Annotated in this window: 69 protein-coding genes (2 of these 69 only partly in view); 13 read left to right on the top strand and 56 right to left on the bottom strand. The window is 39.6% G+C overall.

Translation table 11 applies throughout. The features are described from left to right. On the top strand, positions 1–243 hold the 3' portion of the coding sequence (locus AC1D0Y_RS16930) for a NucA/NucB deoxyribonuclease domain-containing protein (RefSeq protein WP_013057949.1). The gene continues 180 nt to the left of window position 1, outside the view; 243 of the gene's 423 nt are visible here — the last part of the coding sequence; its start codon lies beyond the left edge, outside the window; it ends in the stop codon at positions 241–243. Between the two features lie 149 nt (positions 244–392). Beyond that, positions 393–737, top strand: a complete 345-nt coding sequence (locus tag AC1D0Y_RS16925) for a DUF1516 family protein (protein WP_025751033.1) — start codon at positions 393–395, stop codon at positions 735–737. A gap of 40 nt (positions 738–777) precedes the next feature. Here AC1D0Y_RS16925 and AC1D0Y_RS16920 read toward each other — a convergent pair whose 3' ends face one another. From AC1D0Y_RS16920 to AC1D0Y_RS16910, 3 genes are all read right to left on the bottom strand, one after another. Continuing rightward, positions 778–1,371 carry a hypothetical protein gene (locus AC1D0Y_RS16920; RefSeq protein WP_028409296.1) on the bottom strand — a complete coding sequence of 198 codons (594 nt, stop codon included), beginning with the start codon at positions 1,369–1,371 and terminating at the stop codon, positions 778–780. 154 nt (positions 1,372–1,525) lie between these two features. Continuing rightward, positions 1,526–2,182, bottom strand: a complete 657-nt coding sequence (locus AC1D0Y_RS16915) for a TetR/AcrR family transcriptional regulator (protein WP_028409297.1) — start codon at positions 2,180–2,182, stop codon at positions 1,526–1,528. Between the two features lie 22 nt (positions 2,183–2,204). Then, positions 2,205–3,485: a glycosyltransferase gene (locus tag AC1D0Y_RS16910; protein WP_235593555.1), complete on the bottom strand. Its 1,281-nt coding sequence runs from the start codon at positions 3,483–3,485 to the stop codon at positions 2,205–2,207. 296 nt (positions 3,486–3,781) lie between these two features. Between AC1D0Y_RS16910 and AC1D0Y_RS16905 the strand changes: the two genes are divergently transcribed. After that, positions 3,782–4,327: a GNAT family N-acetyltransferase gene (locus AC1D0Y_RS16905; protein ID WP_060745312.1), complete on the top strand. Its 546-nt coding sequence runs from the start codon at positions 3,782–3,784 to the stop codon at positions 4,325–4,327. A 148-nt stretch (positions 4,328–4,475) separates the two neighbouring features. On the opposite strand, the gene AC1D0Y_RS16900 is transcribed toward AC1D0Y_RS16905, so the two are convergent. The 7 genes from AC1D0Y_RS16900 to AC1D0Y_RS16870 form a co-directional block, all read right to left on the bottom strand. Beyond that, positions 4,476–4,961 (bottom strand): hypothetical protein, encoded by a 486-nt coding sequence (locus tag AC1D0Y_RS16900; RefSeq protein WP_028409300.1) that lies wholly within the window; start codon positions 4,959–4,961, stop codon positions 4,476–4,478. Positions 4,962–5,039: 78 nt separating this feature from the next. Then, positions 5,040–5,708 (bottom strand): fructose-6-phosphate aldolase, encoded by a 669-nt coding sequence (fsa, locus tag AC1D0Y_RS16895; protein WP_060745311.1) that lies wholly within the window; start codon positions 5,706–5,708, stop codon positions 5,040–5,042. A gap of 49 nt (positions 5,709–5,757) precedes the next feature. Next, positions 5,758–6,651 carry a phosphogluconate dehydrogenase (NAD(+)-dependent, decarboxylating) gene (gene gnd / locus AC1D0Y_RS16890; RefSeq protein WP_060745310.1) on the bottom strand — a complete coding sequence of 298 codons (894 nt, stop codon included), beginning with the start codon at positions 6,649–6,651 and terminating at the stop codon, positions 5,758–5,760. Positions 6,652–6,681: 30 nt separating this feature from the next. After that, positions 6,682–8,676 carry a transketolase gene (gene tkt / locus AC1D0Y_RS16885; protein ID WP_060745309.1) on the bottom strand — a complete coding sequence of 665 codons (1,995 nt, stop codon included), beginning with the start codon at positions 8,674–8,676 and terminating at the stop codon, positions 6,682–6,684. Between the two features lie 28 nt (positions 8,677–8,704). After that, a complete protein-coding gene (zwf, locus tag AC1D0Y_RS16880; protein ID WP_060745308.1) occupies positions 8,705–10,207 on the bottom strand; it encodes a glucose-6-phosphate dehydrogenase in 1,503 nt (500 codons plus the stop codon). A 429-nt stretch (positions 10,208–10,636) separates the two neighbouring features. Then, the gene (locus tag AC1D0Y_RS16875; protein WP_060745307.1) at positions 10,637–10,996 is read right to left on the bottom strand and encodes a hypothetical protein; all 360 of its coding nucleotides are present in this window, start codon (positions 10,994–10,996) and stop codon (positions 10,637–10,639) included. A 169-nt stretch (positions 10,997–11,165) separates the two neighbouring features. Further along, on the bottom strand, positions 11,166–11,765 hold the full coding sequence (locus AC1D0Y_RS16870; RefSeq protein ID WP_060745306.1) for a GNAT family N-acetyltransferase: 600 nt from the start codon (positions 11,763–11,765) through the stop codon (positions 11,166–11,168). Between the two features lie 128 nt (positions 11,766–11,893). Between AC1D0Y_RS16870 and AC1D0Y_RS16865 the strand changes: the two genes are divergently transcribed. Next, positions 11,894–12,199: a hypothetical protein gene (locus tag AC1D0Y_RS16865; protein WP_235593554.1), complete on the top strand. Its 306-nt coding sequence runs from the start codon at positions 11,894–11,896 to the stop codon at positions 12,197–12,199. A gap of 65 nt (positions 12,200–12,264) precedes the next feature. Here the strand turns inward: AC1D0Y_RS16865 and AC1D0Y_RS16860 are convergent, their stop codons facing one another. The 9 genes from AC1D0Y_RS16860 to AC1D0Y_RS16820 all read right to left on the bottom strand — a co-directional run bounded on the left by AC1D0Y_RS16860 (position 12,265) and on the right by AC1D0Y_RS16820 (position 19,231). Continuing rightward, positions 12,265–12,654, bottom strand: a complete 390-nt coding sequence (locus tag AC1D0Y_RS16860) for a VOC family protein (protein WP_060745305.1) — start codon at positions 12,652–12,654, stop codon at positions 12,265–12,267. Next, positions 12,651–13,220 (bottom strand): shikimate kinase, encoded by a 570-nt coding sequence (locus tag AC1D0Y_RS16855; RefSeq protein ID WP_060745304.1) that lies wholly within the window; start codon positions 13,218–13,220, stop codon positions 12,651–12,653. The genes AC1D0Y_RS16860 and AC1D0Y_RS16855 overlap by 4 nt, the downstream gene beginning before the upstream one ends. Positions 13,221–13,231: 11 nt before the next feature. Next, positions 13,232–13,684 (bottom strand): hypothetical protein, encoded by a 453-nt coding sequence (locus tag AC1D0Y_RS16850; RefSeq protein ID WP_060745303.1) that lies wholly within the window; start codon positions 13,682–13,684, stop codon positions 13,232–13,234. A gap of 239 nt (positions 13,685–13,923) precedes the next feature. Next, complete coding sequence (locus tag AC1D0Y_RS16845; RefSeq protein WP_043981365.1) at positions 13,924–14,619, bottom strand: ABC transporter ATP-binding protein; 696 nt, start codon at positions 14,617–14,619, stop codon at positions 13,924–13,926. Next, on the bottom strand, positions 14,619–15,704 hold the full coding sequence (locus AC1D0Y_RS16840; protein ID WP_060745302.1) for an ABC transporter permease: 1,086 nt from the start codon (positions 15,702–15,704) through the stop codon (positions 14,619–14,621). The genes AC1D0Y_RS16845 and AC1D0Y_RS16840 overlap by 1 nt, the downstream gene beginning before the upstream one ends. A 72-nt stretch (positions 15,705–15,776) precedes the next feature. Continuing rightward, positions 15,777–17,159 (bottom strand): sensor histidine kinase, encoded by a 1,383-nt coding sequence (locus AC1D0Y_RS16835; RefSeq protein ID WP_060745301.1) that lies wholly within the window; start codon positions 17,157–17,159, stop codon positions 15,777–15,779. Next, entirely contained in the window at positions 17,156–17,830 is a 675-nt protein-coding gene (locus AC1D0Y_RS16830) for a response regulator transcription factor (RefSeq protein WP_028409314.1), read from the bottom strand. The genes AC1D0Y_RS16835 and AC1D0Y_RS16830 overlap by 4 nt, the downstream gene beginning before the upstream one ends. Before the next feature lie 163 nt (positions 17,831–17,993). Then, a complete protein-coding gene (locus tag AC1D0Y_RS16825; RefSeq protein ID WP_060745300.1) occupies positions 17,994–18,872 on the bottom strand; it encodes a PhzF family phenazine biosynthesis protein in 879 nt (292 codons plus the stop codon). 14 nt (positions 18,873–18,886) lie between these two features. Continuing rightward, positions 18,887–19,231 (bottom strand): YunG family protein, encoded by a 345-nt coding sequence (locus tag AC1D0Y_RS16820; protein WP_028409316.1) that lies wholly within the window; start codon positions 19,229–19,231, stop codon positions 18,887–18,889. 190 nt (positions 19,232–19,421) lie between these two features. Here AC1D0Y_RS16820 and AC1D0Y_RS16815 point away from each other — a divergent pair, with 190 nt between their 5' ends. Continuing rightward, positions 19,422–20,195, top strand: coding sequence for a DUF2628 domain-containing protein (locus tag AC1D0Y_RS16815; protein ID WP_060745299.1), 774 nt, complete (start codon positions 19,422–19,424; stop codon positions 20,193–20,195). 57 nt (positions 20,196–20,252) lie between these two features. Here AC1D0Y_RS16815 and AC1D0Y_RS16810 read toward each other — a convergent pair whose 3' ends face one another. The 4 genes from AC1D0Y_RS16810 to AC1D0Y_RS16795 form a co-directional block, all read right to left on the bottom strand. Continuing rightward, positions 20,253–21,389: a GAF domain-containing sensor histidine kinase gene (locus AC1D0Y_RS16810; RefSeq protein WP_028409318.1), complete on the bottom strand. Its 1,137-nt coding sequence runs from the start codon at positions 21,387–21,389 to the stop codon at positions 20,253–20,255. An 80-nt stretch (positions 21,390–21,469) separates the two neighbouring features. Continuing rightward, positions 21,470–22,042 carry a GNAT family N-acetyltransferase gene (locus tag AC1D0Y_RS16805; RefSeq protein WP_060745298.1) on the bottom strand — a complete coding sequence of 191 codons (573 nt, stop codon included), beginning with the start codon at positions 22,040–22,042 and terminating at the stop codon, positions 21,470–21,472. 81 nt (positions 22,043–22,123) lie between these two features. Next, complete coding sequence (locus AC1D0Y_RS16800; protein ID WP_060745297.1) at positions 22,124–23,332, bottom strand: NAD(P)/FAD-dependent oxidoreductase; 1,209 nt, start codon at positions 23,330–23,332, stop codon at positions 22,124–22,126. Between the two features lie 327 nt (positions 23,333–23,659). After that, positions 23,660–23,968: a hypothetical protein gene (locus tag AC1D0Y_RS16795; protein ID WP_477707806.1), complete on the bottom strand. Its 309-nt coding sequence runs from the start codon at positions 23,966–23,968 to the stop codon at positions 23,660–23,662. Between the two features lie 514 nt (positions 23,969–24,482). Here AC1D0Y_RS16795 and AC1D0Y_RS16790 point away from each other — a divergent pair. Next, the gene (locus tag AC1D0Y_RS16790; RefSeq protein ID WP_013057978.1) at positions 24,483–24,629 is read left to right on the top strand and encodes a YjcZ family sporulation protein; all 147 of its coding nucleotides are present in this window, start codon (positions 24,483–24,485) and stop codon (positions 24,627–24,629) included. A gap of 314 nt (positions 24,630–24,943) precedes the next feature. Here the strand turns inward: AC1D0Y_RS16790 and AC1D0Y_RS16785 are convergent, their stop codons facing one another. The 3 genes from AC1D0Y_RS16785 to AC1D0Y_RS16775 all read right to left on the bottom strand — a co-directional run bounded on the left by AC1D0Y_RS16785 (position 24,944) and on the right by AC1D0Y_RS16775 (position 27,100). Continuing rightward, entirely contained in the window at positions 24,944–25,390 is a 447-nt protein-coding gene (locus AC1D0Y_RS16785) for a GNAT family N-acetyltransferase (protein WP_028409321.1), read from the bottom strand. A 20-nt stretch (positions 25,391–25,410) separates the two neighbouring features. After that, positions 25,411–25,794, bottom strand: coding sequence for a MerR family transcriptional regulator (locus AC1D0Y_RS16780; RefSeq protein WP_025751010.1), 384 nt, complete (start codon positions 25,792–25,794; stop codon positions 25,411–25,413). A 370-nt stretch (positions 25,795–26,164) separates the two neighbouring features. Next, positions 26,165–27,100, bottom strand: a complete 936-nt coding sequence (locus AC1D0Y_RS16775; protein WP_060745296.1) for an aldo/keto reductase — start codon at positions 27,098–27,100, stop codon at positions 26,165–26,167. Positions 27,101–27,373: 273 nt separating this feature from the next. Between AC1D0Y_RS16775 and AC1D0Y_RS16770 the strand changes: the two genes are divergently transcribed. Continuing rightward, a complete protein-coding gene (locus AC1D0Y_RS16770; RefSeq protein ID WP_028409323.1) occupies positions 27,374–27,589 on the top strand; it encodes a hypothetical protein in 216 nt (71 codons plus the stop codon). A 34-nt stretch (positions 27,590–27,623) separates the two neighbouring features. Here the strand turns inward: AC1D0Y_RS16770 and AC1D0Y_RS16765 are convergent, their stop codons facing one another. Next, complete coding sequence (locus AC1D0Y_RS16765) at positions 27,624–28,544, bottom strand: DMT family transporter (protein ID WP_098334346.1); 921 nt, start codon at positions 28,542–28,544, stop codon at positions 27,624–27,626. Between the two features lie 108 nt (positions 28,545–28,652). Between AC1D0Y_RS16765 and AC1D0Y_RS16760 the strand changes: the two genes are divergently transcribed. Then, complete coding sequence (locus AC1D0Y_RS16760; protein ID WP_060745294.1) at positions 28,653–29,552, top strand: AraC family transcriptional regulator; 900 nt, start codon at positions 28,653–28,655, stop codon at positions 29,550–29,552. Positions 29,553–29,582: 30 nt separating this feature from the next. Here the strand turns inward: AC1D0Y_RS16760 and gvpU are convergent, their stop codons facing one another. The 16 genes from gvpU to AC1D0Y_RS16680 form a co-directional block, all read right to left on the bottom strand. Next, positions 29,583–29,999, bottom strand: coding sequence for a gas vesicle accessory protein GvpU (gene gvpU, locus AC1D0Y_RS16755; RefSeq protein WP_014459206.1), 417 nt, complete (start codon positions 29,997–29,999; stop codon positions 29,583–29,585). Positions 30,000–30,022: 23 nt separating this feature from the next. Beyond that, complete coding sequence (gene gvpT, locus AC1D0Y_RS16750; RefSeq protein ID WP_060745293.1) at positions 30,023–30,901, bottom strand: YtxH domain-containing protein; 879 nt, start codon at positions 30,899–30,901, stop codon at positions 30,023–30,025. 36 nt (positions 30,902–30,937) lie between these two features. After that, the gene (locus AC1D0Y_RS16745) at positions 30,938–31,240 is read right to left on the bottom strand and encodes a gas vesicle protein (protein ID WP_013057989.1); all 303 of its coding nucleotides are present in this window, start codon (positions 31,238–31,240) and stop codon (positions 30,938–30,940) included. Positions 31,241–31,261: 21 nt separating this feature from the next. Then, complete coding sequence (locus AC1D0Y_RS16740; RefSeq protein WP_013057990.1) at positions 31,262–31,546, bottom strand: gas vesicle protein K; 285 nt, start codon at positions 31,544–31,546, stop codon at positions 31,262–31,264. Then, entirely contained in the window at positions 31,500–31,787 is a 288-nt protein-coding gene (locus AC1D0Y_RS16735; protein ID WP_097812235.1) for a gas vesicle protein, read from the bottom strand. Before AC1D0Y_RS16735 ends, AC1D0Y_RS16740 begins: the two co-directional genes overlap by 47 nt. Before the next feature lie 17 nt (positions 31,788–31,804). Continuing rightward, positions 31,805–32,614, bottom strand: a complete 810-nt coding sequence (locus AC1D0Y_RS16730; protein WP_477707805.1) for a GvpL/GvpF family gas vesicle protein — start codon at positions 32,612–32,614, stop codon at positions 31,805–31,807. After that, entirely contained in the window at positions 32,615–32,881 is a 267-nt protein-coding gene (locus tag AC1D0Y_RS16725; protein ID WP_013057993.1) for a gas vesicle protein GvpG, read from the bottom strand. A gap of 1 nt (position 32,882) precedes the next feature. Then, a complete protein-coding gene (locus tag AC1D0Y_RS16720) occupies positions 32,883–33,650 on the bottom strand; it encodes a GvpL/GvpF family gas vesicle protein (RefSeq protein ID WP_013057994.1) in 768 nt (255 codons plus the stop codon). 14 nt (positions 33,651–33,664) lie between these two features. Then, positions 33,665–34,591: a gas vesicle protein GvpN gene (gvpN, locus tag AC1D0Y_RS16715; protein WP_060745290.1), complete on the bottom strand. Its 927-nt coding sequence runs from the start codon at positions 34,589–34,591 to the stop codon at positions 33,665–33,667. Between the two features lie 28 nt (positions 34,592–34,619). Then, positions 34,620–34,886, bottom strand: a complete 267-nt coding sequence (gene gvpO / locus AC1D0Y_RS16710) for a gas vesicle protein GvpO (RefSeq protein ID WP_013057996.1) — start codon at positions 34,884–34,886, stop codon at positions 34,620–34,622. Between the two features lie 75 nt (positions 34,887–34,961). Beyond that, on the bottom strand, positions 34,962–35,228 hold the full coding sequence (gene gvpA / locus AC1D0Y_RS16705) for a gas vesicle structural protein GvpA (protein ID WP_013057997.1): 267 nt from the start codon (positions 35,226–35,228) through the stop codon (positions 34,962–34,964). A 19-nt stretch (positions 35,229–35,247) separates the two neighbouring features. After that, positions 35,248–35,721: a gas vesicle protein GvpQ gene (gene gvpQ, locus AC1D0Y_RS16700; RefSeq protein ID WP_028409330.1), complete on the bottom strand. Its 474-nt coding sequence runs from the start codon at positions 35,719–35,721 to the stop codon at positions 35,248–35,250. Positions 35,722–35,746: 25 nt separating this feature from the next. Then, on the bottom strand, positions 35,747–36,232 hold the full coding sequence (gene gvpT, locus AC1D0Y_RS16695; protein ID WP_028409331.1) for a GvpT/GvpP family gas vesicle accessory protein: 486 nt from the start codon (positions 36,230–36,232) through the stop codon (positions 35,747–35,749). A 60-nt stretch (positions 36,233–36,292) separates the two neighbouring features. Then, positions 36,293–36,553, bottom strand: a complete 261-nt coding sequence (gene gvpA / locus AC1D0Y_RS16690; protein WP_013058000.1) for a gas vesicle structural protein GvpA — start codon at positions 36,551–36,553, stop codon at positions 36,293–36,295. 447 nt (positions 36,554–37,000) lie between these two features. After that, on the bottom strand, positions 37,001–37,486 hold the full coding sequence (locus AC1D0Y_RS16685) for a YflT domain-containing protein (protein ID WP_060745289.1): 486 nt from the start codon (positions 37,484–37,486) through the stop codon (positions 37,001–37,003). A 112-nt stretch (positions 37,487–37,598) separates the two neighbouring features. Next, positions 37,599–38,816 (bottom strand): MFS transporter, encoded by a 1,218-nt coding sequence (locus tag AC1D0Y_RS16680; RefSeq protein WP_060745288.1) that lies wholly within the window; start codon positions 38,814–38,816, stop codon positions 37,599–37,601. A 109-nt stretch (positions 38,817–38,925) separates the two neighbouring features. Between AC1D0Y_RS16680 and AC1D0Y_RS16675 the strand changes: the two genes are divergently transcribed. Next, positions 38,926–39,795, top strand: coding sequence for a LysR family transcriptional regulator (locus AC1D0Y_RS16675; protein WP_060745287.1), 870 nt, complete (start codon positions 38,926–38,928; stop codon positions 39,793–39,795). A gap of 27 nt (positions 39,796–39,822) precedes the next feature. On the opposite strand, the gene AC1D0Y_RS16670 is transcribed toward AC1D0Y_RS16675, so the two are convergent. The 5 genes from AC1D0Y_RS16670 to AC1D0Y_RS16650 all read right to left on the bottom strand — a co-directional run bounded on the left by AC1D0Y_RS16670 (position 39,823) and on the right by AC1D0Y_RS16650 (position 42,792). Further along, on the bottom strand, positions 39,823–40,302 hold the full coding sequence (locus tag AC1D0Y_RS16670; RefSeq protein WP_028409335.1) for a DUF2798 domain-containing protein: 480 nt from the start codon (positions 40,300–40,302) through the stop codon (positions 39,823–39,825). 198 nt (positions 40,303–40,500) lie between these two features. Then, positions 40,501–41,745, bottom strand: a complete 1,245-nt coding sequence (gene gltP / locus AC1D0Y_RS16665; RefSeq protein WP_060745286.1) for a glutamate-aspartate/proton symporter GltP — start codon at positions 41,743–41,745, stop codon at positions 40,501–40,503. Positions 41,746–41,946: 201 nt separating this feature from the next. Continuing rightward, entirely contained in the window at positions 41,947–42,285 is a 339-nt protein-coding gene (locus AC1D0Y_RS16660) for a zinc ribbon domain-containing protein YjdM (RefSeq protein WP_060745285.1), read from the bottom strand. Positions 42,286–42,375: 90 nt separating this feature from the next. Further along, on the bottom strand, positions 42,376–42,576 hold the full coding sequence (locus AC1D0Y_RS16655) for a hypothetical protein (protein WP_060745284.1): 201 nt from the start codon (positions 42,574–42,576) through the stop codon (positions 42,376–42,378). A gap of 33 nt (positions 42,577–42,609) precedes the next feature. Continuing rightward, positions 42,610–42,792 carry a hypothetical protein gene (locus tag AC1D0Y_RS16650; protein WP_060745283.1) on the bottom strand — a complete coding sequence of 61 codons (183 nt, stop codon included), beginning with the start codon at positions 42,790–42,792 and terminating at the stop codon, positions 42,610–42,612. A gap of 226 nt (positions 42,793–43,018) precedes the next feature. Between AC1D0Y_RS16650 and AC1D0Y_RS16645 the strand changes: the two genes are divergently transcribed. Beyond that, a complete protein-coding gene (locus tag AC1D0Y_RS16645; protein ID WP_060745282.1) occupies positions 43,019–43,357 on the top strand; it encodes a hypothetical protein in 339 nt (112 codons plus the stop codon). Between the two features lie 29 nt (positions 43,358–43,386). On the opposite strand, the gene AC1D0Y_RS16640 is transcribed toward AC1D0Y_RS16645, so the two are convergent. From AC1D0Y_RS16640 to AC1D0Y_RS16630, 3 genes are all read right to left on the bottom strand, one after another. Then, complete coding sequence (locus tag AC1D0Y_RS16640) at positions 43,387–43,998, bottom strand: CBO0543 family protein (protein ID WP_028409339.1); 612 nt, start codon at positions 43,996–43,998, stop codon at positions 43,387–43,389. 38 nt (positions 43,999–44,036) lie between these two features. Further along, the gene (locus AC1D0Y_RS16635; RefSeq protein WP_028409340.1) at positions 44,037–44,537 is read right to left on the bottom strand and encodes a CBO0543 family protein; all 501 of its coding nucleotides are present in this window, start codon (positions 44,535–44,537) and stop codon (positions 44,037–44,039) included. Between the two features lie 297 nt (positions 44,538–44,834). After that, complete coding sequence (locus tag AC1D0Y_RS16630; protein WP_477707804.1) at positions 44,835–46,445, bottom strand: gamma-glutamyltransferase family protein; 1,611 nt, start codon at positions 46,443–46,445, stop codon at positions 44,835–44,837. A 162-nt stretch (positions 46,446–46,607) separates the two neighbouring features. On the opposite strand from AC1D0Y_RS16630, the gene AC1D0Y_RS16625 reads away from it, so the two are divergent. Then, complete coding sequence (locus AC1D0Y_RS16625; RefSeq protein ID WP_221841043.1) at positions 46,608–47,996, top strand: alpha/beta fold hydrolase; 1,389 nt, start codon at positions 46,608–46,610, stop codon at positions 47,994–47,996. Positions 47,997–48,030: 34 nt separating this feature from the next. On the opposite strand, the gene AC1D0Y_RS16620 is transcribed toward AC1D0Y_RS16625, so the two are convergent. Genes AC1D0Y_RS16620 through AC1D0Y_RS16610 form a run of 3 tightly spaced genes read right to left on the bottom strand, consistent with a single transcriptional unit; the run spans position 48,031 to position 50,139 of the window. Beyond that, positions 48,031–48,360 carry a 4Fe-4S dicluster domain-containing protein gene (locus AC1D0Y_RS16620; RefSeq protein WP_029323018.1) on the bottom strand — a complete coding sequence of 110 codons (330 nt, stop codon included), beginning with the start codon at positions 48,358–48,360 and terminating at the stop codon, positions 48,031–48,033. Next, positions 48,360–49,958 (bottom strand): FAD-dependent oxidoreductase, encoded by a 1,599-nt coding sequence (locus tag AC1D0Y_RS16615; RefSeq protein ID WP_477707803.1) that lies wholly within the window; start codon positions 49,956–49,958, stop codon positions 48,360–48,362. Before AC1D0Y_RS16615 ends, AC1D0Y_RS16620 begins: the two co-directional genes overlap by 1 nt. A gap of 43 nt (positions 49,959–50,001) precedes the next feature. Continuing rightward, positions 50,002–50,139 carry a hypothetical protein gene (locus AC1D0Y_RS16610; protein ID WP_161968300.1) on the bottom strand — a complete coding sequence of 46 codons (138 nt, stop codon included), beginning with the start codon at positions 50,137–50,139 and terminating at the stop codon, positions 50,002–50,004. Positions 50,140–50,450: 311 nt separating this feature from the next. Here AC1D0Y_RS16610 and AC1D0Y_RS16605 point away from each other — a divergent pair, with 311 nt between their 5' ends. Continuing rightward, entirely contained in the window at positions 50,451–51,881 is a 1,431-nt protein-coding gene (locus AC1D0Y_RS16605; RefSeq protein ID WP_477707802.1) for an MFS transporter, read from the top strand. Positions 51,882–51,976: 95 nt separating this feature from the next. Here the strand turns inward: AC1D0Y_RS16605 and AC1D0Y_RS16600 are convergent, their stop codons facing one another. Further along, positions 51,977–52,519, bottom strand: a complete 543-nt coding sequence (locus tag AC1D0Y_RS16600) for an N-acetyltransferase family protein (RefSeq protein WP_477707801.1) — start codon at positions 52,517–52,519, stop codon at positions 51,977–51,979. Between the two features lie 92 nt (positions 52,520–52,611). Here AC1D0Y_RS16600 and AC1D0Y_RS16595 point away from each other — a divergent pair, with 92 nt between their 5' ends. Further along, entirely contained in the window at positions 52,612–53,076 is a 465-nt protein-coding gene (locus AC1D0Y_RS16595) for a hypothetical protein (protein ID WP_057244309.1), read from the top strand. 181 nt (positions 53,077–53,257) lie between these two features. Here the strand turns inward: AC1D0Y_RS16595 and AC1D0Y_RS16590 are convergent, their stop codons facing one another. Continuing rightward, positions 53,258–54,132 carry the 3' portion of a M20 family metallopeptidase gene (locus AC1D0Y_RS16590; RefSeq protein ID WP_057244308.1) on the bottom strand. Its footprint extends 310 nt past the window's final position, so only the last 875 of its 1,185 coding nucleotides appear in the window; its start codon lies off the right edge, out of view; the stop codon is at positions 53,258–53,260.

The following is a 54,132-nucleotide window of genomic DNA, read 5'->3' as shown; positions in this document are numbered from 1 at the left end:
TCGGCTGTTTGTACAATCGACCGAGACGGGGCTGAGGAAAACCGCCGTGAGTCTTTAAAAGGTATTCCGACTAAAAGCGGCTATGACCGAGATGAGTTTCCGATGGCCTTTTGTGAAGAAGGCGGAAGCGGTGCTGATATTGAATATGTAAAGCCTTCAGACAACCGAGGCGCCGGGTCTTGGATCTCCCATCAAGTAGACGAGTTTCCTGACGGTACGAAGGTTTTAATTGAAGTGAAGTAAAAAGAATGGTCGTGATGACCTTTCTTTTTTTATATTAAAAGTCTATAAAAAATGAAAAATTGCTCTTGCCTAAAGATACTCTTCACTTTTAAAATAAAAACGTGTGTGTTACATATATGCATCATCGTTTTATAGGAGGAATGAGTTTCTTGGACAATCTATGGCAGCAGCTACTCCCTGCCTCATGGCAATTAACTTTATTTATTTTCTTTTTTGTTTATATCTTGCGCTACAAACAAGAGAATAAATTCAGCATGCAGCTTCACTTGCTGCTTAAGTTTCTTTATGCCGTTATTTTGATTTTAAATGCGGTGTTGTTTTTAGTGGAAAGTCAGCGCGATTTTCTTTTTTATGCAACGCTTTTCATGAGTATCCTGACAATTATTTTGATGGAGTTCACGCTTTCTGCAAAAAAACAGAACGAGCTTGATTTTATTTCAGCCGTTTCTTGCTGTGTTCTTCCGATTTTTATTTCTTTACTTGAACTTAGTTAATGAAACAAAGGCCTCTGGTGATTCAGAGGCCTTTTTGATGTTATTGATCTTTGTTGTTACGGTCCATCATATCTTTTGGATCTTCTACAATATCTTCTGGATCACGGTTGTTGTCTTTTTCATCATCTCGATACATCTTGTCATTTTTATCTACGCCAGGTACGTTATTGTTGTTGTTCATATTGTCTAAGCCCGTGTTTACAAACGCCACGTATACTTTGTCGATTTTACTATCTGCTTCTCTTACGCGGTCTGCAATTTTTTGCTCAAAATCAGTTGAAACTTCATGATAAGTATCCCCGTTATACGTTACGGTGTTCACCTTGCCGTTATCATTGTTGTCCGCTGCGTCATTTCCAGCTAGGTCTACCGTTACATACGCGTTATTATTATCGCGAAGCACATATGCATCGTCAACTTCCTTCATATCTTCTACATTTTGTGCTGCTTCAACTGACTTGGTCGGTTGATCAGTGTTATCCATTGGGATATTGTTATCAACTCCGTCGTTTGTAGAAGTGTTGCGTAAGTCATTTTGAGTATTGTCCATTGCGTTATTGTCTTTATTTCCTCCACATGCAGCTAAGCCTGAAAGAAAAAGAACTGAAGAAGCAATGATAAGCCCTTTTTTCATTTTTTCCATCTCCTTAAATATAGTTTGCAGTCGTATTATGCTTAATTTTTGCAAAACTATTCAAAGGAGACGAAGAAGTGAAAAAACCTTTTTAAAAAATATACTTAACGCTGCTAACAATATTATAAGATACATTTTAATATTACAGCTGTACTTATTCTCCTAATAGCTTTCGAACGGCTATTGAAAGCGTATTGACATGCCGTTCTACGTTTGCCGCCTCAGCAACTTGTTTCTTTTCATCGACGTTGTAAACCGGCGCTGGATTTTGTGTAATTCCGTTGATCGCTGTAGCCATAAAAGCCAGCAGATCATCTGTTGGTACAGCCGGAGAGAAATTCTTTACTTCTATTTGCTGCGTAATAAAGTCGTGAAGCTTTTTTTGAATATATTTAAGGTTAGAGACTTCAACTAGCTGATCTTCAATTTTCATAAAACGCTGAGGGTCTTTTGAATACAACGCTACTAGTTCAAAGTAAATTTCTCCTCCTGCTGTCATCGATTCTTGGATATGCTCTCCAATATACATAATAAAATCATGCAACATTTCAAAGGAATCTTTTTTTGTCTGAAGTAGGGCTTCAATTTTATCTTTTACTTTATAGCTGACGCTTTCTTGATTAAGAAGTCCAACAAATACTTCATCAAGGTTTGAAAAATATTTGTACACGCCTCCCTGACTCATTCCAGCTTCCAAAACGATATCTCGCATGGCTACATCATGCACCGGTTTGCTTCTGCATACTCTTTTGGCTGCTTCTAAAATCTCTTGCTTCTTTTTTTCAGCGTATCCTTCCCTTACTTTTGGCATTTTTTCACGCTCGCTTACTTTTTTATTTATTTTCGAATGTCTCGAGTGCATCAATAATAACCTGAGCTGCTTTTTCAGCTCCTTTTTCAGCTCGGATTTGTTTTCCGATTTCTTGTGCTTTGGATCGAATTTCATTAACTTGCGTACAGGAAATGGCTGCGGATAATTTTTCAGCCGTCAATTCTTTTCTCGGAATGGCTTTTGCTCCAGCTCCTAGCTCGTGAATTTTTCTTCCCCAAGCGAATTGGTCATTTCCATAAGGAACAATAATACTTGGAACACCAGCTCGGAGGCCTTCGGCTGTTGTTCCTGCTCCTCCATGATGAACAACGGCAGACATTTTAGGAAACAGCCACTCATGAGGAATATCTTTTACAAATAAAATGTCTTCTGCTATCTCTTCCGTGTGATTCATTCCGCTTCCTCCTGTATTGATGATACCTCGTTTCCCGGCAATTTTTAAGGCTTTAATCACTAAAGCAGTCGTTTCGCCTGCGTTTTTCTTATCACCAACACTTCCAAATCCAATATAAACTGGCGGTTCTCCAGCCTTTAAAAACCTTTCCAGCTTCTCTTCCGGCTGATAGCTATGGTCACTGTCCATAAACCAATTTCCGTAGGAATGAACGTGTTCAGGCCAATCTTTAGATACGGAAAATACAGTGGGACTTGACGAAATAATGGTTGGGTTAGCTGCTGTACGCTGCTTTGGATATGGACATGAAAAATCGTTAGGTCCTGTTCCATGCTGCTGAACCCAATATTTTTTTAAAGGACCATTTACTACTTTCCAAAATCCCCATTCAAAAATACGATGCGTCAGCTTATTATATATTTTTCCAAATCGTGGTCGATCATAAAAAATTAAAGCTGGATAGTCTTTTGTTGGTGTCATTGGAAAAGGGCTGGCTAGAATGCTTGGTATATTCATCTCTTTAGCAGCAAAGTAACCAATTGCCGCGCCTGGATGATATACAATTGCATCGGCTCCTTTGCATGCTTTGTGCAAATCTTCTTGTATATTCATCATCATACCCATCATCTTTTCATTTTTTAAGCTTGAAAAAAATTTGAGAGGATTGTCTGCATTAATCGCGTCGTCTGCTGCTCCGCTCTCTATAATTTTAGAAACATCTCCTCGAAGCATGGCATATTCGAATCCATACGATTTTATGAAGTTTTGATAAGCTTCTGAAGCCGCAATTCGTACACGGTATCCTTTCTTTTTTAGCTCTAATCCTAAAGCCATAAAAGGCTGGGTGTCTCCCCGCGTTCCCGTTGTTAACATCGTAATAAGCATCATTTCAGCCTCCTTATATTAAAACGACAATGTCGTCGTTTTAATATAATGTAACCTCTTGGAATTGATTCGTCAATGTAAAAACAACAATTATGTCGTTTTTATTACTATCCTTTATTTTCTTAAGGTGCTTTTTGTAAGGATTGCTGCTTTTAATTATAGCAAGGGAAAATTTCCTTTTTATAGTATTGTATAAAGAAAGGCTTATTCAGCTAACGGGCAGTCATATTGAATAAGATAGGGTTTATTTATCCTTAAATAAAATATTTTCAAAACATCATAAAAGGAAGTGTGTACTATTGGGCAGTGAAAGTAAACTCATTATTTCTCCATTAAATAATGACTTAATAGAGGATATCAATATGACAAATGATTATTTTAAGCTATATGGCAGAGTTGTCCCCAGTTTACAATCAGGAAGGTGGTCTTATAAAGAAGTTCTTTTTGATGAAGCTAGAGAAACACGTTTTCCAGATGACAAACTTGATTGGAGCCAATATATAAACCGAGAGGATAAAGCTTTGTTTTTAGCTTATATGAATAATACTTGCATAGGACAGATTAGAATCATTAAGGATTGGAATCGCTTCTGTTATATTGAAAACATTGCTACTAAAAAAGACTATAGAGGCAGCGGAGTTGGAAAGTTTCTCTTAAATAAAGCAGAAGAGTGGGCAAAACAAAGAAAACTTATAGGAATGTCCTTGGAAGCACAAGATGATAATCTTGGTGCATGCAGATTTTATGTAAAACAAGGATTCATACTAGGTGGAGTTGACACACTAAAGCAGTCATATAATCCTACTATTGGAACCACTTTATACTGGTATAAGTTATTCAAGTAACGGGGGCTTTAGCGAAATAAGTAATAGAGTCGTTTTAACATAGGAATTTTAAAGAGTTAAATAGTTGAAACTGAAAAAAAGATGCTTCGCGTTTTAAACGAAGCATCTTTTTCAAGTGCAGCTATGAATGCCTACCTACTTTTTTAGGTTAAACTGATCGTGAGGCAGCTAATTTCTCAATCGGGGCTTGTTCAATGTCTGCTGCTGAAATATTCAGCAGCTTTTCTAAAACAGCCGTTATGCCCTCATTTGTCTTATTACTTTTCTTGCATTCATTAATATGCTGATTTAATTGTTTTTTATAAGCCTCTGTATGAATGAGCCACTGACTTAAAAGCTCTTTTGTCGCCTTTCTTTCTTCTTCGCTTTTAGCTCCAAATAAGCTTTCCATATCAGGTTCTTGAATAATTAGCTTACTAAAATCTTCGCTTACTGCAAGCCAAAAATAGTTCTTTTCGTACTCGTAATATCTGTGTTCTTTTAATAAAAAGTAGCCAATTTCAAATTCAATGCGATAGAGCGGCTGGTTAACTTTCGGCGCATGAAGGCTTTTAAAGTTAATATGTTCTACATCATCTACATAAACCTCTGAACCGTATTGGGTTTTAATCATCTTAGCATCTACTGTATTCATGGTGTTTACCTCTTTAAGGATATTATGAGAGAACGGGTGCATTCTTTTTCTAGAATGCGCACGTTCTTTATCTTTTACTTAATTTTGAACAGCATTTTTCCAATCAGCCGCAAATTTTTCGATTCCTTGTTCGGTTAAAGGATGTTTAACAAGCTGCTCGATTACTGAATATGGAATCGTTGCAATATGAGCTCCGGCAAGGGCTACGCGTGTAACGTGATCCGGATGTCTTACAGAAGCCGCAATGATTTGAGAGTCAATATTTTGAATGCGGAACAACTCGGCAATTTTAGCCACAAGCTGTACGCCGTCTTCTGAAATATCATCAAGGCGACCAAGGAATGGAGATACATATGTTGCACCTGCACGAGCTGCTAAAAGCGCTTGGTTCACAGTGAAAATAAGCGTTACGTTTGTTTTTACACCTTTTTTAGCAAGGTAGCGAGTCGCTTCTAATCCAGCGATTGTCATTGGAAGCTTAATCGTAATATTTCGATCCCCGCCATTAATTTTAATTAGTTCTTCTGCTTGCACAATCATGTCTTCTGCTGTTTGGGCATCCGGCGTCACTTCTGCTGAAACGGATTCTACTTCTGGAACAGTTTTTAAAATTTCTTCAATACGATCTTCAAACTTTACGCCTTCTTTTGCAACAAGAGAAGGGTTTGTTGTGACGCCAGATAAAACGCCCACTTTGTATGCTTTTTTAATATCGTCAAGGTTTGCAGTATCAATAAAAAATTTCATTTTTTCATTCCTCCATTAGTTTTTTTTACTATACCCACTATTTTACTTGTTATTTCTTTTCCACAGCATGACCGCCAAACTCATTTCGAAGTGCGGAAACTACCTTTCCTGTAAAGGTATCATCTTCAAGCGAGCGATAGCGCATCAGTAAAGACATTGCAATAACCGGCGTAGCTGTTTGAAGGTCTAGAGCGGTTTCTACCGTCCATTTCCCTTCACCAGAAGAGTTCATAACTCCTTTGATGTCATCTAGCTTAGCATCTTTAGAGAATGCATTTTCTGTTAATTCCATTAGCCATGAACGAATAACAGATCCATTGTTCCATACTCTCGCTACTTTTTCGTAATCATAGTTAAATTGGCTTTTTTCAAGAACTTCAAATCCTTCTCCGATTGCAGCCATCATGCCGTATTCAATGCCGTTATGAACCATTTTTAAAAAGTGGCCGCTGCCTGCTTCACCAGCGTATAGATATCCGTTTTCTACTGCTGTATCGCGGAAGATAGGTTCAACAATTTCCCACGCTTCACGATCTCCGCCAATCATATAACAAGCTCCGTTACGAGCGCCTTCCATTCCGCCAGATGTTCCAACGTCCATAAAGCGGATTTTGTTTTCTTTTAACTCGTTATAGCGTCGAATAGACTCTTTGTAATGAGAGTTTCCAGCTTCAATTACGATATCTCCTTCAGCTAAAAGGGGCTTCACTTCACTAATAACAGAATCAACAACCGTATGAGGAACCATCAGCCATACAACTCTTGGTGTTTCTAGTGACTGAACAAGCTCCTGCAAGCTTGATACTCCTGAAGCACCGTACTCTTTCATTTGTTCCACTGCGTTTGAATTTACGTCAAATGCTACAACGTTATGACGCTGATCCAATAAGTTTTGTCCTAAGTTAATCCCCATTTTCCCTAAACCAACTAATCCTACTTTCATGTGAACAGCTCCTTCTATTTATCTTCTTATTTAAGCCTTTAGTAATTCTTTTGCTTGTGCCACTACGTTTTCTTCTGTAAATCCAAACAGCTTCATCACATCAGCTCCCGTTCCTGAAGCACCGAATGTGTCAATAGCTAACACTTTTCCTTTTGGTCCTACAAAGCGTTCCCAGCCAAGTGAAATTCCCATTTCTAGAGAGATTCGTTTTGAAACAGATTCAGGCAAGATGCGCTCTTGATAATCTTTTGACTGCTTGTTAAACAGCTCCCAGCTAGGCATTGCTACAACACGTACAGATATACCTTCACGCTCTAGCTGAGTTTTAGCACTGACCGCTAGTGCTACTTCAGAACCTGTAGCGATAAAAATCAGCTCCGGCTTATCGTTTGTTTCGGTTAATACGTAAGCTCCTTTAGCTAGGTCGTTGATATTTTGTTTTGTTTCTTCAAACACAGGCAAGTTTTGACGGCTAAGCACTAAGGCTACAGGACCTTCCGCTTGCTGAAGCGCATAAGCCCAAGCGCTAGCTGTTTCGTTTGCATCAGACGGACGGATTACGGTAAGCCCTGGAATTGCACGAAGAGAAGCTAAATGTTCAACGGGCTCATGAGTCGGTCCATCTTCTCCTACTGCTATGGAATCATGAGTAAACACATACGTGACCGGCAGCTTTTGCAGTGCAGCCAAACGAATCGCTGGACGCAAGTAATCATTAAAAACAAAGAATGTGCTGACAAACGGCTTCACACCGCCGTGAAGGGCCATTCCATTTCCGGCCGCTCCCATTGCATGTTCACGTACGCCGAAATAAATATTTCGATTTACGAAATATCCTGGTGCGTAAGGGCCTTCTTCTTTAATGTCCGTCATCGTGGAATGCGATAAATCAGCGCTGCCTCCAAAAATAGATGGCACAGATTTAGTGAAATAATTAATAGCTTCTCCGCTTGCAACACGAGTCGAAATCGCTTTTTCTGATGAGAATGTTAAAATATCATTCACTTCAATTAACGCTTCGCCTGTGATAGCACGCTCTAATTCATCAGCGAGCATAGGGTATTCTTTTTGGTAAGAAGCAAACAGCTCGTTCCACTCTGCTTCTGCTTTCATTCCTTTTTCTTCTAGCTTTTCAAAATGGGCTTTTACTTCTTCTGGAACATAGAAGTTTTCTTCAGCTTTCCAGCCGTAGGCTTGCTTTGTTGCTTTTGCTTCTTCTTCTCCAAGCGGATTACCGTGTGCTTTATTTGTTCCCGCTACTTTTGGACTTCCGTAGCCAATAATTGTTCTCACTTCAATAAGCGTTGGCTGCTCGGTGTTCTGCTTCGCTTTTTCGATGGCTTTTGTGACTTCATCTACGTTATTTCCATCTTCTACACGCAAATAATGCCAGTTTGCAGATTCCGCTCTTTTTTGGATATTTTCACTAAACGAAAGATTTAATTCCCCGTCTAACGAAATATCGTTGGAGTCATATAAAGCGATAAGTTTACCAAGCTTCATATGGCCAGCCATGGACATTGCTTCATAAGAAATGCCTTCCATCAAGTCACCATCGCCTACTAACGTATACGTATAGTGATCAATGACTGGGAATTTTGACTGGTTAAATTTTGCCGCTAAATGAGCTTCTGCCATTGCTATTCCGACTGCATTTGCAATCCCTTGACCTAAAGGACCTGTTGTGGCTTCCACGCCGTCCGTATGGCCAAATTCAGGATGTCCCGGTGTTTTACTGTTTAGCTTGCGAAAGCTTTTTAGATCTTCTACTGATACATTGTATCCGCTTAAATGAAGCATGCTATACAGCAAGCTTGAGCCATGACCGGCTGATAAGATAAAACGATCTCGGTTAAACCAGCTTGAATTTGCCGGATTGTGCTGTAAGTGATTCGCCCATAGCGCATAGGTCATCGGAGCCGCTCCCATCGGAAGCCCGGGGTGGCCTGAATTGGCTGCGTTCACCGCATCAATTGACAGGGTGCGAATCGTATTAACTGCAAGTGTGTCTATGTTGGTACTCATGTGTCATCCTTCTTTCGCTTTGTTTGTATTAAACTGGCTGCACTTCGCGTGATTGACTTGCTGTTTCTTCATCCAGCCACCATTTAAAACCGTCTTTTTCTAAAAGTGCATGTGATGCATCAGGGCCGTGTGAACCAGCAGCATATTTATAAAGCGGCACTGTATTTTCCTCAAATGCTTCAAGAAGCGGCTGAACCCATTCCCAAGCTAGCTCTACTTCTTTCCAATGAGCAAAAAATGTAGAATCTCCGGCGCATGCATCTGCAATAAGACGCTCATATGCTTCCGGTGCTCCTTCTTGCTGACCTGAAAAATTAATTTGTACAGGCTCAATATGACCATGATTAAATGGATTTTTGCTGTTCAACTGCAGCGTAATATTTTCATGCGGGTTAATTTCAATGATCAACAGATTTGGAGATGTTGTTTCTCCTTTGTCTAAGTACAACTCTTTTAACGAGTCTTTGAATTCAATAACAATTCGCGTCGCTTTTTCAGCCATTCTTTTCCCTGTACGAATGTAGAAAGGAACGCCTTTCCAAAGCGAATTATCGATATATAGTCTGGCTGCTAAAAACGTGTCCGTCTGCGAAGATGGTGATACGCCGGGCTCATTTACGTAGCTCTCCACTGAAGAGCCGTTTATTTTTCCGGCCTCATATTGACCGCGAATAACGTCTAGATCCATATCTTCTTTTACAAGCGGACGAAGTGCTTTTAACACATTTATTTTTTCGTTTCGAATATCATCAGCGCTAATGCGGGCCGGTAAGTGCATAGCCGTCATCATCAGCATTTGCAGCATATGATTTTGAACCATATCTCGAATGGCTCCCGAATGGTCATAATAGCTTGCTCTTTCCTCTACCCCGACCGTTTCACTTGCTGTAATTTGTATATTCGCAATATGTTCGTTATTCCATAATGATTGAAGAATAGGATTAGCGAATTCCAGCGCTTCTAAATTTTGCACCATCGACTTGCCAAGATAGTGGTCAATGCGGTAAATCTCTTTTTCTTTAAACGCTTTGCTCAAGTTTTCGTTTAATTGTCGAGCTGACTGTAGATCATGGCCAAACGGTTTTTCAATAATTAACCGTTTCCAACCTTTTGTAGCACCTAAGCCACTATCTTTAATATGCTCGGCGATCGTACCGAAAAATTCTGGGGCAACGGAGAGATAAAACATTCGGTTGCTTGGAATGTTTAGTTCTGCTTCTCGTGCTTCTACTAGATTTAACAGACTTTTATAGTCTTCAGCATTCGTTGCATCCAATTGACTGTAGCGAAAAGCTGAAAGAAAATGCTGCATAAGAGATGAATCTTTTTCGACGCGACGTGAAAAAGTATGAATAGATTCTTCTACTTTTTTCTGAAAATCTGCATCGGACATCTCCTTTCTGCCTAGTCCTACAACAGAAATTGATTTAGGGATTTTCCCGTCTACAAATAAATTATAGAGTGCAGGATAAATTTTGCGTTTCGCTAAATCACCTGTTGAACCGAATAAAACAAAAGTCATCGCTTCCATATCTCTTCCTCCTGTTAGGAAAAATATAATCTTTAAAAGTAACTTTTCTTTCACTCGTTACTTTATGTAACATATCTTATTCCTGAAATATTTTTTCGTCAAGATATTAAACTCGTAAAAAATCATTTCAGTTTTCTTTTTTTCTTTAAACCTTATAGCAGCTTATCTCGGTTCGTTTATGGAAAAATAATGAAAATGCTTTTCGGTTGAATTTAAAAAATAAAGCTGATTTAATGGATTTGATAGAATTGTATGAAAGTAAAAACATACATACTATTTACATATGTGTCAGGTGAAAGTTTCAAAAGGTGGAAGTAATATGAAAGTTCAACGAATGAAGATCTATCTGTTTTTCGCATAAAAAAATCGCAAAACACTTTAAGGGAGAAAGAAAGTTTGTCCTCTTTCTTTTAAGCTGCACGCACGCCTTTAATGCGTGGCTACAGCAAGAAGTGCAAGCATCATATAGAGGTTAAAGACAGCCAGTAAAACAAGAACGGTATAGACTAGTGTTTTACCTTTTTTGCCTAAAAAGTAGATATTTATCAAACTAAAATACACGCCTGCTGCGCATAAAACGAATGCAAGAAATTCCTTGCACTCACTCGGCTTCATTTGAAAATCTGGATTATAATAAATTCCGAGGTTGTTACTAATAGCGAACGGAACAGTCCACCATCTGATTAAAACCCCTACAAACATAAATATTCCGATTACATTTAGCGTAAATTGCAGCGTTCTCTCCTTTTTCACGCTTCTTTTTGTAGATTCTTTAAAGTTTGCCCGCATGCATTTCCCCCCTGATGTTTTTAACACAGTAACTGATTTGAGCAGACCTATATAAACGTTCCTTCTTTTAATTTTATACACGCTAGATCTCACAAATGACATGATTGAACATAAGAAAAGCTTCTTCCATTCAAAAAGGAAGAAGCTTTAAATAATGAGACTATATTGATCAATGCTTTAGTTCACCTCTGTATTCTTTTCTATTACAGCTCTTACTACGATAACTTTCCCATTCCCTTCGCAGAATGCCCATTTTAATGCTGTCAAAATAGTTACCGTTTACGATACGTGCTTCTCGGATTCTCGCTTCTTCTTTCATCCCTATTTTTGCCGCTGTTTTGATCATTCTGATGTTGCCTGACCACGTGGACATACCGAGTCTATGCAAAGATGTCGATTCAAATAAAAAATCAATCCACATCCGGTAAGCTTCCGTTCCGTATCCCCCGCTCCAATAGGCTGAGTCGTAAATGACAATTCCGGTTTCCAGCCAGTTTGTATGCTTGTCCACCCAATAGCAGCTCACGGTCCCCACCGTTTTTTCATTAATAATAATCGCAAGTATTCGAGGAACTGACGGAAAAAGCTCATATTCTTTTTTCCATGAGTTTATATACTTTTCTTTCGTGAGTCTTCGTTCTGGTATGTACGGAGCGTTCCACTTTTTTGCTTCTTGTTTTTTTTCTTCGTACTTCCAGTAATAAAGTTCATTAACGTCTTCCTGTGTCGCTTCTCTTAACGATACTTTTTCTCCTATTAGTTTTATCATGAGAAGCATCACTCCTTGATTTATAAAATAGCTTATTACGTTCTGTAGAAATAAAACGAATATTAATACACGTGTGTACAAGCACACCTTTGCATAACGAATAAAATATAGTAGTTATGATGAAAGGAGTGAATCCTATAAAAAAATATTATTGCTACTACAATTCAGCAGATGACAAATATTATGTAGAACGCGATTATTCTTCTAAAAAGCGTTCTCGCAAGAAAAAACCATGCTGTGTAACCATTAATTATTATACAAATATTGCATATGAAGGCGGACAAATTGCTATAAACGATGGACAAAACGCATCTCAAGGTGGACAAATTGCCAAAAACGGCGGGCAAAATGCTAATCAAGAAGGACAAATCGCAGGAAAGTACGGGCGAAATAAGCTAATTGAATTTAATTTCACTAATGACAATGAAGTCTAACTCATCCTGTTTTACATGTAAAACACCGAGACAATATATATGCTCCCGGTGTTTTTCTTTTTCTTTTATTTATGATTCGCGTTTTCCATAACTGCAAAGTAGTTACCTTCACTGTCTGAAAAATTAAAGACTCGTCCTGAAGGCATCGATACGATTTCTCCCACTGTTACGCTTTTAGCTGTTAAATCTCTGTATAGTTCATCCACATTCTCTGTAAAAAACAGCAGCGAAGGAGTTCCGACGTTTAATTCTGGCTGCATTTTTGCTATTAGCTGTTTGTTATGAAGGATAATGGTTGTTTCGGCACCCGCTACCGGTGCTAGCTCAATCCACTTCATGCCTTGTTCATTATTTTGTTCAGACATAACTTGAAATCCCATTTTTTCTGTCCAAAACTTTACCGCTTGATCTTGATCGTTTACATACACCATAATTTGACCAACTTTTTTAATCATTTCTTCCACTCCTTTGATATAGATAAAATAATTTCTTCGGCTACTGTATCTGCCGATTTTTCTTTTGTGTAGATCGTTTGCTTTGCCAGCATCTCATTTGATGGATGCGTTACAAAATGTTTGTTAAGTTCAAAAACATCTTTATCATCCGTTATTTTCTGCAATCTTTGATGTAATAGTTGTATAGACTCTTCTTTATCAGCACTGGGAAGCAATAAAAATAGAGACTGGTAAGGTTTTAACGTCTTTTCTATTTGCTGAAACAACCCCATGTCTTCATACACTGAGTGACCCGCGCCAAAATCAATGACCGTATGTTTGTACTCTTCTAGTATTCTTTTAACAGCATAGGCTTCAAACGGCTTCCAATAGGCGTACATGCCTTGAAATCCTTGTTTTTCTCGAACGTTTTGCTGTGTTTCTTTGCTGAATCCTATTTCCCGGTAGTAGGAAAATCGCACTTCATCCATTGAGCACTGAGGAACATTTAGTTTTTTTGCCACTTTTTCACCGACCGTCGTTTTTCCAGCGCACATAGGTCCAATGAGAATAATAGGGGTTTGCATATGCTACCTCCTTATTTCACTTCCAGCACAAACGCGTACAACGCATCTCCATTGGATACATTTTTTTGATTTTTATCCATCCACCATACTGAATATGAGTAGTAGTAAGTACCTCTTTCAGAAGGTATTTTCATCTTATTTTTCTTTAGTGGTACGTCCACTTCATTTTTGTTTTGTATTTGTACCATATGCCTCTCGTTAGGCTGCCGCTTATGTTTGATAGTAAGCGCTAGCGATTCATTTGCTTTAACTTCAATAGGCTTTTCGGTTTTTAACAATTCTAAAGGGCCTGCTTTATCCACACACGTCTCTTTCCAGCAGTATGTGCCAACTTTTGTTTCATAAAGGTGGTTGTTTGCTTCGAGATACGCTTTTGGGGGGGATTCTTCAAGAACTCCACTGCTTGAACATCCCGTAAAGCTTGCTACGATAAGTCCAAACGCGGCTGTTTTCCATTTTCTCATCGTTTCATCACCTTTTTACTATTTCTTCATTGCCTTTTCATTTCCTGTTTCTTATTTTCTTCCTTCCTAAATAGCGTTGTTTTATTTTGGCTATACGCTTTTTAAAGAAGTGGAATATGAATAACTAACCCATCTATTAATAAAGAAGCAAACGTATGGAAGCTCCAAATCGAGACGACAAATATATGCACAATGAAGAACGCAAAAAAAGCGCTGCTCTTGTCAAGAGCAGCACTTTTTTAAACTTGCACGCTGTTTGATTCTACTAATTTTCCATCTTCCATCCACACAACGCGGTCACATAAATCCAGCATTCTTTGGTCATGCGTAACCATTACAGCTGATTTGCCCCTTAGCTTTACTTCATCTGCGAGCATTTGCACGACTGCTCTTCCTCGCTCTGAATCCAAGCTTGCCGTCGGTTCATCTGCAAAGATAATTTCAGGGTTATTCATCCACGCTCTTGCAATCGCTGCCCGCTGGCGTTCTCCGCCCGATAGACTTTCAGGATAGTGATGCTTTCGATGAGCAAGCCCTAGTTTTTCAAGCAAATCATCCGCTCTTTTTTTCGCTTCTTTATTTCGACTTCCTTCTAGTTCCGTGACAAGAAGAAGCTGATCGCGAACCGTTAAATACGGAATTAAATTAGCTGCTTGAAAGATAAAGCCGATTTTCTTCAAACGGATGCTGTTCATTTGTGATGGAGACATTTTATTAATCTCGTCTCCGTCAATAATCACGCGTCCGCTAGACGGCGACAGCAGCGCGCCTGCAATGGATAAAAAGGTACTTTTCCCGGAACCAGAAGGACCGACAATCGCCACAAGCTCTCCTGCTTTTACACGCAGCGATAGGTCATTTAACACGACTACAGCGTTTTCTCCGTCTCCAAATGACTTGCTAACACTCTCTAAAACTAATTTTTCTTCACTCATTAAACAGCCCTCCCAATCGCTTCAACTGCATCTACTTTTGCTACGCGATACAGCGACAATAATGAACTCAGTACAGAAACAGCTACAAACAGCGCCGAACAGCCGGCGATTAGCGATACATCCAAGTGAAATGGCATCGAATCAGGCAAAATGGCAGCTACTCCGTACGTCAGTCCAATACTAATAGCGAGACTGCATAAAGTTAACACAACCACTTGAGATAAAATCGTTCGCGCTAAATAACTTGTTTTTGCTCCTATCGCTTTTAACACGCCAAACTGATTCATTTTTTGAAGCGTCATCACGTAGAAAAAAACGGCTAAGACAAAAGCGCCAATGATAAACAGAAACGCGACCATCATTAAAAGCGAGCCTTGTTCTTCTTGATAGCCAGGAATTCCTTTTAACGCTTCATCTTTACTAATCACGTCAATGTTAGACTCCTTTTTTTGAAGAGCATGTGCTTTTTTATCGTTCATGTTTAACACCACTGCATTAAAAGCACCTGTGCTTTCAATTGTCTTCCACTCTGTAAGATTAATATGAATAACAGGCGCGTGACTAAACGACTGATTTTTTGTAAAACCAACAATCCTAAAGCTTTTTCCTGAAGCCGTATCTTTTATCATATCACCTAGCTTTACTCCTTCTTCTTTTAGCGAAGAGTCCGCCACGGCTTCATGTTTCGCATCGTCCGTAATCATCTTCCCTTCTGTTACGTTCGGAGCTAAAAAGCCGCTTGTGCTTATGGCAAAAAACGAGGCGTCTATTTTTTTCGCTTTTCCTTCATTTATAATTGCTGTCATCATCACACCAAGCGGCTCAGCATTTTTCTTGCCGCTTAGCTGTTGAATATCTTCTGTTTTGTTTATGGATAAAACAGAGCGCGTCAGGCGCTGATCCGCTTCTTTTTGAAGCACAACGTAATTTCCTTTCATTTCTTGAACAGCTGAAGCATTGTCAGAGGAAAGCCCCTTTGCTAAGCCTGATACAAAAAGCACAAGCCATACAATTAACACCATAATCACGCCAATGAGTAAGTAGCGCAGCTTCGCATGTTTCAATTCACGTAAAGCCAAAAACATGTTTCTTTCATCTCCTTTTTTCATTCTATTTAAAGTATAAAAATAGAAAATGAATGGAAGATGAACGGCTCATTACATTTTCGGAAGATAAATGTGAAAGGTGCTGCCTTTTCCTTTTTCGCTTTCAACGTGAATGGAACCTCCGTGCATTTCGACAATTTGCTTCACAATCGCTAAGCCAAGCCCGCTGCTTCCTTCGGTCCGGCTTCTTGCTTTATCTTCCTTATAAAAACGATTAAAAATATGCGGGAGGCTTTCTTTTGACATGCCGATTCCCGTATCTTGAAATTCCACGTGGCAATGCGTGTCTTCCATACCAACGCGAAGAGACAGCGTGCCTCCTTCTTCCGTAAACTTTACGCTGTTTGTAATCAAATTTGTCCACACTTGATGAAGCAGTTTTTGATCGCCTGAAATCATCGTTGAAGGAAGATCCATTTCAATAGCCAGCTCTTTTTCACGCCAGCTCCACTCCGTCATAAACAGCACTTGCTTGATTTGAGCTGCAACATCAAACGTACTTTTTTCGATATGCTCACTTTCTTTATCAAGTGAAGCAAGCGTAAGCAGCTGTTTGCTGAGTGACGACATGCGCCGGCTTTCTTCTTCAATAATAGACAGGTACTCATTTCTCTGTTCATCTGAAAGATGAGCAGAACGGAGCGTTTTCGAAAATCCTTGAATGGACGCCAGCGGAGACTGAATTTCATGTGACACGTTGGATACAAATTCTTGGCGCATCTCTTCAAGCTGCTCTAAACTTTTAGCCATCTCGGAAAAATGTGAAGCAAGCGCGCCGATTTCATCTCGGCGCTTTACGTACAGCTCGACGTTATATTTTCCTTTTGCCACTTGTTTTGTCGCTTCCGTTAGCTTGACAATTGGTTTTACTAAATAACGCGTACTAATAAGTACAAATAAAATACTTAATACAATCATCAGCAGTAAAATGACCGAGAAAAAAATGCGCATTTCCCCGAACTGCAGCTGAATATCAGGGCGGATAAACAGCGCTTGCTGCTTATTACTTTCTCCTTTTAACGGCACGCCGATGGTATTGGCTAACACATTATCAAAAAATCCCGTCACAAACACCTGTGAAGGAAAGTTTGCAATTCCGTGATACATTTTTCCGTCCAGTACTTGTTTGACAGCACTCTTTTCTAAGCGCTGATTTCTAAATTCCCGTCCGTAAAACGTCTCATGTCCGCTCCTGTCCACCACATATATTTGATAACCTAATTTACTGATATGCTGTAAATAAGCTTGTTGATCCACGCCCCTATTGCTTTCGTAAAAGCTCGCAATGTCTTTTGCCATACGCGTAAGCTTTTGATCGTTATAAGGCTTTAAGGTATACTGATAATAAACGTTTGCTAAAATAAACGCTAGGAGACTGCTAAATACCATTACAGCAATGGTTGTCAGGACAATCCGCAAATAGAGCGTCTTCATTTTGCCGTCACCTCAAGCTTATAGCCGACGCCTCGAACCGTCGTAATGACAAAATCATCGGTATGTCCAAACCTTTCGCGCAGCCTTTTTACGTGTACATCGATTGTGCGGTTATCTCCGTTAAAATCCGCTCCCCATATCAGATGAATTAATTCTTCTCTTGTGAAAATTCTTCCTGGATAGCTCGCAAGCTGAGCTAATAATTCAAATTCTTTCATTGGAAGAATTAACAGTCGTCCGCTGCAGTGCACTTCATAGCTTTTTCGGTCGATAGAGGTGTTGTTCAGCACGATCATTTTTTCATTTACCACTTCGTATCGGCGAAGCAGGGCTTTGATTCGGAAAATCAATTCTTTTGGTTCAAACGGCTTTGTAACATAGTCATCCGTTCCCGCTAAAAAGCCTTTCTCTTTGTCTTCCAGCTGATCTTTTGCTGTTAATAAAATAATGGGAAAATCATAATAGCTGCGTATTTCTTCGCAAACTTCATATCCGTCTTTATGAGGCATCATAATATCGACAACCGCTAAATGAATGTGCTGCTTAGCAAGCAGACCCGAAGCTTCCTCACCGTCTTTTGCTTCATGCACCACATAGCCTTCAAGCTGCAAATAGTGACGAACTAATTGCCGCATATGCTCATCGTCATCCGCCAGTAAAATGTGAATCATTTCTTCTGCCACTCCTTTTATCAACCATTTAAAATGGCGGCCTTTTGGCCGCCATCATTTATTCTTTCAGTATCTATCTGTTTACTAGTGTAACCAAACGCCGTGGTCCTATTGCGTTTTTATTAGGATAAGAACTTATTGTGAACAGCAGATGAACGGCTTGTTACAAAATCCATTCACCGCGCGCAATCATCTCTACTTTTCCGCCTACTTTAATGTGAAAAGCTTCTCCATCATAACTAGCTTTTACATACAGCAGTGAAGGTCTTTCTATCTCGTATCCTTGTTCTACACGTATGTCAATCACGGTCTGATTAAAATAGCCGTATTTCACTAAATATGCTGCCAAACAGCCGTTGGCGCTGCCGGTTGCTGCATCTTCTGGAACGCCGTAGTAGTCAGCAAAGTCCCGTACGTTTAGCTGATGATCTTGGTGATAGGTTTCCGGCGAAAAGACCATAATTGCTTTTGCTTCTGTATTTTCTATCAGTTTGAAATATTTTTCTTTGTCTACATTTATTTCTTTAGCTGCTTCTAATGATGTTAACGGGGCAAGGATGACAGGCAGACCGGTGGATACTTCTTGAACGGGAAAACGCGTGTCGATATAAGCTTCATCAAGGTTTAACACATCCGCCACTTGCTTTTTATCAAGCACTTTCCCAAACGTCGGCTGACTTTGTGTCATCCATAGTACATCTTTTTGTTCATCATATGTAACGGGCGTAGGACCTGCTTTATAATGAAGAATAAGCTCCTCTGTATCTTTTTCTTCTAGTTCTTCTCGGATAACATAAGCGGTACCGAGCGTCGGATGGCCTGCAAATGGTACTTCTTCATTAGGCGTAAAAATCCGCACGTTATATTCCCCTTTTGCAGAAGAAGACGTAATAAACGTCGTTTCAGAGAAATTAATTTCTTTAGCCATTTGCTGCATCTCTTTGTCTGAAAGGCTTCCTGCGTCTTTAAAAACTGCGAGCTGATTTCCCGTATATTTTCTCTGTGCAAATACATCAACAATGGAATACTGAATACTTTTCATTTATGTGTTCCTTTCTAAAGGGAATTTTTATGTATGAAACAGGCCATTACGTTTTTCTTTAAAGCCTCATATTGCTCTTTATTCGTATCCATAAACGCTTCTTTCCGACTGGACAAAATGTCTGCATAATGGAGAGGCTCGCGAAATTGTTCTTGTGTAAAATCACAGCGCTGTCCGTTGAGCTGATTATAGAAATGCCAGCCTTCTTTACACGGAGTTTTTAAAATACCTCCTCCTTTGATATCTTGAACGACAAGAGCTGTCACGCCGCACTGTCCTTTGGAAGGATTGTCAGCCGTCCACTTCGTGCTTGAATGAATTGACCACGATTGGTGCAGGGCTTTCTTTAAACGATTCACGTTTAAGCACCTCCTTTTTCTTCAAATCTACCATATTCTTCTTTTTTATGAAAGTTCCCGTTAAAAAACCCATAGCACAAATATTCTTACTTTAAAAATAATTTAAGGAAGAATAGAAAAATAATAGAAATAATGTATAATAATAGAGTCATTTTAGATGATAGATTATAACCAATGAAAGGTGTTTTAAATGGAAGAACAAGCAGTAAATGAACTCCTGTCTTTTGAAGAAGAGCATAAAGTAGTTCGAACAAATACGTCCTATTATGATTTGAAGTGGGAAAAAGCAGCTAATCCAGCTAAAAACAACACGTGGAACTGGGCAGCCTTTTTTCTGACAAGCGCGTGGTTTGCATACCGAAAAATGTATAAGCACTTTTTTATTTTAACGCTTATTGAGGTAATTTGGTTTTCCCTTTTGTGCTTTGTAGACATACCAGAGTGGTCGGATGCAATTGTGTTCGGCGGTGCTTCACTTATTACAGGGCTATGTGCCAACCGCTGGTATTATAACCAAGTTAAAAACGTGTTAGCTCGAGCCGAAGCTCAGCCGGAGCAGCGGAAAGAAGCTTATCTGCAAATAAAAGGCGGCACTCACATCGGAATTGCTATTGGTTTAAGCATCTTAGCGCTTGTGATTACTTTTGGAGTCGGAGCGGGATTATCATTTTTACCGACAAAAACGAATATTAAAGATGTAGTTCGCTACGGCGACGAAGCAATTACGCTTGAAATGTACAACGATCATCCAAAATGGACCTATATTAAAAAAGAAGGCCGTCATCACGTTGTACAATTTACCGGCTACGATTATACAGAAAAAGAGCATGTACGCATTGTATTTAATGTTTATTTGGATAAACAAATTTACGAATGGGACAAAATTTACATCAACGGCAAAAAGTTAAATAAAAAAGATGCGGAAGACTATGAATACTGGATTGAAGACAGTTCAGCATATTAAAAAGGTCAGCAAAAAAAGAAAGGATGAGGCTTGCTCTCCTTTCTTTTTTGTTTTATCTTAAAGCGTCAAAGGCAGCTTAACCGTCACTACTGTCCCGTTCTCATCACTTTCAATCGAAAGCTTACCGTTATGCTCGTTGATGATTGTTTTACAAATAGAAAGCCCTAACCCCATGCCTGTTCCATCTTTTGTTGAGAAAAATGGATTTCCTACTTTATTAATAATGGATAGCGGAATCCCAGAACCGGTATCTTGAATATCAATAAGAGCACAATCTTCCCATTTTTTGATAATAAGATTTACTTCCCCGCGTTTCTTTTTCTCCATTGCTTCAATGGCGTTTTTCAAAAGATTCATAAACACTTGTCTCATTTGAGCAGGATCGATTGATACAAGCGGAATGGCTCCTTCTATTCTTACGTTCATTTCGACATTATACAGCGCAGCTTCACTTTTCAAGAAAGCAACGGTATCATGAATAACTTCTACAATCGATACGATTTCTTTTTTAGGCGCTGTTGGCTGCGTGACAAGCAAGAAGTTGTTAATAAGTTCATTCATACGGTCCAGTTCATCAAGAACAATTTTTTGAAAAGGCTCTGCCTGTTCATTTTCATTAAATAAAAATTGAATAAAACCGCGCACCGACTGCATCGGGTTTCGAATCTCATGCGCTAACCCTGCTGCCAGCTGCCCTACGAGCGCCAGTTTATCAAGCTGCAGAATTTTCTCTTCAATTTTCGGCAAAACAGCCGCTTGATTTTTATAAATAATATGAGACAAAATACCAGCCAGCCGGTTTAACCCTTGAATTTCACTTTCGCTAAACTGATAAGGATCCGGATCGACCGCGCATAAAGTACCAAACATTCTCCCGTCTTCTAGCACAATCGGTGTTCCTAAATAAGAACCTACCCGGGCACCATCAATGATGGCTAAATTAGACGTTCTAACATCGCGTTTTGTATTGGGAATAACAAGGGGCTCATCACACGTGACTAAGTTGCATACCGCAAGCTCTAACGGCAGCGTCAGTCCATCCTCTACAAGGCTTCCCCCTTCTTTATTAAAGGCTTTCATAACTGAAAATTGTTCGTCGAAAATCCCTACAAACAGCGTCCTGCTTCCGACTACTTCGCTAGCCATCTGCAATACATCCCAAACGGCTTTTTCATTGATGTTCCTCTCTTCCATTACCTTAGTCACCTACTATTTAAATATAGACTGTTCTATTCTCTTATTCTCATTATAAAATTTAAATGTAAAAACGTATATCAAAATTTTAAGAACTCGTTTATTTCTTCTATGTCATCATTAGGGTTAAGGATAGCTAAGACTTGATGGTCTTCCCATATACCATTAATATTTACATTTTTTCTAGCAATTCCTTCCCTATGAAACCCTGCTTTTTCAAGTACGCGCTGAGAAGGCAAATTACGTGGCATAACGCCGGCTTCAATGCGGTGAAGATGCAGCTCTTCAAACGCATAGCCAACAAGTGCTTTTACGGCTTCTGTTGCGTACCCTTTTCCATTATAATGCTGATCTAGAAAATAGCCGATAAACGCGCTTTGTAAAGATCCGCGCAGCACTTGAAAAAGACTAATGGTGCCAATCAGCTTATTATTCTCTTTTTGAAAAAGACCAAAATAGTATTCTTCATCGTTTTTCCTGTTCTCTTCATGGCGCTTAATTTGTTCTACTTGGCCTTCTAACGTATAAAAAGAATCCTCTCGAATCATAGAAAACTGTTCAAAAAAGCCGCGATTGTCATTTTGCAGCTGAAAGCTGTTCTGCGCATCGCTGACAGTTAACGGGCGTAAATAAATAGCGTGACCATCTATCATACTATGTCTCTCCTCTACTTCAAGAAATGTATGTATGTAAAAAAAGAAGGCTTTTTTAAAAACCTTCCATTTTCTCACATATTAAACTTTTCTTGTTTGAATGTAAAGTTCTAAATCACTGCTTTTCTTCGTTGTAATATGTTGTGCTATGATTTTAGCTAGCACCATATTATACACCGTTCCGTTATCCCCATATCCACTTAGAAAGTAACAGTTAGGCATTTCGTCATATATTCCGATAAGGGGAAGCCCGTCATGAGTGCCACCGTAATAAGCGCTTATGTAATAATCAGCTTCGACTTGAAGATGAGGAAAAAGCTTATTGAACTCTTTTAAAAGTTTGTCTCTTTTATGAACGAGTTTAGCATCACGTTCTTGCGGCACAATCGTGCTTTCATCAAGACCGCCTATAATGACTCGATTATCGGAAGTTGTTCTCATGTAAATATACGGTCGAGCGGTTTCCCAAATTAAATTTCGATTTTTCCATCCTGTAAAATCTTTTACAGGATTCGTAACGATAGCATAGGAACTTGTGAGTACAGCTTTTTTCTCTCTCTTAAATTCTTGATTTTCATAGCCTCCTGCCATAATGACATGTTTAGCTTTGATTTGTGATTTATTTTTAGTGAAAAATACAGCTTCATCTTTTTCTAACTTTTGACCGACAATTTCTGTTTCTTCAAATATCCGAACCCCATGCTGTTTTCCGTACTCTAACAGACCGAGTGTAAAGCTGTAAGGGTTCAGCTCTGCATCATTTTTAATAAGCATTGCCATTCGTTTTTTAAACCCATAGTCTTTTTCAATTTGTTCTTCTGATAAGATTTCAGCGTCAAATCCATGCTTTTTCATATAAAAATAGTCTTTATTTATCTTCGGGATATCTTCTTCATAACTTGCGTAATACAAGCTGTCTCTTCTTATAAATTGTGCATTAATCGGAAGCTTTTGAGCTGCTTCCTCAATATCTGTAATGGCCTGTTCGCACAACTTATAATGACGGACTGTTCTTTCTTCTCCAAACGTGTTGACTAATTCGTAAAACAATTTATCTCCTAAATATTGAATAAGAGAGGTATTTACAATTGTACTTCCATGCCCTGCTTTACGTTTATCAACAACCACAACATCAAGCCCCTGCTCACATAAATAGTAAGCACACTGTGCACCTGAACTTCCTCCTCCGATAATGAGAACATCGCACCCAATATCTTCCTCTAGAGACGGGTATACAGGTGGCTTCGCTACTGTTGTCTGCCAATAAGGGTTTCCAGATAATAAATCCATGCAAACGCCTCCTTTCCTCTCTCTATTATGCCCAATATCAGCTGATTTTTGCATGCAGCAGGAAAAGTATTGATAAACATCATGTCGTAATCTTCTGCTTTAGACATAGACCTCCAGTAAGTGCGTAAATATATAACTTCTTCCCTACATAAAAAAACTCCACACAAAAACCACCTGGAAAATCACCAGATGGTTTTTTATATTAAGCGGGGTGCACGCTCTGATTAACTGTGGATGGATATAAAGCCTTACGTTCCAAAACAGACTTCTTTATAGAAAAGAATGGGGTAAAAAATACTTTTTCTGAGATTTTTCTTTTATTTACGTTTAACAGCAGCCGCCGAAGCCATAGCCGTAACCGCCAAAGCCACCATAAGGATAACCACCGTAACCGTAGCCGCCAAAGCCATATGGTGATAACAGTGAACCTGCTACTAGCCCTCCTGCTAATCCTCCTAAAAATGGACCTCCAAAGCCAAAGCCGAATGGTCTGCCAAAGCCATAGCCAAACGGGCGTCCGAAACCAAACGGTCTGCCAAAGCCAAACGGTCTGCCAATAAACCTTTCATCTGCGTGTTGAAGTTGATGATGATCTTGAGAATACATAGTAGGTAAAAAATGCATTTCTGAATTCATAAGAGAAACCTCCGTTTTTTTGTTTTTGCTTTCACCCATGAATATGCATTTACCTAGTCGCTGTCTTGGGCAAATATCTTGGTTATGCTGAAAATAAGGGAAAAGAATTACGAAAAAAAACAAATTACTAGGTTTATATGAAAATGAGCTTGATTTCTCTTTAGTACCTAATACATACAAAAAAGCGGATCCTGACTTAGAATGGTATAGGGAAAGTACTAACGTGTTTATTTCATAGTAAGAATAAGAAGCCGAAGAAAAAATTCTTCGGCTTCTCCTTCATTATGTACGCAGGCTAAGGAGGAATTGGTATTAGCCTGCTTTGTTATAACATGGGGGCTCATATATGAGATCTTGGGATGATTCATCCTATGTAGAAAGTGAAAAAAAGTACCGTGTCCATCTTATTTTCTTATCTTTTTTTTATTTTCATTGAAATCATTGGATATTTTTGGAGCACTTTTGCATTTCAGGCATATGTTAAAAATGTACTCAGAACTTGGAGGTGAAATATATGGGCTTCTATGGTGGCTGTGGTTATGGCGGTTACGGTTACGGCGGCGGCTGCGGATTTGGCAGTGGCTTTGCTTTAATCATCGTATTATTCATTTTATTAATCATCATCGGCTGTGCTTGTTGGGGAGGATTTGGCGGTTGCTAATCATTAGAAATAGTGATAAACAGCTTCATTTCCGCTAATTTTTTTACCAAAAGCTAGCTTTCCACTTTATTATGAAAAAGCAGTGTCCACATAATGGGCACTGTTTTTAAATGTGCTTATGAATCAGGTAATAATAAGACTAGCCATTATAAAAAAATAGATTTTTTTAATCTGCCGTTTCTTGTCTATTTCTTCCCATCACCTTATTTTTCTTGTTCATACTTCCTTTTCTTCTACATATTAATAGATAAAAAGATTAATTATAAAGAGAGTCACTCTGCAACTCTCTTCCTGCCCTATGTAGATGCTAAACATTAAACAAACGTTTTTTTCAAGACAACGCGCTGATCATTGACACTATAGCCGTTTCTTTCATAAAAAGCCTGTGCAGCTCCTCCAGTCGCCGTCAAGAGATACAAGCTGTTGATATCGTGTCTTTGAAGTTCATTCTCAAACCGGCTTAAGATAGCTGAACCGTACCCTTTTCCCTGCGCGCTTGCGCTGACGCAAAGCTCGGCCACGTAAAAGGTCATACCGCTGTATGATTTTTTTGCGTGACCTGCAATCATTCCAATCAACTCTCCTTGGTCATAAAATAAATAGCCCATAAATTTAGGTGTGTTCAGTAAATCAGTCAGCCTTTCTCTAGCTGATTTCTCTGTCCACGGCTCATTCCAAGGTGTTTTTGTAAATACATTCATATACAAGTTAATGCACTGCTGCATATTCTCTGCAGTGAGAGGTACTACTTTTTCGATCATTTTTACGCTTCCTTTTTTGTTTAGTTTGAAGGCTTGTTAACAATTCGCTCGTACATTTCCGGCAGGTGCTTAATTTTATAATCAATCGTCTCAAGCTTGTGATGGATTTCTTCGATTTCTTTTTGTACCGCTTTTTTATGATCCATCAGCATTTGCAGGCTTTTATCAAGCACGGCATTTTCAAGCGTACAGTTTTCAATAAGCGTCCGAATGTCCTTGATTTGCATACCTGTGCTTTTTAAACAGCAGATTAAATCAATCCATTCAATATCTTGTTCTTTAAAAATACGATTCCCTGACGCTGTACGATCTAAAAATGGAAAAAGCCCTTCTTTATCATAATAGCGAATGGTATAAATTGTCACGTTCAATTTTTTTGCCACTTGTGAAATGGTATACGTCATACTGCTTCCTCCTACACCTTAAACTTCTCAGAAAAACATGATGAGTTTGTCTTGACCTCTAGTTATCTCGAGGATTTATTCTTTTATAGTCTTCTTCATTGAGCTCTTTATGCTGCAGCCTTTTTGTACAAGCAGCAAGCAACATATATTTAAACCTGAAAGGATGAATACGATGAATACTGCTCACATGATGCTTACCATTGTAATTGGCGGTTTTATTGCCTTTTTGTTAGGTCTTGGCGTCACAAAAATAATTGAGCTGCTGCTAAATCTTTTTCTAGCTTAACCAGTAGTTACTTATCGTAAAACGCAGGTAACTCCGTTCCATATCCGAACGGAGTTACCTGCTTTATTTTAAAAACTGCAGCGCTTAAGGCACCATGTTGCCAGCGGCTTTATAAATATCGTACCACTCTTCGCGCGTTAACTTGATTTCTGAACCTTTACTTGCATCTTTCATACGCTGAATATTTGTAGTACCAAGCACCACTTGAATATTTGCAGGATGAGTTGTGATCCACGCAACGGCAATCGCTGTATTCGTCACGCTATACTTACTTGCGATGCGATCAATCACTTCGTTTAGCTTTCCAAATTTCTCTTTGTCGCCTAGGAAAGGTCCTTCGAAAAATCCGTTTTGGAATGGCGACCACGCTTGAAGCGTTATATCATTTAAACGGCAATATTCAAGCACGCTGCTGTCGCGGTTCACAGCTTGGTCGATGCCCATATTTAAAGAAATACCAGAGTCTATAATTGGCGTATGTGCAATGCTGAACTGCACTTGGTTTACGACAAGCTTTTGGTTGATATATTTTTCAAGCAGCTGAATTTGCGCTGGGTTGTGGTTCGACACTCCGAAGTGACGTACCTTTCCGCTGCTTTGAAGCTCATTAAACGCTTCTGCTACTTCTTCAGGATCCATTAGCGGATCTGGGCGATGAAGTAATAAAAGATCTAAGTAATCTGTTTTTAAGCGCTCTAAGCTGCCGTTAACAGAGTCTATGATATGCTTCTTTGAAAAGTCATAGTAATTTTTCGCTGCGTTAATGCCGCATTTACTTTGAATCACCATTTTCTCACGAAGACTTGAATTCATTTGTATAGCGTTTGCAAAATACTCTTCGCATTGTCCCACATAATCAGGACCGTAAATATCAGCATGATCAAAAAAGTTAATTTCTTCTTCCATCGCTGTGCGGATTAGCTTCTCTGCTTCTGGTAACGAAAGCTCTGTTAAACGCATATTTCCCATAATTAAATTTGATACGTGTAAGTTAGTATTAGCAATTGTATGATACTTCATATAAAGCCCCTCCTTGAAATGATACTACTACAAGATAAACCATAGAGTTAACTCTAGGTCAAGCAGAAAGAATAAAAGTTTTTATAAGCAGCGACGGTAAAACACCCTATCTTTTTTGGTAAAAAGATGAAATACTAGGTTGTGGTGTGATAAAAGTCACTGCCGCTCTGCATTTCATTTAGTAGTATATGTTACGTTCTTTTATTCCTTTTTATCGAAGCTTATTTCATAGCAATACATCAATTTACCAGGTAAAGGAGCTTATCAATCACTATGCAGAAAACGAAAGCAAAACGATTTGAAATACAGTATTCCGTTCTAAAAGATGAAGCCAAAATCAAAGGAACTTTTGTGATAGAATCTGCTAAAAACCGGGATGACGCATCAAGACTTGCTAAATTAAATGTCTCTACAAAAGAAAGAGTGTTTATTCAATATGTAAAGATTTTAAAAGTCAAACGAGTTTCTACAGATTCGGCGGAAAAGTGACATTGGTTTGCTTCTTCTTTTAGCAAGCCCCTATTTATGCTGAAAGTGTCGTCTTAGAAGATGCTTGTTTCGTTCGTGTGAGTAATAAAACTAATCCAATAATACAAGCTGTGCCTATCCATTGATAAAAACCAAAAGGCTCTTTCAGCCAAACAACGGTTGTAATAACAGCGGCTAAAGGCTCTAAACTTCCAATCAAACTCGTTTCTTTAGGTAAAAGACTTTGCAGGCTTTCTACATAAAACCAAAAAGCAAGCATCGTGCCAAAAATAATGACAAATAAAATATATCCCCAGGTTATTGGTGATAAGCTTGACGCTTCCCAAGGAGGATGAATAAAGCTCATTACGCTTCCCCCAATTACCATTGACCAGCCAACGATGACAAGCGAACTGTACTTTTTGATCAGCGGCACCGCATACAGCGTATAAAATGCTGCTGCTACACCTGACAGCACTCCCCAAGCAACGGCAGATACAGGAACAGACAGCTGAGAAATAGAACCGTTTGTTAATAAAAAAAAGCAGCCCCCCAGTGCCAGCAAAACAGTGATGACGTCTTGTCGCGTAAATATAGACTGCTTGCGCAAAAGCAAATAAACGATAATCATCACCGGTGATAAATACTGCAGCAGCGTAGCTACTGCTGCATTTCCATGCTTAATAGAAGCCATATACGTATACTGAACGGCGAGCATACCAAATATGGCAAAAACGACGAGCTGAAGAGCTGCCTTTTGGTTCTTCCATACTCCAAGTACGTGAGAACGATTATTTTTTATACATGAAATCATTAGCAGCAAAAAACCCGCAATGAGCAGCCGTACTGAAACAAGCCAGTCTACACTGATTTCAAATTCTTGAAAAAGCTTTTGAGCAACCGTTCCTCCCATCCCCCAACATATAGCTCCAGTTGTTACAAAGAAGAACCCTTTTTTCCGGCTGAGATTGTTCATCTTTCATCCCTCACTTTTATTATAAGAATAGTGTTATAATAAATGAAAAACGGGGCGGGAAATACGCATATTGCATTAAAAAATATAAATATATTGAGGTGACCATGTATGCCAGCAGCCCATTTTAAAATTGATGAAAACTTAAAAGAGCTAACGACTCATCGCACCGTTGAGCTGCCAGTAGCATGTTATCAAACGACGATCAGTGATCACATCAACGGCTACACCCCTCTTCACTGGCATGATGAGCTTCAATTTGTATTAGTTATAAAAGGTGATGCGTCTTTTCAAATAAATGAAAAAACAGTGACTGTAAAACAAGGCTACGGACTGTTTATTAACAGCGGATGTCTTCATATGACTGAAGACACAAACAAATCTGGCTGCGTGTACATTTGTTTAAATGTTTCTCCTCATTTTCTTGTGCCGCAAGAGCTTTTCACAAATTACGTTTATCCCTACATTCATGCAACGAATCTATCACATTTATTCATCAGTCCAAAGCAAGCCTGGGGGAATAACGTGTTAGAGTCTATACATAAAATATACACATGGATTCATAAGCAGCCGCACCACTATGAAATAGAGATTGCCTCTGAACTCAGCCTACTGTGGAAAAATTTAATTCTTAACGGTTTGCAGCTGAAATACAATGAAAAAGAAATGATCAAAAATCAGCGGATGAAGCAAATGCTCAATTGGATTCATTTGCACTTTGCTGAAAAGATTACGCTCGATGATATTGCCAAAGCCGGACAATTGAGCCGTTCTGAATGCTGTCGATATTTTAAGAAAATGTTAAAAAAATCGCCTTTGACCTATGTATTAAACTATCGAATTCAGCAAAGCTTAGTTATGCTGCAGCAAGCAGAAGCAAATGTGACGTACGTCTCTTATCAAGTAGGGTTTAATAGTACAAGCTATTTTATTAATCAGTTTCGAAAAGAAATGAAGATGACTCCGCTCATGTATCGAAAAAAGAAGCTGCACATGTCTTCACATCACTAAAAAACGGCAGGGCAATCACCCCGCCGTTTTTTATGAACTCTTTTTACTCGTTGATTTCGCATCAGAAATCTTTCCTAAGAAAAACCCGTCTACTTCTGCTATTTTCCCTCTCCAAAAGATCTTTCCTTTAGAAGGAGTAGATTTACTGTCTCCACAGTAAATCTTTGTATTTTTTAAATGAATAAAATGGGCTTCTGCTTCTCCGTTTGATTCGCTCGCTTCGCTTGCTAAAGAGAATTGTTCGCTTAGCGCCTGAGCCACTTCACTGCCTTCTTCAAACGTTTCGCTTAAGTAATCAAAGTATTCTTTTGCTGAAATCATGGTACCGGAAATCACAGCGCCGTTTACATTTAATGAAATATCAAGTGAAAAGCCGTGTTTATTAGAAGCTTTCACAAAGTATTCAAGCGTACTGTCTTTAGTTGAAAAAGAAGGGCCTGTACTCATGTCTTTCTTTCCTCCTTTACGCCTTAGGCTGTTGTGTCGTCTTCACTAGAAAGAGATGTTGCTTCATCATCTTCTTCGTCCGTGTTTTTCTTTGCTTTTGTATTTTTTGATTTTTTAGCTGTTGACTTTTTTGGTTTCGCTTCCTTTTTTTCTTCTTCGCTTTCATCTTCGTCTTCTTCTTCTGTTTTTACTTTTTTATTTTTTTTGTTTGAGCGAGAATCTTCCTCTTCTTCCTCGCTGTCTTCGTCACTTTCACTTTCTTCTTCCTCTTCTTGCTCCTCTTCTTTTTTATCCTTTTTACGAGGCTTAGATGTTGCTTCTTCGTTTTCGTCGTCCTGCTCGTTTTCTTCGTTTTCATCGTTCTCTTCTTCGTCGGAATCTGTATCTTCCGCTTCTTCGTCTTGATTTTTATTGAGGCTAAGCTCAACAAGCATGTTCATTTTTTCTTCAAGCTGTGATAAGCGATCTTGAAGAGTTTGATTTTCTTCTTTTAACTCGTCGTACTCTTGAACGTTATCGTCTTCTGTTTCGCTACTAGAAGAATTTACGTTTTCTTCATCATCTTTTGATTTATCTTTATCTTTTTTAAACAAGCTTCCCGCAGATGTTTTCAGGCTGGCCACACTGCTTTTTGATTTTTCTTTTACCTTTGTTCCTAAATCAGATGCTTTGCTTTTTAATTCGTCTGTATCAATGCGGTCAAGGAGACTTTTTCGATTTTCAGGAGTCGATACATATCCAATCGTTGCACCGATGATACCTCCTGCTACCGCTCGTTTGATTGGCCCGCTGCTTGTTGTTTTGCTTGCTTTTGAACCGTTCTTTTCTTTTGAACCGTTTTCCGTATTTTTATTTTCCTTGTTTTCTGCCTGTGTGTTATCTAATTTTGTTTCAGTTGCCATTGTAAATCCCTCCATTTTTTAAGTAGCGTACAGTTTTTAACGTTTCGTTTCTATTTTTTCTTCAAGCGTTTTTAACCGCTCATGCAGCATTTTATTTTCTTCTTCGAGCGCTTTGTTATTGGCTCCTTTTGAACTGAGATAGGGATCATTTTCCCACCAGTCCATGCCGATTTCTTTTGCTTTATCAACCGAAGCCACAATCAAGCGGATCTTTATCGTTAATAGCTCGACATCTGCAATTCCTACGGTGATGTCCCCCGCTATGACGACTCCTTTATCCAAAATCTTTTCGAGCACATCTACAATCGTACTTGACTGCATATTATGTTCGACTGCCATACTGTTCCTCCTACTGACCGCTTAAAGCAGGCTGCCTAGCGGTCCAAGATCAATATTTAAATCTTCTGCGTCCAGACCGAACACCTCTTTCAACTCGTCCATTTTTTCTTCTAAGTTCATTAGTGCAATTCCTAAGTTTTCAATTTGTTCGTCCGTCAACGTTCCACCCTCCACCCGCCTCATGGCATGACGTTCAACGATTTGCCTCAATAGCTCAATGACTGTCATCACAAGCTGCGCTAAGCCTTGTTCAGCTTGATCAGGATCCAAGTGGATTCGTCCATTTGCTTGGCTGACCGGTTGCATCCATTAATTCCTCCTTTTGTTTATCAAATTGTTCAGAAGTAATTGGTTTGTGATTTCCTTCTTTAGCTTGCACCAGTGTTTCAACCGAAGAAATAAGCACCCGCAAATCCAAATACACTAAATCGACGCCGGCTATGGAAATGATTAAGTCTCCTTTAATGGCGACTCCTTTATCTAAAATCACATCTAAAATATCAATAAGAGCAATATCTTTATTCTCCATGGATTGTTTAAGAGACATAATGTTAATTCCTCACTTTACGCAAAGCTCGAGAAATGATAGGGCGGCCATGGTCCCGTCACTTCAAATTTCCAGCCTTTATTTTCAAGCTTTTGCTGAAGCTCTTCTATTTTGTTTACGAACTCATTGATCTGCAGAGACGGAAGAAGAAACACGCTGTTCCACGCCATCTGTTCAGCTGCGCCCGTTACGTCCTTGCTCCAATTCTTTTTCACAGAGTCATAAAGCGACAGTTCTTTAAGCTTGTCATGTATCTCTTCACACACTGTGTTTTTGTGAAGTTCTAATTCTTTTTCAATCAGCTGATCTATTTTTTTCTTTTCAAAAAACTGTCTTCCTGGTGATAAGTAACTAATTTCTTCTTTTTTCGCTTTCACGCTTTCATTCGTTTCGCTGATTCCTTTTTTAAGCTCCGTATCATCACAGTAAATCTTCACGTTCCACTCTTCATTTCCTTGAAGCAGCTTCAGTGAATTCTCTAACTTTTCTTTGTTAATCTCAATAGCTGCCTGCAGACTTTCTTCACTTTTATAGATGGTGCAAAATTTTAATGGAATGATCGTGAATTCTTCGTACAAAGCGGCTACCGTCTCGTGATGGTGAAATGCTTTTTCCTGCAGCCAGCTCATATCCTGCTCCATCTTTTCTTTAATCACTTCTTCTGAATAGGTGTCAGCATCCAGCTTAGAAACTACAGCCGTCACCTGATCAAACGTTAGTGGGTACAGTGAATGTTCTCCGTCAAACCCTTTATAAGATGGAAACGGCTCTATGGCTGCTGCTTCTTTTGTTGGAATTAAACCGTATAAATACAGTAATTCTCCCATCTAGGATTCCTCATTTCTTTTTTGTGTTAGCTCTTCCCATTGTTCAATTTCTCTGCGCTTCGCAATTTCGTACCTCATTAACAATTCATCTTCTTTTTCTTGAAACGCTTCTTCCGGAATTTCACCAAGCTCAAACATCATTTGAAGCTGAATGAGTTTTTGCTGAATCGTCGGAAGGTCATATAGCTGCTTATCAGCTTCTTCCTGTACTTTTTCGCCGATTTTCACTACAAGGTTAATAGGGGCGGTTACTAATTTGTGAAGCACGTTATTTCTCTTCTACTTTTAGGCGAATGTTCACAAAATTATAAGCAGGCCATGGACCGCTGTAATGAAAATCGGCTTTGTCTTTCCAGTTTTCATGCGCTTCATTCACTTTTTCATCAAACTTCGCTTCATCTTCTCGGTTAATTAAGAAAGATGCGTTTAAAAGCATCGTTTCGCCCGTTGGCTCATTTGCTTTTGCTGCTTCCGCTGCTTCTTCAAGCGGTGAAAACACATCTGTCTTGACTTCTTTTTGAAGGGAAGTAAACATCTTTTGAGCCATTCCCCCGAGTTGAATACGCTCATAATAACCGGCTGCTTCTGATTTTCCTTTTACGGAGGCTGATACTTTTTCAAGTTCAGGATTTTCATTTACTTTTTTCTCAAGCCATTCTTTTTTCCCAATTACTTTTAAACCGACTTCAATTTTTCCTTTGATCGCTGGAAACAGCTTTTCAAACTGCGGATAAAGGTTTTCCAAAAGAACTTTTACATCTTCTTTGGATTTGAATACATTCCCAAAGCTGATTGGAATAACCGTATCGTTCTTGTCCATAATCGCTGCTACTGCGTTTTGATGCATTAATAAATTTTGGCGATTAGGATGATAAATTTTCATCGGTACTTCAGCTGCTACCATAGCTGCGTCTTTGTAGCGAATCAAAAATGTTTCAGCTTTTGTTCCTTCTACTTCCACGGCGCCAAATTCTTCGTCTTTATCCGTTTGAATGGCGCTAAAAATATAAATACCTGTTTCGTTTGTTTCACTCATGTTTTCAAGCTCCTTTACTTTTCTTCAATGTCTATATTCTTACATTCTTCTAAAATGATTTTTTCGGCTTTGCTTTTTGCCTTTTCTTCATCCAAACATTTGGTAAGCGGATGATGCAAAATATCGATACATAACGTTTGAAAATCTTCGTCATTTCCATCGATAGCAATGTCTTGCTGCGTGGCGAGAGTAGCGATCATAAGCGAAGCCCGAAGGCTAAGTCCGCTGCTGTTTTCGTCTCCAGAGCGGTTTCGCACGTTTGTAACAAGCGTTACAATTGTGCGCGCTTCGTCTTCTTCTACGTCCGTTTTCTCCGTTAAAATCGCTGTCTCTCTGTCGATGTCTTTATAATCAATAAACATGGTAATTAACCTGTCAAGAAGCGCATCTTGCGTATCATATACGCCGGCATACTCAGCTGGATTGCTTGTGAAGATGACGCGAAAATCGGGATGCACGCGCACAAAAGGATCAGTCATTTTCACTCCATACAGCGGAAGCACGCCTTCTTCTAATATTGATAGAAAGATATTATTCGTTGCAGGCTTAGACCGAGTAAATTCGTCGTAAATCAGCGTATAGCCATTTTTTACAGCTTCAAGCAATCGGCCATCCTGCCAGTTTTCACTCACTTGTTCATCTTTTTTATAGACAGAACGAACATATTGGTCGATTACTTTTTTGCTCGTGTATCCCGTAAAATCGCCAATTAAATCTTTATTGTTGAGCTCGTGATTCCCGTGCATCAGCATTACAGGACGCTTTCTCTTTTTAGCAAGCGCTCGCGCTAAAGAGGTTTTGCCTCCGCCGGCAGGACCTGTAAAATGAATGGAATAGCCGGATTTTAAATAGCTCAGCGCTCTTGAAAGAACCTCTTTTGTCTCGTCATCTTGTATAAAAGCTCCACTGCCTTTTTTCCTTTTGTCTGTTAAGACGGTCATTTTTACGTTCCTCCTGCCATCTTATCGTCTATGCTTCAATGCCAATGGCGCTTCTATATCTGACGTCGAGTCGTTTGAATGAAATGACTTCTTTTTCTTTATTTAAAAAGCACTCGTACGTTCCGAGCATTTCATCTTTGGCGTATTTTTTCATGTATTCTCGTTCTTCAATGACTTCAACAATAACTCTCCAGCCTTCATCTTCAGTAGCTTCCACCGAGGTAATTTTATGAGGAGGAGCTACGTGTTCACCGAAAAAGTCGTTCACGGCTTGCATAATTTTTTTAATTTCCATTTTTAGTAGCCTCCAATAGTTAAATCTAAAAGCTGGAACCACCCCCAAAAAAGGAAGGTTCCATATCACTTCATATTAAATACTAAAACGCGGCTGTCCTTCACTTGAATTTGAACGTTCAGGAAGACCGTTTTCTTCTACGTCGTCACGAAGAAGCCCTACTGCTTCTGCATAGCGTAACCATGTATCAACACTGGCAATAACCACTCGTGCTTCAATCGTTAAAATTTCAATTCCTACAACAGAAACCCTTGCAAAAGCATCAATAACAATTCCTTTATCTAAAATACGGTCAATGACTTCTGCTAAACTTGAACTATTAGTACTTTTTTGAATAGACATATCTCATTTCTCCTTTCGCTCATGATCCCATTGTTTTTAAATCAGTAGATGATTTAATATCATTGGAACTTTTAATCTTAGTAGAGCTTTTAATATCCGTTGCTTTTTTAATCTGATTTGCGCCTTTTATTTTCCGCTTATTTTTTGACTTCTCTTTATCGTCTGAAGAAGAAACTTTTTCTTGAAAGTTTTCTCCAGCTTCTTTCACATCGCTAAGCTTATCTTTTACTGATAATAAGACGTCTTGGAGCTTTTCTTTTGCGTCTTCCCCTTTGCCGTGTACCTTTTGGGCATTTTTTTCTTTTGTTTCCTGCAGTTTTTCTGACGCTTCATTTGCTTTTTCCTGCAGTTTCCCTTCAGTTTTTTCGACAAATTTTTCTTTCGCTTTTTCTTTAACCTTTTCTTCTACCTTTTCCTTAACAGGTTCAGGCGTGTGCTCCACTATTTTTTTCCCTGCTTTTAGTGCTGCTTTCTCCACATCTTTTTTATCCATGAAATTCCCCTTCAGGACGGATATCTTACTTCTTCGCGTCCATGAGTTTGTTTAGCATCTCTTCAATGCGCTGCAGCTGGTCGTTCATATTTTTATTTTCTTCTTTTAACTCTTCGTACTGAGACGTTTCCATTTCTGCGCTTTGGCTGACTTCTTCCTGCGCATTTCCCTGTTCATTTGATGCCTCTTCTTTTTTCTTTTTAGGTGCGAGCAGCTTGCTTAAATTGTCTTTTTCAAGATAGCCTGTAGCCGTCTGTCTTAATGCTCCCATCGCTTGCTGCGTTAAAATATCCTGTGCGTTTCTTCTTAACTCTTGTCCTGTCGCACGTACAATTTCTGATTGTCCTAAGCGGCTGAGTACTTTTTTACTCGTTTGAGGACTTGAAAGAAGCCCAATTCCTGCTCCTACTACGCCTCCTAAAATAGCAAGATTTAAAGAGTTTTGCGTTTTTTCTTCCTGCTGCTGATTTTCTTGTTTTTCATTTTGCACGTTGTTATCAGTTGTTGACATGTTTCATCCTCTTTTCTCTTATTATTATTTATTTAATGAATTTTCTTACGATTAAAAGACTTAAAAGCTAAGCCCTGCTCCTCGCTCTTCTGTTCGGCCAGGCAGCCCTTCTTCCTCTACTTTGTCGGTTAATAACCCAACGGCTTCTGCGTAGCGAAGCCACGTATCGACACTTGCAATAACGACTCGGGCTTCAATCGTTAAAATTTCAATTCCTACGAGTGATACTCGGGCAAAAGCATCGATGACAATCCCTTTGTCGAGAATTCGATCAATCACTTCTGCTAAACTAGAACTATCTGTACTTTTTTGAATACTCATTTTTAGCAGCTCCTTTTGAAATTTAGCTAAATGAATGATGCTACTAATCAACCTGCTTAACTTTTTAATTAAACATACTTTTGAAATATACTTTTTAGCTCTCTTTCAAACATGAAGAATTTGCTAAAAAGTAATTCCCGAAAATAAATTAGAAAATTATTCTACTACGTATAATAATTAACAGTTAATTATTGGATGAAATTTGCGCTTAAATCCTTCTGTTAAAGCTTTCATCAAGATTTCAATCCCAAAATAAAACAATAAATACATTATTGTTACAATAATATTACATTATAATTTAAGGCATATTGTTACTCGGTGCACCATGACATATTTTGATATTTTTAACTATTATGGAATATTATTGTGAATTAAGTTCACTTAAATAAAACCAGCGCATAAAAAAACTGCCGCACTGCGACAGCTTTCTCCTACGTATCTTACGTTCTATAAAATCATTCCAGTTAAAGGAGCTTTCGGGTTTCCATCATGATCTGAGTCTTCTTTGTCTACTAAAACAAGCAAGCTTCCTTCTTTGACTGAATCATTATATTGTTCGGCCTGCTGTTTTGGAATTCCCATACTTACTAAAATACCAGACAGACCTCCTACGCTCGCACCAGCTGCCGCACCTGTTAATGTAGCTACAATCGGACCAGCCGCCACAATGGGACCTATTCCCGGTATGGCAAGAGCCCCGGCACCTGCTAATATTCCGGTTAAGCTCCCTAGCGTACCTCCGGTAAGTGCTCCAGTTACTGCCCCTTCTGTTTTTGTATTCGTTTCTTTCTGAACGTTTTTGGTCTTTTTATGTTTGCCGATGATAGATATTTCTTCTGATGTATACCCTTCTTTTTTCAAACTCTCTACAGCTTGAATTGCTTCTTGTTCCGTTTCGTATACCCCCACAACATTCTTTGCTTTTGCTTCCATACTATCTCCTCCTCATTAATGTTGTGTGTACCCGGGAGTATGGCTTTGAAACGTTTTAGAGGATAAGAGGTCTTCTCTATTCTTAAATAAATAGCCCTACATCACTTTTCATTTAGTGACGTTTTTTATTTAAAAATGAATGAACTCGCTCTTTTTTTAACCATATTCCTCCACAAGCAATGAAGCACGCAGCCGTACTAAAAGCCAACGTGTAACTCCGGAGCCAATCCACAAGGAGCCCAAACCAAATCGGTGCGAGCACGATGGCAAATTGATTGAGCGTTAACGCAATGCTTACCGTTAAACCAATAAAACGATCATCCGCTTTTTCTGCTATTAACACGATAAACAAACTAAACCAGCCAATTGCAAAAAAGCCAAAGCTAAAACAAAAAGCAGTTAGTAGCCAAAAAGGCAAAGTAAATCCAATATAAGAAATTGCTATTGTTAGTCCTGCAGTCATCCAAACCGTCACTTGCAAAGGAGTTCTTCGATTTCCGTTATACACATAATCACTTACCCAAGCTAAAACAATTCTCCCCACCATTCCCCCTAGCAGTGTGATGCTCAGCAGGGTGCCCGCTGAAGCAAAATCCATCTTTATGGCTTTCGTTAAATAGCTCATAAAGTGCGCAACGATAATCATTTGAAGAGAAATCATTGAAACACCTACAAAAAACAGCGGATAGAGCGTTTTATCTTGAGAAATGCGCTTGATTTTTTGACGAAGCGTAAATGTTTCCTTTTTTTCTGACGATGATGATTGCTCTCGGTAGAATACAAAAAAAAGAAGACCTCCTCCGATAGCTGCTGCTGCCTGTACGAGAACAGCCCCATGCCACCCGTATTGATGAAACAGCAGAGGTAATGCTGCTGAAGCGACAGCGCCTCCAATCGGTATCCCCGTTTGCCGAATTCCCATGGCAAGACCTCTATGATGAGAAGGAAACCACTTCACCACCGCTTTGCTTCCTCCTGGCTGTGCTGTTCCATACCATACGCCTGCTGCGAGAAGTACGCCTGTTAGATACAAATAATGATCAGCGCTATAGGCAAAAAGCATGCTTATCCCCAGCAAAATAGATCCTCCTCCTACAAGCCACCTTTCGCCATAACGATCCATCCAGTTTCCAAAAAGCAGCATGGAAAAAATCGGACCAATTTGAACAGCTGATACGAGCAGTCCTGTTTGAAACTGCGATAAATCATGTAGTCTTTGCCAAAACGCGGCCAATGGCCCCGCTCCGTAGGTGACAAACGTTGCACACGCCTGAGAAAGAGTGGCAATAAATAAAATCATCCACTTATAAGAAGCTTTTTCTCTGCTCATTTTCTCTCCTCCACCTCTACTTTCAGTGTAGAGAAAGAATGGTATCATGTAAAATAAGGAATAAAGATAAAAGTCATCAATAAAAATGATAGCTGAAGGAGGAGATTTTATGGATATAAAAGATTTGCTTGTTTTTACAACGGTAGCAGAAGAAAAAAACATTTCAAAAGCTGCCAAAAGTTTAAGCTACGTGCAGTCGAATGTGACGATGCGCATTCAGCAGCTGGAAGCTGAACTCGGCACACAGCTATTTGAACGCAGCGGTAAAGGCGTAACGTTAACTTCTAGCGGAGAGCTGTTGCATCGTTATGCTGAACAAATTCTTCGTTTAACCAATGAAGCCACTATAACTGTTCAAAACAGTGCGCACACGCCGATAGGGCCTTTAAAAATAGGTGCAACTGAATCTACCGCGGCTCTTCGGCTACCGCCTTTGCTTTCTACTTATTGCACTGCCTACCCGGATGTAGACTTCATTTTAGAAACACATACAACCGATGTTCTTATTCACCTGGTTTTAACCCGAAAACTTGAAGGCGCATTTGTTGCAGGCAGCTGTGAACATCCTGATCTAAACTCTTTATTTACTCAAGATGAAGAGCTTGTACTTGTGAGCCGCCACCCTCTTCCTTCTCTTTACAGCCTAAACGATATGAATTTATTAGCCTTCAGCAGCGGATGCGCATATCGACATACGTTAGAAATGCTGTTGACAAAAGAAGGCGTGTTTCCAAAACGGATATTAGAATTTGGTACGATTGAAGCGATTATTGGGTGTATAAAAGCTGGTATGGGCGTAGCTGTAATGATGAAATCCATTGTATCTCATCACGACCATTCATTAACGTTAACTCCGCTGCCGCAGCCATATAGAAAGGTTCCCACTTTTTTTATTACGCGAAAAGATGCCTTTGTATCGGCGGCTTTACGTGAATTTTCTTCTCTTCTTACCAAACAGCTTTGCATAACAAAACCCTAAGAAAATAGGCGCTCTTAGGGTTTTGACTTAAGCAGCTGCGGTATTCTTTTTCACAAATTTCATGAACAATAAGCGAACTAAAGGTCCCATAATAAGAAGCTGAAGCGGGTATGCCACGATAAAGTTTTTTATCACGATCAATGCATAGCTTGAAAGAAGCGGCTCTCCGTCTAAACCTTTTGTAAGCGACATCGTAATTAACCCGTATACAGACATGCAAAGCACCATTCCGATCACCATACATGATGACAAAATCAACACGACTTTTAACTGTTTTGACTTATCAAACGGCAGTGAAAATGCTACTTTTTTTGCTACAGGACCGACAAAAAAAGTTTCGACAGCCATGGCAACTGCAAAGGTGATAACCAAGTTCAAAATACCTTCTGCGAGCGTAATATGCCCGATGACATCATTTATTAACATGTTATACATCGTCATCACAAGCACCATCCCTCCGCACATCATCATTCCAAAATATATACTTTCTTTTTTAGTTGTTGGCACATTCCTCATCCTTTTCATCTTTTTTACTTGGCTTAGTATAGCTTTTTATCTTCCTTCTTCGTAAGTGAACATTTTGTGAACATTTGTAAGCGGCTGCTCCTCTTTTTGTGGAGGGATAAGTATGACAAACCACTCTAGTCTGCACCTTTGAAACGTAAACAAAAACCCCCACTTTATGGACTAAAGCGGGGGTTCATTTTATAGAGATTCTGTGTGCGACCCGGGCGGGATCGGCGTTTGGGTGCGGAATACTTTTTCCCATTTCGAGACGACAATACAGGCAATCGCGTGGCCTGGAACGTTGACTCCTGTTCTGGCCATATCCATAATGCGATCCACTCCTGCAATAATTGCCACTCCTTCAGCCGGCAGACCTACTGCGTTGGCTGTTGCTAAAAGAACAACGAGTGAACCTGACGGGACAGCCGCAATTCCTTTACTTGTCATCACGAGTATAAGCATCATAAATAATTGCTGAGTTAATGGCATATCAATGTTAAAAGCCTGTGCTAAAAAGACGCATGAAACGGATAAATAAAGAGTGGAGCCATCACAGTTTAACGACAGGCCGGACGGAATAACGAACGACACAACTCGTTTAGGGCATCCGTACTTTTCCATCCGTTCCATCAGCTGTGGCAGCACCGTTTCCGTACTTGTTGTTGAAAACGCAATAAGAAACAAATCCCAAATCATTTTGAATACTTCAAAGTAGTTGAATTTGAATATAAACCCAACAAGCGGAAATAAAACAAATAAAATAATAAAAAGACCTAAAAAGACGGTTCCAATAAGCTTTAGCATTGGAAGCAGAAGCACAATGCCGTATTGCCCTACAGATGCAGCCATTAGCGCTAGTACACCAAGAGGCGCTGTGACCATGACAATTTGCGTTAATTTAAACATAATTTTAGCCGTGGATTCAAAAAACTTCATTGCAGGTTCGGATGCTTTCCCAACTCCTGAAGCGGCAACACCAAATAAAATAGCAAAGAAAATCACGGCCAGCAAATCATTTTTTGCCATCACATCTACGATATTTGTTGGAATGATGTTTAAAATCATTTGTTTAAAGTCCACGACTTTCTCAGTGTACTGAGACAATTCACCGATATCTTTTTTTACAAGATGAGAAAGATCGAGGCCTACTCCAGGCTTTAGCAAATTCACTAACAGCAGACCGATTCCTAATACGATGGTAGTAATGATTTCAAACCAAATAATCGTCTTTAATCCTAGACTCCCCATTTGTTTCATACTGCCGCTTCCCGCAGCACCTATGACGATAGTTGAAAAGACAATCGGCACCACAATCATTTTAATGAGCCGGATAAACCCGTCTCCTACCGGTCTTAAAGCCATCCCAAAGTCCGGGAAAAAGTGCCCGATAAAAGCTCCGATTACTAATGCAATTAAAATTTGAAACGCTAAAAACTTTTTCACATTTCTACCTCCCTTTTGCCTTCATGAAACGGACATCCATTCCATTAATATCCAAATTCTGAGACACTTTAAGTAAGTTCGGGACATTTAGCTAGATTCCTTCTAAAATAGACAAATTGGTCTATATATTTCGCTTTATCAGTTAAAATGCATAGAAAAAAGCCAGAGTGAAGTTGTTCTTCATCCTGGCTTTTTTAATTCTTATGCTTTTTTAACAAACTGAGATTTCAAGCTCATCGCTCCAAATCCGTCAATTTTGCAGTCGATGTTATGATCGCCTTCTACTAAACGAATGCTTTTTACTTTTGTTCCGATTTTGACAACCGATGAGCTTCCTTTTACTTTTAAGTCTTTGATGACGGTAACTGAATCTCCGTCTTTTAAAAGGTTCCCATTTGCATCTTTTACAGTAAGCTGCTCTTCCGTACTTTCTGCTTTTTCATCTTGCCTCCATTCATGCGCACACTCCGGGCAGACGAACAGGTTTCCATCTTCATATGTATACTGTGATTGACAGCTTGGGCAATTAGGTACATTCATTTTCTTTTCCTCCAGCAGCAGCTCGTAACCAATAGTACGATCACGAGATTACGTTTTTTCTCTGTTTTATACTGTCACAACTTTATAAGATTAACAAGCTTTTCTATTTCCTTGCTGCTGATGTTTTCTTTTCCAAATAAGTGAGCCGATAAACAGAACAAAACCCGCTCCAAAGACAAGAAGCTGATCTACATAAAAGTCACCTGTTTTTACATACTGTATAATAAATAATCCTCCAAACATCAGCATCAGCATACATGAAAACCGAAGGAGGTATGAATTGATTTCCATTTTTCATTCCTCCTTTTTGTAAGACTTTTTTTGTTACGAAAAAAACACGAACCATATACCAAATGTAACTGCGTATAACGGTAAAATGAAGGCTAGTTTTTGCTTCCACCCTTTAAAAAAAGAAGAATTACGAGGCGCAAACCAAAGCTCTAACGTGCCATATAATAAAAGTGCTCCCGCTGCTAGTATCGCAATCACAGTCTCTCCTAAGTCCATACACCCTCCTCACTTTCATTCTACGCACTTGAAGCTAAGCGCAGCGTATATAGTAAGTCTCATCATTATAAAAGAGCTTATAATCGTGATGCATACGAACTTTGAATACTTTTCCAACCATACATTTATTACCATTATATCATAATAAAAGCATTTTTGAGACTTTTTATACATGTAAATTATTGTATAATGAAAAGTAGACACAGAGAAAAAAGGGGAGAATTTTTTGAAGAGAACTCAGCTTATTTTTGTTATTACACTGCTTATTGAAGCTGGATTAACCTATGCGTGCTCATCATTTTTGTCTATCCGCTTTATTGAGCTTATGTTTTTTAGCGGACTTTTGTTTTCAGTTTTGACTTTTTGGTTTTCAAGCAGCGGAAGCAACAGCGCTCATTCTCACTATAAAACTCATTCCATGAGATTAATGTCTGGGGCCACTATTGAACACAATCCGTTTCGTTTGCGCTGGACGGCTTATTTTTTTGCTTCTTTGAGCTTTACGGGAGTGGGCCTGATTTTTTTCGTTCTGCTGCTGACGGACGTTATTCCTCCAGTAAGCTAAAAAACCTGCTCTTCACAGAGAGCAGGTACTTACGAGAACAGCTTGAGAAGCAGGCATTTTCGCTTTACTTTATTCGCAACAGCTTGAGTCACATGATCTTTTAAAGGCCGCGTCAATATTCGTTTCAGCGGATGTTTTAGCATCCGTTTGCTCACGGGAACTTTAAAGATAACGCTGAGAACCACTGTTGCTAAAACCGAGAGCAGTAAGACCGCAAAAGGCTTTTTTTGAAACCATCTCGAGAAGATAAGCATCATTACGTAAATAAGTGCAGACCACCCCAAATGCCAGCCGTGCCTAAATGTAATCCCCTTACACCTGAGCCCAACCCATTCTACAAACGAAGCTGTACATACCCATTTTGTAATATATTTCACCTGCTTAGCGAGTGTAGACGGATAAGTAGCTAAGAACGACAAAATCATGAGAGGCGTAATGAACATAAGGTGTAAAATACGCAGTACTTTTAATGAAAGATGAGAAGATTTAAAATCCCAAAGCAATTTATCATTACATAAAAAGTAGTAGAGCATATTAAAAAAGCTCACGTATAAAACCCCAGCATACAGCTCGCGTATTTTGTTCCACGTTTTCTTATGGATATTTTGAAAAATCAGCCATAGAAGGACAGAAATATGCACCTTTGTTCACCTCTCTAACGTCGTTTTTAGAATCTCTGCTATTGTATTTTCGTTTCTTCCTGCTTCTTTTCAATTTTTCGAATCCATCCAATAAGCATACGGTTAAGATACGATTTTAACGTTACGCTAGTAAAAGTGTGATACCACATCCAGCCTGTTTTCCACTCGATGAGCTTCGTTCGTTTTTCAGCCCATAATTCAATAAAAAACATTGGAATCGTAAAAAACATAATTTTATATAAAACTTTTAACCCTTTATCGTAATATGTAGCTTGATTAATCATGACGGATATCATAGGATAAAGCAAAAAGTCGAACAACACGTTAATTCTAAACTGTTTTTTCAATAAGCGAGTTGGATATCGAAGAAGGCCGTGAGTTACAATAAATTTATCAATAATACCATTTGTTAAGGCGTTAAATACATAGGCCAGCAGCCAGTCTTTAATCGGTGGTTTTCTAAATAAAAAAGGGAGAATCCCCAGGGCGATAAGTAGCATTACACGTAAAAATTTCACTTCAAACTTTTTATTTCTCATCACCTTTTCGCTCCTTTCACCAAGTGTTGTTAGCCTACCTTCATGTCAATTGGCAGCTTGAGACGGCTGTTCTCACCACGCTCAATTATTGCTTATGTTAATTTATAAAGATACGCAGCAGCGTCTAATGTAAATTTTCCGTACATAACCCTTAAGTTCACGCTATCCATACATACGTAAATATTTGTTTTAGTTTTCAGTTCTTTGAAGAGATTTATACATGTGGTTGAGACATGAAAAAAGCCCAACTCTAATCAGTACGGGCTTCTTCATCCACCTATTGTGTTTTTTTAAACGTTACCATCCGGCTACGAATCCATCCGTTCGTGATTCACTTCCTCCGCATAGCACGCCGCTTTCAGGATCTCTCCAAATAATCTGTCCGCGCCCAAATGCCATAGAATCCACGGCTACTTCAATTTTATGTCCTTTTCGTTCAAGCGCTTGTGCTACGTGGGATGGAAAAGCTGGCTCCACAAGCACCGTTTTATCTTTTTTCCACTGCCATCTTGGCGCGTCTAAAGCAGCTTGAGGATGAAGCTGAAAGTCAATCGTATTCATGACGACTTGCATATGTCCCTGCGGCTGCATAAAACCTCCCATCACGCCAAACGGTCCTACGGGCTCATTATTTTTAGTGAGAAAGCCTGGAATAATGGTATGAAACGTTTTTTTATTAGGAGCAAGGCAGTTATCGTGATCAGGGTCCATTGAAAAATTGTGGCCGCGGTTTTGCAAGGCAATTCCCGTTTCTGGCACAACGATTCCAGAACCAAAGCCCATATAATTACTTTGAATAAGCGAAACCATGTTTCCTTCTTCATCAGCCGTTGCTAAATACACCGTTCCGCTTCCAACAGGCTCTCCCGCTTCAGGCTGCAGGGCATGTTCTTTTATAAGGCCGCGGCGATAGCTTGCATATGTATCAGACAGAAGCTCACTAACAGACACGCTCATTTTTGCTTCTTCCGTAATGTATTTTTCTCCATCTGCAAACGCAAGCTTTATCGCTTCTATTTGTTTATGATACGTATCCACGGCATCTTTTTCTAGAAGCTCAAAGCCTTTTACGATATTTAATGCCAGTAACGCAATAAGCCCCTGACCGTTCGGAGGAATTTCCCATACATCATATCCACGGTAGTGAGCGCTAATAGGATTCACCCACTCAGGCTCAAAAGCAGCCAAATCTTCTTTTGATAAAAAGCCGCCGTGTTTTTTACTGAATGCATCAATACGATCCGCAAGCTCGCCTTTATAAAACGCTTCTGCATTTGTTTCGCCAATGAGCTGAAGCGTACGGGCATGATGAATGGATGACCACATTTCTCCTGCTTTTGGTGCTTGTCCATTAGCCGCAAACGTTTGAAACCACGATTCAAATTCTTTGCTTGTATGTACTCGTTTAAACGTATCGTACGCTTGTTTCCATTGTTTCGCGAGAGTAGGCGCTAGCGGAAATCCTTCTTTAGCGTACTGAATGGCAGGCTGCAGTACTTGAGAAAGAGGCAGTTTGCCAAATCGCTTCGATAAAGCAGCCCAAGCAGCCGGAGCCCCGGGAACCGTAACGGGAATCATTCCGTATTTAGGAATATCTCTGTATCCTTTTTCCTTTAGCGCATCAATGGAAATAGACTGGGGAGAAGGTCCGCTAGCGTTTAGTCCATACAGCTGATTATTTGTCCAAACAAGCGCAAACGCGTCTCCTCCGATTCCATTAGATGCGGGCTCTAATACGGTAAGGCTCGCAGCTGTCGTGATTGCTGCATCAATGGCATTGCCAACTTTTTTTAAAATATCAAGGCCTGCCTGCGCTGCGAGCGGCTGAGATGTAGATACCATTCCTTTTTTTGCATAAACAGGAACTCGGTAAGATGGATGTGGATGATAATGCGGATCATAGGTCATAAAAGCGCTCCTTTTTTAGATGTTTAAATTTTCTAAATAATGTAACTTCTTTATTTTACCATATTCATAACGCATCGGCTTTTTTATCTTAGAATGACATGACTCCTTTTACCTAAAATTGGTATACTGATAGAGTACAAGAATCGCCAAGGAGGATGATGTATGAAAAAAGTAAAAGCTGCCCTTCCACTCGCTGTTTCTTTAGCACTCGGGCTTCAAGCACTTCCTATGTCCACTTCACCTGTTCAAGCTGAAGCAGCGGCGAATGCTGCTCATCATTCAGCAAAAGTTGAAGTCAAACGAGCAAACGCATTTTTAACGAATGTCGCCAACGGCAAAACAAAAGAAGCTAAGCGCTATTTTTCACGCAGCCTGCAGTCCAAAATGAGTGAAGACAACCTAAAAACATGGTGGTCAGCTCTAACGGCTCAGTTTGGTGCTGTAAAAAAGATTGGGACAGCTGTACAAGGTGAAGTCAATACCGTTCATCGAAATATAGAAATTCCCATTGAATTTGAACACGTATCAGCTACTTTAACCATTCGATTTAGTCAAAATCGGCAAATTGATGATTGGCGAATCGTACCGGAGGAGCGCCAGTTTTCGTTTTCCACACCGCCTTATGATACCTCTAAGAACTACAGTGAAAAACAGCTTTCAATCGGCAAAGCACCTTACGAACTTCCAGCAACGCTTACTCTTCCAACACGTTCAAAACATCAAAATGTACCCGTTGTCATATTAGTTCACGGATCAGGACCTTCTGATCAAGATGAAACGTTTATGAGCTTAAAGCCGTTTCGAGATCTGGCTTCTGGACTGGCTTCTCAAGGAATCGCCGTTTTACGCTACAACAAGCGTACATACGAACATACAGCTAAAATGTCCGGTGAAAATAAAATAAACGTCGACGATGAAACAACGGATGATGCCGCACTCGCAGTGGAAGCAATGGCGAAACAAAAAGGCATCGACAGCCGCAATATTTTTATACTAGGACACAGTCAAGGCGGCATGATGATGCCCAGAATTTTAAATCAAACGCCGGATAAAAGCGTGCGCGGCTCTATTTTACTCGCTGCACCGAGCCGCACACTTCCAGAGTTAATGCTTGAACAATTTGCCTATCTTGTATCGCTGAATCAGCTTCCGAAAGAGCAGCTTGCGTTTTTCCAGCAGCAGTTTGCCATTTTACAAGACCCAAGCTTTTCACCAGCTCAGCCGCCAAAAGAGTTCCTGCTTGGCACGCCTTATTTTTGGTATGACGTAGCTCACTGGCACCCTGCAGAAGTCGCAAAATCTCAGGACACGCCTCTGCTTCTTTTACAAGGAGCACGTGATTATCAAGTAACGACCGAAGATTTTGAAGGCTGGAAACAAAGCTTATCTCAGCGTTCCAACACTTCTTTTAAGCTTTATCCAAAGCTCAACCACTTTTTCACAGAAGGAACTGGTGAAAAAAGCACGCCCGATGAATATGCTGTTTCAGCCAACATTCCTTCTTATGTCATTGATGATATTGTGAAATGGGTTCGTGAAACGAAAAAGTAAAGAAAAAAGAGCGGCTGTTTCCGCTCTTTTTTCTTTACTTTTTATTTAAGATGATATGCGACTGATCGGAAGAAGCGGTGGATTTTCTTCCTTTTCCCCAGCCTACAGCTTCCCGGTAACTTCCGAGCAAGTGCTGATTTATTACATGCTGTTCATTTACTTCTACAGTTTGTTCAGCTAAAGGCGTCACATATAAAGCATCTACCGGACAGTACAGTTCACACATAAAGCAAGTTTGACAATCGGATTGACGAGCTATGGAAGGAGCACCTCCCATTCGAGAGCGGTCAAAGACATTTGTTGGACAAACGGATACACAAAGATTGCAGTTAATACATCGGTCTTCACTAAGAAGCTCGATCATTAAATAACCCCCTTTACGCGATCAGAAAATTTTGTACCTAAGGGTCTCGCCCAGACTTCCTGCACCCCTCCGCTTAGAATGCGGTAGTGTTGCTTGGAATCCATAAACGGAAAATCGTCACGCCGGTGCATTCCTCGCGTTTCTTTCCTTTCTAATGCACTTGTATACATCCATCGCGCCGTTGCCGTCATGGCCGCAAGCTCTCGACTTCTCACGATGTTTCTTTCTTTATCATATACTCCATTCTTCAACTCATCCCACACGGCATTTAACTTCATAAGGGAATCTTGCAGTCTTACTTCTGAACGGAACCAGTTTCGATCATATGGAAAGACTTCGCGCTGAACCGATGCTATCATTTCCTTCGTATCAGCTGCGTCAGAAGAAGCTACTGACTTTGTGATTCCTGACGCTTCTGATAAGCCTTTTGCATGTCGACTTGCGGCATTTTTTCCTTGCTTAACAGCAAATGCTGCCGCTGCTTTTCCTGACCAGCAGCCTGAAGAGATAGCCCACGCTGCATTATGGCTTCCTCCTCCCGTAAATCCTCCGCAAATTAATTCGCGCGTTGCCGCATCTCCGGCTGCATATAAACCTGGAATGTCGGTTCTACACGTTTCATCTGTAATGTGAATACCTCCTGTTCCTCTAACAGTTCCTTCAAAACACAGGGTGATTGGAAACATTTGAGTAAAGGGATTTATATGAAGACGATCAAATGATAAAAAGAAATTTGGCTGTGATAAGCGCATGGCTTTTTGAATGCTTTCATCCGCTTTGTCCAGCCTTGCATAAACGGGCTGGGTCATTAACGTTCTGGCAATGATGGAACGTCCTTTATGAGAACCGGCTCCTTCAATCACTGTACCGTCTTCATAATAAAATGTAGCCCATTTATAAAATGCAGATTTTGTGATTGGAGAAAAAGCTGGCGAAATTGAATAAGCATTTGAAAACTCCATACCTGAAAGGGCCGCACCTGCTTCTGTAGCTAATAAGTAACCGTCTCCTGTTAAAACATTTGTACCGAGTGCTCCGCTCAGAAATGCACACCCTCCCGTTGCAATCACAACTGCAGCAGCCTCTACTCTCCATGTTTCTTGCGTTTGATTAATGATTCCGCACGCACCTGCCACACCGTGTTCATCTGCAAGAAGCTCCAGTGCGGGGCTGTGGTCCAAAATCTGAACGTCTGCTTTTTGAAGCTGACGCCGCATTAATCTCATATATTCAGGACCTTGAAGAGTCGTTCGCTGAGAAATCCCTTTTTCATCTACTGGAAACGGATAGCCAAAATGCGCTAACTCATTTACTTGTTCAAACGTACAATCAAGCACTCGCTTCATCCAGCTTCTTTCGGCTAAATATCCTCCCAGCTCTTCCCTGCTTTTCATCGCGGTCATCTGTTCATCAGAAGTGGGCTTTACATACCAAACTCCTGTACCAGAAGGCGCAGTTGCTCCGCTCGTTCCGCAATATCCTTTATCAACAAGTACAGCTTTTGCACCTTCTTTAACTGCTTGCAGAGCTGCCCATGCACCAGCAGGGCCTCCTCCAATAATTAATACATCTGTATGAAAATGAAAGTCGGCAGTCATATACGGATCCTCCTCTTAAAATGTTTACGCTCTCAAAACCTTATTAAGAAAAAAACTTACTTACTGTCCATTCGACTATTTTACTCATCGCTAAATTTATACCAACTATTCCGTTCCAGAATCCAATTCTTCCATAGCAGCCGTTCAATAAAAAAGGAGACCAGTCCATTTGTTTCACCACAATGGTCTGGCCTCCAGTTGCCTAGTAGGCGCGTTTTTTCGTACAGCGTCAGCAATACCTAGTAATTCACTTTGTTTAATTATATATTAAAAGTTTATGCTAGGATTGTCAATGATTGTGTTATTCTTAGAATTTATTTCGATTGTTCGTATCTCGTATTGACAACTCTATGAATTTTTTGGTAAATTAATCTCACTAAACGTATAGGAATTAAAAAAACCGACCAGACAACTGGAGGCTCTTATTCTTTTAAAAAGAATGAGAGCCTTTTTGTTTCCTGAATTATATGTAATACGATAAGGAGGTCAAGTATGGCAAGTGCTCAACCACACGTAATTCAATCGCGTCAAGACATTATCAACTTTGTTAATTCAAATCCAGTTACCTCTAAAAGCTGGAAAATCATTTTAGTAGCGTTAGGCGGCATTTTTGTCGATGCCTATGACTTTACCAGTCTTGGAATTGGAGCTGATCAGTTAAAAGAACAGTTTAACCTTTCTCCTGCCGGTCTTGGAAGTCTTACAGCTATTATGGCCCTCGGCGCTTTGTTAGGAGCCACTGTAGGAGGATACTACACGGACAAATTCGGCCGCAACAAAATGTTTTTAATTGATTTATTTTTTATGGTCTTCTCCGCTCTTGGCGCTGCTTTAGCAACTGATTTAGTTTGGTTGTTTATCTTTCGGTTTTTAATGGGCGTAGGCGTAGGGCTAGATGTTCCGGTAGCGCTCAGCTTTATTGCAGAGTTCAGCAATTTAAATAAAAAAGGTCAATACGTGAACTTGTGGTGTCCCCTGTGGTATGTGGCTGCAACTGTTACTGGACTTGTTGTTCTCCCTTTTTATCTGCTCGGGCAGCATGAAGATATTTGGCGCTGGTCGGTAGGATTTGGAGCTGTTGCTGCACTAATCGTGCTAATTTTGCGCTACCGCTACATGGATGAAAGTCCGATGTGGGCCGCTCATCACCTTCCGCTTAAAGAAGCGGTCAAAGTGTTAGAGAAAACCTATGACATACAAGTCACAGTGGCTAAAAATGCAAAAGAAGAACCATTATCTCGTTCAAAAAAACTGTCTTACAAAGCTATTTTCCAAGGAAAGTATCGGGCTCGGACATTTCTAGCTTCCATCATTACGGCTACTCAAAGTATGCAGTACTTTGCCGTTGGCTTCTATATCCCAACCATTTCCACGCTTATTTTTGGCAAAGGAATGATTTATGCAATTATCGGTACTCTTTTCTTTAATTTATTTGGGATTATTGGCGGCTTTACACAATCACGGCTAACTGAGCAAGTCGGTATAAGAAAACTTGCCATTACAGGCTATACCATTTGTTCTTTAAGCTTAGTCCTGATGGGGCTCACAGGCGATACACATTTTATTGCGCTGCCAATTTTATTTATTGCTTTATTTATTTTCGGTCAATCTTTTGGACCCGGAGCGCAAGGGATGACGATGGCTACTCTTTCTTACCCGACTGAACTGCGAGGGCTAGGCTCTGGATGGGGGCAAGGAACAACGCGTATTGGCAGTATTTTAGGTTTTTACTTATTTCCGGTTGCCCTTTCAATTGGCGGGATCTATACGACATTTCTGGTTCTTACAATCGTTCCCGTTATTGGGCTGATCGCGACGATTCTTATTAAGTGGGAGCCTATTGGCACAGATGTCGAAAAAGAAGAAGAGCAAGAATTTGAAAGCGATAAAAGCTTTAGTAAAAAAAGTGAGGTCTATCACTAGCTATAATCCTAGTAAAAACGGAAAACACCTTCAAGTGCAGTGTGCTTGAAGGTGTTTTTTTGTTAAAGGTCGATAAAATACATACTCGTAAAAGGCTATGCAAAGCGCCCCATCACTACCGTGTTATAGTACTTGCCGTCAGACAGCACCTTATCATTTTTTAATACTCCTTCTATTTCAAACCCGAACTTTGTATATAAATCAATCGCTTTTTTATTGGTCTCTAACACATTTAGCGTCATTTTCTTCATGTCCGCGCTATCTGCCCACCGTATGGACTGCTGTAAAAGCTCTTTGCCAATTCCGTATCCCCAATGTTCTTTTGCGATGCACACACCAAACTCTACTTTATGAGAAAATCGTTTCAATTCGTTGCCTTGGCACCTTGAAAATCCGACGATTTCATTATGTACGCTTGCTACTAAAAATAAGTTTCGTTTACTTTCTATGTCACGTTGAATAAGTTTTTTAAAATCGGATTCGTCCATATATCCTTCCCCTGGTTCACGATCTAAGTTTTCCGTTTCTCCGTCTAGCTGAACTCTAAGGTGAGACAGTTCGTGTGCATCGCTGGTGTCAGCTGAACGAATGATGTACTGAAGTCCTTTTACATTATAGATTTGCTGGTTGATGACCATCGTATTCCTCCAAGCGTCTTTCATAAATCTATCAATTGAATTTAATTTCCTTTAATATAAATATTATACATAAAGAAAGAGAGCTGAACGAGTTGCTTTGGTTACTGCTTTTAATTCTATACGGCATTTACAAGTTCTATAAATCAAGAAGACCTCTAACGAAGTTCGACCATTTTTATGAGAAAGCGTTTGAGCTAGAAGAAAAAAAGCGATATGAAGATGCTCTTGATATACGCAATCAAGGGATCGAACTCCATACCCTTACCGATTTAGAACGAGCTGATTTACATTTAGCAAATGGGCGTATGCTTTTAAAACTAAAGCAATACGAAGAAGCAACAAAACACTACGATGCCTCATTTAAGCTAGCAAAATATGAAAAATTCCCTTACTCAGAAGGATTTGACGAAGTCATTGAAGCTTACTTGTATGCAGGGCGTAAAGAAGATGCGCTGATAATAACCAACGACATGTTAAAACGGCAAAGCTATGATCAAAAATTTAAAAAGCTAGAGCCTTTAAAAGAAAAGCTTCTTTCATATGAAGATTCATGGTAAAATTAAACAATTGAAAGCGTATTATTAAGAGCGACTGAGGTGAACGTAATGGTCATAACCGTCATTGTAGGAGTGCTGGGTTTAATTGGTTTAATTGCAGCAGGTTTTGCGACGAATTATAAAGATACGAAGTAAGGATACATAAAAAAGAACAAGAACCAAATAGGTTCTTGTTCTTTTTTTAACGAGCCAACAGCTTTTCTGTTATGCGCAAAAACATCTTTACGCCAATTTCAAGCGAGTCTTCATCTACCGTAAACTTCGGATGATGATGAGGGTATACGATGCCTTCTTCTTCATTTCGTGCTCCAATGTTAAAAAACGCCCCTTCCGTTTCCTGCAGGTAAGCTGAAAAATCTTCTCCTCCCATTTTAGGAGACAGCGTTTTAACCCGTTCTTTTCCATATTCTTCGATAGCTGTTTCTTCAATTAAACGCGTAATTTCTTCAGAGTTAATGACAGGATGATAGCCTTTTTCATACGTAAACGTGTACTCTGCGCCGTAGGCTTCTGTTAGTCCTTTTACGATACGGTCAATTTGTGCCGGAACTTTTTCTCGCAGAGCCGCGTCAAAGCTGCGAACGGTTCCGTTCAGCTCCACTTTATCAGGAAGTACATTGTGCGTAGTTCCTCCGTGAAATTGTGTAACTGATACAACTAATTTATCAATAGGATTGGTCGTTCTTGAAACAATGGTTTGAAGGTTCGTCACAATTTGCGCTCCTACCACAATGGCATCAACTGCTTCATGAGGCGCTGCGGCGTGTCCTCCTTTTCCTTTAATCGATATGTTAAACGTGTCAGGCGAAGCCATCATAGGACCTGCAAGCACGCCGATTTCTCCGACGGGAAGGCCAGAATTCAAATGCGTGCCAATTACGTAATCCACCCCTTCCACCACGCCTTCTTTCACAAGCTCCTGCGCTCCTCCCGGCAGCAGCTCTTCTGCGTGTTGAAAAATCAAGCGAATTTCTCCTTTAAATTCATTTCCTAACTGAGAAAGAACAGAAGCTACTCCTAATAAAATAGCCGTGTGACCGTCATGTCCGCATGCAT

This window comes from Priestia sp. P1_B12_1 (assembly GCF_056406695.1).
Note: the sequence above shows the minus strand (reverse complement) of the source record. Positions and strands in the feature narration are given on the sequence as shown.

Coding starts and splice junctions, on each gene's coding strand:
- AC1D0Y_RS16920 (WP_028409296.1), bottom strand. CDS start 1,371: ATGAAAAAAGGGCTTATCATTGCTTCTTCAGTTCTTTTTCTTTCAGGC.
- AC1D0Y_RS16915 (WP_028409297.1), bottom strand. CDS start 2,182: ATGCCAAAAGTAAGGGAAGGATACGCTGAAAAAAAGAAGCAAGAGATT.
- AC1D0Y_RS16910 (WP_235593555.1), bottom strand. CDS start 3,485: ATGATGCTTATTACGATGTTAACAACGGGAACGCGGGGAGACACCCAG.
- AC1D0Y_RS16900 (WP_028409300.1), bottom strand. CDS start 4,961: ATGAATACAGTAGATGCTAAGATGATTAAAACCCAATACGGTTCAGAG.
- fsa (WP_060745311.1), bottom strand. CDS start 5,708: ATGAAATTTTTTATTGATACTGCAAACCTTGACGATATTAAAAAAGCA.
- gnd (WP_060745310.1), bottom strand. CDS start 6,651: ATGAAAGTAGGATTAGTTGGTTTAGGGAAAATGGGGATTAACTTAGGA.
- tkt (WP_060745309.1), bottom strand. CDS start 8,676: ATGAGTACCAACATAGACACACTTGCAGTTAATACGATTCGCACCCTG.
- zwf (WP_060745308.1), bottom strand. CDS start 10,207: ATGGAAGCGATGACTTTTGTTTTATTCGGTTCAACAGGTGATTTAGCG.
- AC1D0Y_RS16875 (WP_060745307.1), bottom strand. CDS start 10,996: ATGCGGGCAAACTTTAAAGAATCTACAAAAAGAAGCGTGAAAAAGGAG.
- AC1D0Y_RS16870 (WP_060745306.1), bottom strand. CDS start 11,765: ATGATAAAACTAATAGGAGAAAAAGTATCGTTAAGAGAAGCGACACAG.
- AC1D0Y_RS16860 (WP_060745305.1), bottom strand. CDS start 12,654: ATGATTAAAAAAGTTGGTCAAATTATGGTGTATGTAAACGATCAAGAT.
- AC1D0Y_RS16855 (WP_060745304.1), bottom strand. CDS start 13,220: ATGCAAACCCCTATTATTCTCATTGGACCTATGTGCGCTGGAAAAACG.
- AC1D0Y_RS16850 (WP_060745303.1), bottom strand. CDS start 13,684: ATGAGAAAATGGAAAACAGCCGCGTTTGGACTTATCGTAGCAAGCTTT.
- AC1D0Y_RS16845 (WP_043981365.1), bottom strand. CDS start 14,619: ATGAGTGAAGAAAAATTAGTTTTAGAGAGTGTTAGCAAGTCATTTGGA.
- AC1D0Y_RS16840 (WP_060745302.1), bottom strand. CDS start 15,704: ATGTTTTTGGCTTTACGTGAATTGAAACATGCGAAGCTGCGCTACTTA.
- AC1D0Y_RS16835 (WP_060745301.1), bottom strand. CDS start 17,159: ATGAAGACGCTCTATTTGCGGATTGTCCTGACAACCATTGCTGTAATG.
- AC1D0Y_RS16830 (WP_028409314.1), bottom strand. CDS start 17,830: ATGATTCACATTTTACTGGCGGATGACGATGAGCATATGCGGCAATTA.
- AC1D0Y_RS16825 (WP_060745300.1), bottom strand. CDS start 18,872: ATGAAAAGTATTCAGTATTCCATTGTTGATGTATTTGCACAGAGAAAA.
- AC1D0Y_RS16815 (WP_060745299.1), top strand. CDS start 19,422: ATGGAAGAACAAGCAGTAAATGAACTCCTGTCTTTTGAAGAAGAGCAT.
- AC1D0Y_RS16810 (WP_028409318.1), bottom strand. CDS start 21,389: ATGGAAGAGAGGAACATCAATGAAAAAGCCGTTTGGGATGTATTGCAG.
- AC1D0Y_RS16805 (WP_060745298.1), bottom strand. CDS start 22,042: ATGATAGATGGTCACGCTATTTATTTACGCCCGTTAACTGTCAGCGAT.
- AC1D0Y_RS16800 (WP_060745297.1), bottom strand. CDS start 23,332: ATGGATTTATTATCTGGAAACCCTTATTGGCAGACAACAGTAGCGAAG.
- AC1D0Y_RS16795 (WP_477707806.1), bottom strand. CDS start 23,968: ATGAATTCAGAAATGCATTTTTTACCTACTATGTATTCTCAAGATCAT.
- AC1D0Y_RS16790 (WP_013057978.1), top strand. CDS start 24,483: ATGGGCTTCTATGGTGGCTGTGGTTATGGCGGTTACGGTTACGGCGGC.
- AC1D0Y_RS16785 (WP_028409321.1), bottom strand. CDS start 25,390: ATGATCGAAAAAGTAGTACCTCTCACTGCAGAGAATATGCAGCAGTGC.
- AC1D0Y_RS16780 (WP_025751010.1), bottom strand. CDS start 25,794: ATGACGTATACCATTTCACAAGTGGCAAAAAAATTGAACGTGACAATT.
- AC1D0Y_RS16775 (WP_060745296.1), bottom strand. CDS start 27,100: ATGAAGTATCATACAATTGCTAATACTAACTTACACGTATCAAATTTA.
- AC1D0Y_RS16770 (WP_028409323.1), top strand. CDS start 27,374: ATGCAGAAAACGAAAGCAAAACGATTTGAAATACAGTATTCCGTTCTA.
- AC1D0Y_RS16765 (WP_098334346.1), bottom strand. CDS start 28,544: ATGAACAATCTCAGCCGGAAAAAAGGGTTCTTCTTTGTAACAACTGGA.
- AC1D0Y_RS16760 (WP_060745294.1), top strand. CDS start 28,653: ATGCCAGCAGCCCATTTTAAAATTGATGAAAACTTAAAAGAGCTAACG.
- gvpU (WP_014459206.1), bottom strand. CDS start 29,999: ATGAGTACAGGCCCTTCTTTTTCAACTAAAGACAGTACGCTTGAATAC.
- gvpT (WP_060745293.1), bottom strand. CDS start 30,901: ATGGCAACTGAAACAAAATTAGATAACACACAGGCAGAAAACAAGGAA.
- AC1D0Y_RS16745 (WP_013057989.1), bottom strand. CDS start 31,240: ATGGCAGTCGAACATAATATGCAGTCAAGTACGATTGTAGATGTGCTC.
- AC1D0Y_RS16740 (WP_013057990.1), bottom strand. CDS start 31,546: ATGCAACCGGTCAGCCAAGCAAATGGACGAATCCACTTGGATCCTGAT.
- AC1D0Y_RS16735 (WP_097812235.1), bottom strand. CDS start 31,787: ATGTCTCTTAAACAATCCATGGAGAATAAAGATATTGCTCTTATTGAT.
- AC1D0Y_RS16730 (WP_477707805.1), bottom strand. CDS start 32,614: ATGGGAGAATTACTGTATTTATACGGTTTAATTCCAACAAAAGAAGCA.
- AC1D0Y_RS16720 (WP_013057994.1), bottom strand. CDS start 33,650: ATGAGTGAAACAAACGAAACAGGTATTTATATTTTTAGCGCCATTCAA.
- gvpN (WP_060745290.1), bottom strand. CDS start 34,591: ATGACCGTCTTAACAGACAAAAGGAAAAAAGGCAGTGGAGCTTTTATA.
- gvpO (WP_013057996.1), bottom strand. CDS start 34,886: ATGGAAATTAAAAAAATTATGCAAGCCGTGAACGACTTTTTCGGTGAA.
- gvpA (WP_013057997.1), bottom strand. CDS start 35,228: ATGTCTATTCAAAAAAGTACTAATAGTTCAAGTTTAGCAGAAGTCATT.
- gvpQ (WP_028409330.1), bottom strand. CDS start 35,721: ATGGATAAAAAAGATGTGGAGAAAGCAGCACTAAAAGCAGGGAAAAAA.
- gvpT (WP_028409331.1), bottom strand. CDS start 36,232: ATGTCAACAACTGATAACAACGTGCAAAATGAAAAACAAGAAAATCAG.
- gvpA (WP_013058000.1), bottom strand. CDS start 36,553: ATGAGTATTCAAAAAAGTACAGATAGTTCTAGTTTAGCAGAAGTGATT.
- AC1D0Y_RS16685 (WP_060745289.1), bottom strand. CDS start 37,486: ATGGAAGCAAAAGCAAAGAATGTTGTGGGGGTATACGAAACGGAACAA.
- AC1D0Y_RS16680 (WP_060745288.1), bottom strand. CDS start 38,816: ATGAGCAGAGAAAAAGCTTCTTATAAGTGGATGATTTTATTTATTGCC.
- AC1D0Y_RS16675 (WP_060745287.1), top strand. CDS start 38,926: ATGGATATAAAAGATTTGCTTGTTTTTACAACGGTAGCAGAAGAAAAA.
- AC1D0Y_RS16660 (WP_060745285.1), bottom strand. CDS start 42,285: ATGAATGTACCTAATTGCCCAAGCTGTCAATCACAGTATACATATGAA.
- AC1D0Y_RS16655 (WP_060745284.1), bottom strand. CDS start 42,576: ATGGAAATCAATTCATACCTCCTTCGGTTTTCATGTATGCTGATGCTG.
- AC1D0Y_RS16650 (WP_060745283.1), bottom strand. CDS start 42,792: ATGGACTTAGGAGAGACTGTGATTGCGATACTAGCAGCGGGAGCACTT.
- AC1D0Y_RS16635 (WP_028409340.1), bottom strand. CDS start 44,537: ATGAGAAATAAAAAGTTTGAAGTGAAATTTTTACGTGTAATGCTACTT.
- AC1D0Y_RS16630 (WP_477707804.1), bottom strand. CDS start 46,445: ATGACCTATGATCCGCATTATCATCCACATCCATCTTACCGAGTTCCT.
- AC1D0Y_RS16625 (WP_221841043.1), top strand. CDS start 46,608: ATGAAAAAAGTAAAAGCTGCCCTTCCACTCGCTGTTTCTTTAGCACTC.
- AC1D0Y_RS16620 (WP_029323018.1), bottom strand. CDS start 48,360: ATGATCGAGCTTCTTAGTGAAGACCGATGTATTAACTGCAATCTTTGT.
- AC1D0Y_RS16615 (WP_477707803.1), bottom strand. CDS start 49,958: ATGACTGCCGACTTTCATTTTCATACAGATGTATTAATTATTGGAGGA.
- AC1D0Y_RS16605 (WP_477707802.1), top strand. CDS start 50,451: ATGGCAAGTGCTCAACCACACGTAATTCAATCGCGTCAAGACATTATC.
- AC1D0Y_RS16600 (WP_477707801.1), bottom strand. CDS start 52,519: ATGGTCATCAACCAGCAAATCTATAATGTAAAAGGACTTCAGTACATC.